The 57,213-nt window shown below is 52.6% G+C and carries 55 protein-coding genes, 1 tRNA gene and 1 other annotated feature (2 of these 57 running past the window's edge); of the genes, 30 read left to right on the forward strand and 26 right to left on the reverse strand.

What is annotated here, in order from left to right:
- A protein-coding gene (locus tag VB712_RS00900; RefSeq protein ID WP_323251171.1) for a hypothetical protein crosses the window boundary here: on the forward strand, positions 1–34 show its end. Its footprint begins 173 nt before the window's first position; only the last 34 of its 207 coding nucleotides appear in the window; the start codon falls outside the window, past its left edge; the stop codon is at positions 32–34.
- A 231-nt stretch (positions 35–265) separates the two neighbouring features.
- Here VB712_RS00900 and VB712_RS00905 read toward each other — a convergent pair whose 3' ends face one another.
- Positions 266–877 (reverse strand): CP12 domain-containing protein, encoded by a 612-nt coding sequence (locus VB712_RS00905; RefSeq protein WP_323251173.1) that lies wholly within the window; start codon positions 875–877, stop codon positions 266–268.
- Positions 878–1,080: 203 nt separating this feature from the next.
- On the opposite strand from VB712_RS00905, the gene nuoH reads away from it, so the two are divergent.
- The 5 genes from nuoH to malQ all read left to right on the forward strand — a co-directional run bounded on the left by nuoH (position 1,081) and on the right by malQ (position 5,712).
- Positions 1,081–2,199, forward strand: coding sequence for an NADH-quinone oxidoreductase subunit NuoH (gene nuoH, locus VB712_RS00910; protein ID WP_323251176.1), 1,119 nt, complete (start codon positions 1,081–1,083; stop codon positions 2,197–2,199).
- Positions 2,200–2,233: 34 nt separating this feature from the next.
- A complete protein-coding gene (gene ndhI, locus VB712_RS00915) occupies positions 2,234–2,845 on the forward strand; it encodes an NAD(P)H-quinone oxidoreductase subunit I (protein ID WP_323251177.1) in 612 nt (203 codons plus the stop codon).
- A gap of 109 nt (positions 2,846–2,954) precedes the next feature.
- Positions 2,955–3,557, forward strand: a complete 603-nt coding sequence (locus VB712_RS00920) for an NADH-quinone oxidoreductase subunit J (RefSeq protein ID WP_323251179.1) — start codon at positions 2,955–2,957, stop codon at positions 3,555–3,557.
- 146 nt (positions 3,558–3,703) lie between these two features.
- Positions 3,704–4,015 (forward strand): NADH-quinone oxidoreductase subunit NuoK, encoded by a 312-nt coding sequence (gene nuoK / locus VB712_RS00925; RefSeq protein WP_323251181.1) that lies wholly within the window; start codon positions 3,704–3,706, stop codon positions 4,013–4,015.
- Positions 4,016–4,203: 188 nt separating this feature from the next.
- The gene (gene malQ, locus VB712_RS00930; protein ID WP_323251183.1) at positions 4,204–5,712 is read left to right on the forward strand and encodes a 4-alpha-glucanotransferase; all 1,509 of its coding nucleotides are present in this window, start codon (positions 4,204–4,206) and stop codon (positions 5,710–5,712) included.
- A gap of 62 nt (positions 5,713–5,774) precedes the next feature.
- Here the strand turns inward: malQ and VB712_RS00935 are convergent, their stop codons facing one another.
- Complete coding sequence (locus tag VB712_RS00935; RefSeq protein WP_323251185.1) at positions 5,775–7,568, reverse strand: iron uptake porin; 1,794 nt, start codon at positions 7,566–7,568, stop codon at positions 5,775–5,777.
- 684 nt (positions 7,569–8,252) lie between these two features.
- Between VB712_RS00935 and VB712_RS00940 the strand changes: the two genes are divergently transcribed.
- On the forward strand, positions 8,253–8,558 hold the full coding sequence (locus VB712_RS00940) for a hypothetical protein (RefSeq protein ID WP_323251187.1): 306 nt from the start codon (positions 8,253–8,255) through the stop codon (positions 8,556–8,558).
- Positions 8,559–8,646: 88 nt separating this feature from the next.
- On the opposite strand, the gene VB712_RS00945 is transcribed toward VB712_RS00940, so the two are convergent.
- From VB712_RS00945 to hpf, 3 genes are all read right to left on the reverse strand, one after another.
- Positions 8,647–9,102 (reverse strand): HNH endonuclease signature motif containing protein, encoded by a 456-nt coding sequence (locus VB712_RS00945; protein ID WP_323251189.1) that lies wholly within the window; start codon positions 9,100–9,102, stop codon positions 8,647–8,649.
- Positions 9,099–9,332, reverse strand: coding sequence for a hypothetical protein (locus tag VB712_RS00950; RefSeq protein ID WP_416236214.1), 234 nt, complete (start codon positions 9,330–9,332; stop codon positions 9,099–9,101). The genes VB712_RS00945 and VB712_RS00950 overlap by 4 nt, the downstream gene beginning before the upstream one ends.
- A 634-nt stretch (positions 9,333–9,966) precedes the next feature.
- Positions 9,967–10,599 (reverse strand): ribosome hibernation-promoting factor, HPF/YfiA family, encoded by a 633-nt coding sequence (gene hpf, locus VB712_RS00955; RefSeq protein ID WP_323251193.1) that lies wholly within the window; start codon positions 10,597–10,599, stop codon positions 9,967–9,969.
- Positions 10,600–10,944: 345 nt separating this feature from the next.
- Between hpf and lipB the strand changes: the two genes are divergently transcribed.
- Complete coding sequence (gene lipB / locus VB712_RS00960) at positions 10,945–11,643, forward strand: lipoyl(octanoyl) transferase LipB (protein ID WP_323251195.1); 699 nt, start codon at positions 10,945–10,947, stop codon at positions 11,641–11,643.
- Here lipB and VB712_RS00965 read toward each other — a convergent pair.
- Entirely contained in the window at positions 11,640–12,815 is a 1,176-nt protein-coding gene (locus VB712_RS00965; protein ID WP_323251197.1) for a HetZ-related protein 2, read from the reverse strand. The genes lipB and VB712_RS00965 overlap by 4 nt on opposite strands.
- 520 nt (positions 12,816–13,335) lie before the next feature.
- Here VB712_RS00965 and VB712_RS00970 point away from each other — a divergent pair.
- Positions 13,336–14,952, forward strand: coding sequence for an iron uptake porin (locus tag VB712_RS00970; protein ID WP_323251199.1), 1,617 nt, complete (start codon positions 13,336–13,338; stop codon positions 14,950–14,952).
- Between the two features lie 204 nt (positions 14,953–15,156).
- On the opposite strand, the gene VB712_RS00975 is transcribed toward VB712_RS00970, so the two are convergent.
- The 3 genes from VB712_RS00975 to psbH all read right to left on the reverse strand — a co-directional run bounded on the left by VB712_RS00975 (position 15,157) and on the right by psbH (position 17,180).
- Positions 15,157–16,338, reverse strand: a complete 1,182-nt coding sequence (locus VB712_RS00975) for a peptidoglycan-binding protein (RefSeq protein ID WP_323251200.1) — start codon at positions 16,336–16,338, stop codon at positions 15,157–15,159.
- Positions 16,339–16,598: 260 nt separating this feature from the next.
- Positions 16,599–16,901, reverse strand: a complete 303-nt coding sequence (locus VB712_RS00980) for a TatA/E family twin arginine-targeting protein translocase (RefSeq protein ID WP_323251202.1) — start codon at positions 16,899–16,901, stop codon at positions 16,599–16,601.
- A 75-nt stretch (positions 16,902–16,976) separates the two neighbouring features.
- The gene (gene psbH / locus VB712_RS00985) at positions 16,977–17,180 is read right to left on the reverse strand and encodes a photosystem II reaction center phosphoprotein PsbH (RefSeq protein WP_323251204.1); all 204 of its coding nucleotides are present in this window, start codon (positions 17,178–17,180) and stop codon (positions 16,977–16,979) included.
- Positions 17,181–17,257: 77 nt separating this feature from the next.
- On the opposite strand from psbH, the gene psbN reads away from it, so the two are divergent.
- The gene (gene psbN / locus VB712_RS00990) at positions 17,258–17,389 is read left to right on the forward strand and encodes a photosystem II protein N (protein WP_323251206.1); all 132 of its coding nucleotides are present in this window, start codon (positions 17,258–17,260) and stop codon (positions 17,387–17,389) included.
- An 8-nt stretch (positions 17,390–17,397) separates the two neighbouring features.
- Positions 17,398–19,437 carry an NAD-dependent DNA ligase LigA gene (ligA, locus tag VB712_RS00995; RefSeq protein ID WP_323251208.1) on the forward strand — a complete coding sequence of 680 codons (2,040 nt, stop codon included), beginning with the start codon at positions 17,398–17,400 and terminating at the stop codon, positions 19,435–19,437.
- Positions 19,438–19,494: 57 nt separating this feature from the next.
- On the opposite strand, the gene VB712_RS01000 is transcribed toward ligA, so the two are convergent.
- The 6 genes from VB712_RS01000 to VB712_RS01025 all read right to left on the reverse strand — a co-directional run bounded on the left by VB712_RS01000 (position 19,495) and on the right by VB712_RS01025 (position 28,839).
- Positions 19,495–20,259 carry a DUF4114 domain-containing protein gene (locus VB712_RS01000; protein WP_323251210.1) on the reverse strand — a complete coding sequence of 255 codons (765 nt, stop codon included), beginning with the start codon at positions 20,257–20,259 and terminating at the stop codon, positions 19,495–19,497.
- A 114-nt stretch (positions 20,260–20,373) separates the two neighbouring features.
- Positions 20,374–21,111 carry a DUF4114 domain-containing protein gene (locus tag VB712_RS01005; protein ID WP_323251212.1) on the reverse strand — a complete coding sequence of 246 codons (738 nt, stop codon included), beginning with the start codon at positions 21,109–21,111 and terminating at the stop codon, positions 20,374–20,376.
- A gap of 397 nt (positions 21,112–21,508) precedes the next feature.
- Positions 21,509–23,377 (reverse strand): hypothetical protein, encoded by a 1,869-nt coding sequence (locus tag VB712_RS01010; RefSeq protein WP_323251214.1) that lies wholly within the window; start codon positions 23,375–23,377, stop codon positions 21,509–21,511.
- Between the two features lie 57 nt (positions 23,378–23,434).
- On the reverse strand, positions 23,435–25,345 hold the full coding sequence (locus VB712_RS01015; RefSeq protein WP_323251216.1) for an adenylate/guanylate cyclase domain-containing protein: 1,911 nt from the start codon (positions 25,343–25,345) through the stop codon (positions 23,435–23,437).
- A gap of 134 nt (positions 25,346–25,479) precedes the next feature.
- Positions 25,480–28,002, reverse strand: coding sequence for a putative bifunctional diguanylate cyclase/phosphodiesterase (locus tag VB712_RS01020; protein ID WP_323251218.1), 2,523 nt, complete (start codon positions 28,000–28,002; stop codon positions 25,480–25,482).
- Between the two features lie 6 nt (positions 28,003–28,008).
- Complete coding sequence (locus VB712_RS01025) at positions 28,009–28,839, reverse strand: DUF928 domain-containing protein (RefSeq protein WP_323251220.1); 831 nt, start codon at positions 28,837–28,839, stop codon at positions 28,009–28,011.
- Positions 28,840–29,208: 369 nt separating this feature from the next.
- Between VB712_RS01025 and VB712_RS01030 the strand changes: the two genes are divergently transcribed.
- Positions 29,209–30,375 (forward strand): RRXRR domain-containing protein, encoded by a 1,167-nt coding sequence (locus VB712_RS01030; protein WP_416236215.1) that lies wholly within the window; start codon positions 29,209–29,211, stop codon positions 30,373–30,375.
- A gap of 57 nt (positions 30,376–30,432) precedes the next feature.
- A complete protein-coding gene (locus tag VB712_RS01035) occupies positions 30,433–30,864 on the forward strand; it encodes a KGK domain-containing protein (RefSeq protein ID WP_323251223.1) in 432 nt (143 codons plus the stop codon).
- Between the two features lie 26 nt (positions 30,865–30,890).
- Here the strand turns inward: VB712_RS01035 and VB712_RS01040 are convergent, their stop codons facing one another.
- Positions 30,891–31,448, reverse strand: coding sequence for a thioredoxin family protein (locus tag VB712_RS01040; protein ID WP_323251225.1), 558 nt, complete (start codon positions 31,446–31,448; stop codon positions 30,891–30,893).
- 91 nt (positions 31,449–31,539) lie between these two features.
- On the opposite strand from VB712_RS01040, the gene VB712_RS01045 reads away from it, so the two are divergent.
- From VB712_RS01045 to VB712_RS01060, 4 genes are all read left to right on the forward strand, one after another.
- Positions 31,540–31,944, forward strand: coding sequence for an NIL domain-containing protein (locus VB712_RS01045; protein ID WP_323251227.1), 405 nt, complete (start codon positions 31,540–31,542; stop codon positions 31,942–31,944).
- 48 nt (positions 31,945–31,992) lie between these two features.
- Positions 31,993–33,354, forward strand: a complete 1,362-nt coding sequence (locus VB712_RS01050) for a sensor histidine kinase (protein WP_323251229.1) — start codon at positions 31,993–31,995, stop codon at positions 33,352–33,354.
- 75 nt (positions 33,355–33,429) lie between these two features.
- Complete coding sequence (locus VB712_RS01055) at positions 33,430–34,503, forward strand: glycosyltransferase family 1 protein (RefSeq protein WP_323251231.1); 1,074 nt, start codon at positions 33,430–33,432, stop codon at positions 34,501–34,503.
- An 80-nt stretch (positions 34,504–34,583) separates the two neighbouring features.
- Positions 34,584–34,799, forward strand: a complete 216-nt coding sequence (locus VB712_RS01060) for a hypothetical protein (RefSeq protein WP_323251233.1) — start codon at positions 34,584–34,586, stop codon at positions 34,797–34,799.
- Between the two features lie 101 nt (positions 34,800–34,900).
- Here VB712_RS01060 and topA read toward each other — a convergent pair whose 3' ends face one another.
- The gene (gene topA, locus VB712_RS01065; RefSeq protein ID WP_323251235.1) at positions 34,901–37,600 is read right to left on the reverse strand and encodes a type I DNA topoisomerase; all 2,700 of its coding nucleotides are present in this window, start codon (positions 37,598–37,600) and stop codon (positions 34,901–34,903) included.
- Between the two features lie 220 nt (positions 37,601–37,820).
- Between topA and aroC the strand changes: the two genes are divergently transcribed.
- The 10 genes from aroC to rplL all read left to right on the forward strand — a co-directional run bounded on the left by aroC (position 37,821) and on the right by rplL (position 43,819).
- Entirely contained in the window at positions 37,821–38,915 is a 1,095-nt protein-coding gene (aroC, locus tag VB712_RS01070; protein WP_323251237.1) for a chorismate synthase, read from the forward strand.
- A gap of 10 nt (positions 38,916–38,925) precedes the next feature.
- Positions 38,926–39,801, forward strand: coding sequence for an MBL fold metallo-hydrolase (locus tag VB712_RS01075; protein ID WP_323251239.1), 876 nt, complete (start codon positions 38,926–38,928; stop codon positions 39,799–39,801).
- A gap of 50 nt (positions 39,802–39,851) precedes the next feature.
- Positions 39,852–40,217 (forward strand): 50S ribosomal protein L19, encoded by a 366-nt coding sequence (rplS, locus tag VB712_RS01080; protein ID WP_416236216.1) that lies wholly within the window; start codon positions 39,852–39,854, stop codon positions 40,215–40,217.
- A gap of 98 nt (positions 40,218–40,315) precedes the next feature.
- Positions 40,316–40,388 (forward strand) — tRNA-Trp (locus VB712_RS01085).
- A gap of 103 nt (positions 40,389–40,491) precedes the next feature.
- The gene (gene secE, locus VB712_RS01090; RefSeq protein ID WP_323251243.1) at positions 40,492–40,764 is read left to right on the forward strand and encodes a preprotein translocase subunit SecE; all 273 of its coding nucleotides are present in this window, start codon (positions 40,492–40,494) and stop codon (positions 40,762–40,764) included.
- Positions 40,761–41,384 (forward strand): transcription termination/antitermination protein NusG, encoded by a 624-nt coding sequence (nusG, locus tag VB712_RS01095; protein WP_323251245.1) that lies wholly within the window; start codon positions 40,761–40,763, stop codon positions 41,382–41,384. Before secE ends, nusG begins: the two co-directional genes overlap by 4 nt.
- Before the next feature lie 2 nt (positions 41,385–41,386).
- Entirely contained in the window at positions 41,387–41,812 is a 426-nt protein-coding gene (gene rplK, locus VB712_RS01100) for a 50S ribosomal protein L11 (RefSeq protein WP_323251247.1), read from the forward strand.
- Between the two features lie 56 nt (positions 41,813–41,868).
- The gene (gene rplA / locus VB712_RS01105) at positions 41,869–42,585 is read left to right on the forward strand and encodes a 50S ribosomal protein L1 (protein WP_323251249.1); all 717 of its coding nucleotides are present in this window, start codon (positions 41,869–41,871) and stop codon (positions 42,583–42,585) included.
- Positions 42,586–42,609: 24 nt separating this feature from the next.
- Positions 42,610–42,768 (forward strand) — a sequence feature (ribosomal protein L10 leader region).
- 31 nt (positions 42,769–42,799) lie between these two features.
- A complete protein-coding gene (rplJ, locus tag VB712_RS01110; protein ID WP_323251251.1) occupies positions 42,800–43,366 on the forward strand; it encodes a 50S ribosomal protein L10 in 567 nt (188 codons plus the stop codon).
- 54 nt (positions 43,367–43,420) lie between these two features.
- Positions 43,421–43,819: a 50S ribosomal protein L7/L12 gene (rplL, locus tag VB712_RS01115; protein ID WP_323251252.1), complete on the forward strand. Its 399-nt coding sequence runs from the start codon at positions 43,421–43,423 to the stop codon at positions 43,817–43,819.
- 162 nt (positions 43,820–43,981) lie between these two features.
- Here the strand turns inward: rplL and VB712_RS01120 are convergent, their stop codons facing one another.
- Together VB712_RS01120 and VB712_RS01125 are read right to left on the reverse strand one after the other, a co-directional pair.
- Positions 43,982–44,563 (reverse strand): hypothetical protein, encoded by a 582-nt coding sequence (locus tag VB712_RS01120; RefSeq protein WP_323251254.1) that lies wholly within the window; start codon positions 44,561–44,563, stop codon positions 43,982–43,984.
- Positions 44,564–45,250, reverse strand: coding sequence for a hypothetical protein (locus tag VB712_RS01125; RefSeq protein WP_323251257.1), 687 nt, complete (start codon positions 45,248–45,250; stop codon positions 44,564–44,566).
- A gap of 437 nt (positions 45,251–45,687) precedes the next feature.
- Between VB712_RS01125 and VB712_RS01130 the strand changes: the two genes are divergently transcribed.
- Entirely contained in the window at positions 45,688–45,861 is a 174-nt protein-coding gene (locus VB712_RS01130) for a hypothetical protein (RefSeq protein ID WP_323251259.1), read from the forward strand.
- A 46-nt stretch (positions 45,862–45,907) separates the two neighbouring features.
- Here the strand turns inward: VB712_RS01130 and lepB are convergent, their stop codons facing one another.
- Positions 45,908–46,468 carry a signal peptidase I gene (gene lepB, locus VB712_RS01135; protein ID WP_323251261.1) on the reverse strand — a complete coding sequence of 187 codons (561 nt, stop codon included), beginning with the start codon at positions 46,466–46,468 and terminating at the stop codon, positions 45,908–45,910.
- Positions 46,469–46,655: 187 nt separating this feature from the next.
- On the opposite strand from lepB, the gene VB712_RS01140 reads away from it, so the two are divergent.
- Positions 46,656–48,227, forward strand: coding sequence for an FAD-dependent oxidoreductase (locus VB712_RS01140; protein ID WP_323251263.1), 1,572 nt, complete (start codon positions 46,656–46,658; stop codon positions 48,225–48,227).
- Here VB712_RS01140 and ilvB read toward each other — a convergent pair.
- The 5 genes from ilvB to VB712_RS01165 all read right to left on the reverse strand — a co-directional run bounded on the left by ilvB (position 48,224) and on the right by VB712_RS01165 (position 55,595).
- On the reverse strand, positions 48,224–50,083 hold the full coding sequence (gene ilvB, locus VB712_RS01145; protein WP_323251265.1) for a biosynthetic-type acetolactate synthase large subunit: 1,860 nt from the start codon (positions 50,081–50,083) through the stop codon (positions 48,224–48,226). The genes VB712_RS01140 and ilvB overlap by 4 nt on opposite strands.
- Positions 50,084–50,263: 180 nt before the next feature.
- Complete coding sequence (locus VB712_RS01150) at positions 50,264–51,103, reverse strand: SWIM zinc finger family protein (RefSeq protein ID WP_323251267.1); 840 nt, start codon at positions 51,101–51,103, stop codon at positions 50,264–50,266.
- A 14-nt stretch (positions 51,104–51,117) separates the two neighbouring features.
- The gene (locus VB712_RS01155) at positions 51,118–54,291 is read right to left on the reverse strand and encodes a DEAD/DEAH box helicase (protein ID WP_416236217.1); all 3,174 of its coding nucleotides are present in this window, start codon (positions 54,289–54,291) and stop codon (positions 51,118–51,120) included.
- Positions 54,292–54,469: 178 nt separating this feature from the next.
- Positions 54,470–54,928 (reverse strand): 50S ribosomal protein L9, encoded by a 459-nt coding sequence (gene rplI, locus VB712_RS01160; protein WP_323251271.1) that lies wholly within the window; start codon positions 54,926–54,928, stop codon positions 54,470–54,472.
- A gap of 37 nt (positions 54,929–54,965) precedes the next feature.
- On the reverse strand, positions 54,966–55,595 hold the full coding sequence (locus VB712_RS01165; RefSeq protein ID WP_323251273.1) for a chorismate lyase: 630 nt from the start codon (positions 55,593–55,595) through the stop codon (positions 54,966–54,968).
- Between the two features lie 142 nt (positions 55,596–55,737).
- Here VB712_RS01165 and VB712_RS01170 point away from each other — a divergent pair, with 142 nt between their 5' ends.
- Positions 55,738–56,607, forward strand: a complete 870-nt coding sequence (locus tag VB712_RS01170; protein WP_323251275.1) for an Rpn family recombination-promoting nuclease/putative transposase — start codon at positions 55,738–55,740, stop codon at positions 56,605–56,607.
- Between the two features lie 90 nt (positions 56,608–56,697).
- On the opposite strand, the gene VB712_RS01175 is transcribed toward VB712_RS01170, so the two are convergent.
- A protein-coding gene (locus tag VB712_RS01175) for a peptidoglycan-binding protein (RefSeq protein ID WP_323251277.1) crosses the window boundary here: on the reverse strand, positions 56,698–57,213 show its 3' portion. It continues 300 nt past the right edge of the window; the window shows 516 of its 816 coding nt (coding positions 301–816); the start codon falls outside the window, past its right edge — the gene reads right to left on this strand; it ends in the stop codon at positions 56,698–56,700.

The raw sequence follows: 57,213 nt of genomic DNA on the forward strand, positions 1-57,213 counted from the left end.
GGGCCGGATCCGCATCACTCAGTCTTTTGGCTGAAGGATGCCCCGCTTTCGACGGATTTATCAAAAATCGATCTCAAATCCCTTGACAAATCTCAATTAAACGTTACTCTATTACTTGAGTGTGAGGAGTAAAGTTGAATAAGCACTTGGGGTCGAAACAAGGCAAGACTCCCAAGTGCTTTATCTTTTCTAGGTTTTTTGACCACAACACCAACCCCCTTCCCATTGGAGGGGGGTTGGTTTTTGCCGCAGATCAATCGTCAAATTAATCGTCGTACATCCGGGCTTCAATGGCTTCGGGGTATTCCTCGCAGTACTCCTCAAAGTGAGTTTTCACCAGTTTTTTCGCCCGCTGGTGGGCTGACTCGGCTTGGAGTTCCTCCACAATGTCCCAAGCCGCAGCACATTCCGGGGAGGAAACGCCTTTTTCGGCACAAAGAGCACGGGCTTTATCCCGGGCCGCCACAATTTCCGCCTCTAAGGATAGGGCTTTCGGTTTTTCGACAAAATCGCCCTTTTGGAGAATATCCGTGATTGAGACAATTCCCACAAGCTTGTCTTGAATCACTGGCGCACGGCGAATCCCGGTATTGGCGAAGAGGCGAGCCACATATTCCACCGCTAGATCCGGGTTAATCACAATGCAGGGCTTGGTCATAATTTCAAACACCCGCACCTGTTTTGGGTCAGTACCATAGGCGGTTACTTTGTAAACCACATCGGTTTCCGTCACCATCCCATAGGCATCTTCCTCAGTGCGGCGATCGACAATTAAGGCCCGCAGACCCTTTTTTTTCATGAGCTTTACCGCCTCGGCAACGGTGGCAGAGCCACGGATTGTGACAACATCGGTGGTCATGATTTCAGAGGCTTTCATCAGTTTTTTCCTCGACACTTTACCTATCATTGTTTGCTGGCAACGTCAGCCAAAGCAAGCAGAATAGACAATTTGCAATATTTTTAGGGGGCGATCGCCCCTTCCACAGATCAGCCCAAGCCACAGACCGCGATATACTGGGTAGTCAGAAAATCAAACCGCAGGGCCACCCCCTGTCTAACCGCCACTCACGCCCTGAAATCATGAATTCTGGAATTGATCTGCAAGGCAGTTTTATCCAAACCCTAACCGAATTTGGACTTCCCCACGATCTCGCCCGTGCCTTTTGGATTCCCCTCCCGATGATCCTGGTGGTGATCGGTGCAGTGGTGGGAGTCCTCGTCACGGTTTGGCTTGAGCGGAAAGTTTCCGCTGCCGCCCAACAGCGCATCGGCCCGGAATTTGCCGGCCCCCTGGGCGTACTGCAACCCGTCGCTGACGGACTCAAACTCGTCTTTAAAGAGGATGTTGTCCCCAACAAAGCCGACCCCTGGCTCTTTACCCTTGGCCCGGTGTTGGTGGTGATTCCCGTCATCCTCTCCTACCTGATTGTCCCCTTCGGTCAAAATCTGCTGATCACCGACCTCAACGTGGGCATTTTCCTCTGGATTTCCCTCTCCAGCATTGCCCCCATCGGCCTGCTGATGTCCGGCTATTCCTCCAATAATAAATACTCCCTCCTGGGGGGACTCCGGGCAGCGGCGCAATCGATTAGCTATGAAATTCCCTTAGCCCTCGCCGTCCTCGCCGTCGTGATGATGTCCAACAGCCTCAGCACCATCGATATTGTCGAACAACAATCCGGCTATGGCATCCTCGGCTGGAATATTTGGCGGCAGCCGGTGGGCTTCCTGATTTTTTGGATTGCCGCCTTGGCGGAATGCGAACGGCTCCCCTTTGACCTCCCGGAAGCCGAGGAAGAAATCGTCGCCGGTTATCAAACGGAATATGCCGGGATGCGTTTCGCCCTCTTTTATGTCGGCTCCTATATCAACCTCGTGCTATCAGCGTTGATTGTCGCCATCCTTTACCTAGGCGGTTGGGAATTTCCCATTCCCCTTGACCAATTGGCGGGCTGGATCGGGGTTAGTGAAACTACCCCTTGGCTCCAGGTGATCACCGCTTCCTTGGGCATCATCATGACGATTCTCAAGGCTTACCTCCTGGTGTTTCTCGCAGTTTTACTGCGCTGGACACTGCCCCGGGTGCGCATTGACCAACTCCTTGATCTGGGTTGGAAATTTTTGCTGCCGGTGGCCTTGGTGAATTTGCTGTTAACCGCAGCCCTGAAACTCGTTTTCCCCTTTGCCTTTGGGGGCTAACTCTCATTGTTGTTGTTGATTTACCCGAAAACCCATGTTTAACTTTCTCAAACAAGTCGGGGACTATGCTAAAGATGCTGCCCAAGCAGCGAAGTATATTGGTCAAGGCCTATCCGTCACCTTTGACCATATGCAGCGGCGGCCGGTCACGGTGCAGTACCCTTACGAAAAATTAATTCCCTCCGAACGGTATCGCGGCCGGATTCACTACGAATTTGATAAGTGCATTTCCTGTGAAGTCTGTGTGCGGGTCTGCCCGATTAACCTGCCCATTGTGGATTGGGAATTTGATAAAACGACGAAAAAGAAGAAACTCAACCATTACAGTATTGATTTTGGGGTTTGTATCTTCTGTGGCAACTGTGTGGAATATTGCCCCACCAATTGCCTGTCGATGACGGAGGAGTATGAGTTAGCGGCTTACGATCGCCACGAACTCAACTACGACAGTGTGGCCCTGGGTCGTCTTCCCTACAAAGTCACCCAAGACCCGATGGTCACGCCATTGCGGGAATTTGCCTATTTGCCTAAGGGTGAAATGGATCCCCACGACCTTCCCCCCGATGCCCAACGGGCTGGCAAACGTCCGGAGGAACTGGTGGCAGAACTCAAACGCACAACAGTTCCGGCTCAACCAGAAAGCTAGGGGAGCCAAGGGGCGATCAGCCCTAGCGCAGTGATCGCCCCCTCCAGTCCAACCCTCACCCTGGCCTTCACAACCGCTTTTTAAGTCCCAAACTCGGAGAACCCTATTCGTGAATCTCGCCGCAGACCTTCAACTGATTTCCTTTGTTGTCCTTGGGGTTGCCATGATTGCCGCTGCCCTAGGGGTTGTCATTCTAGATCAGATTGTTTATTCCGCGTTCCTCCTAGGGGGCGTTTTTTTAAGTATTTCTGGCCTCTATATTTTGCTCAATGCTGATTTTGTGGCCGCTGCCCAAATTTTGATCTATGTGGGGGCGGTGAACGTCTTAATTTTGTTCGCCATTATGTTGGTGAATAAGCGGGAGGATTTTACGCCTTTGGCGAATCGTTGGCTCCGTCAAGGGGCAACAGGGGTGGTTTGTGTGGGGCTATTCATTCTCCTATCAACAATGGTGCTGGCTACGCCTTGGGCGCTGGATAGCACCATTGGGATTGAAAATACGGTGGTGCAAATTGGCCGCCATTTCTTCAGTGATTATCTCTTGCCCTTTGAGTTAGCCTCGGTGCTGCTGTTGATGGCGATGGTGGGGGCGATTATCCTGGCGCGTCGGGATTTTGTGCCTGAAGGCATAGATCCCCTCACCCGTCAAGAAGCCCTAACCTTGCCGGAACGCCCCCGCGAATTGGCGGGAACTCCGAGCGAGCCGCGATAGCGTACCTATCAACCCTAACCTTCTTATTTTTACGACTCACGATCCCCCCGGCTACGCCGACCCCCTTGATCAGGGGGTTAATCCAGAAACCCCGCTTATCAAGGGGGCAGGGGGGATCCCCCGTCAACCCTTACCCTTCCCCAATCATGGAACTTCAACTGCAATTTTTCTTGCTTTTAGCTGCTGCCCTCTTTTGCATTGGTATCTATGGTCTAATCACCAGCCGCAACGCCGTGCGCGTCTTAATGTCCGTGGAATTGCTGCTCAATGCCGTTAACCTGAATTTGATGGGGTTTTCCAACTTCCTCGACCCGGATCAGATTAAAGGCCAGGTGTTTGCGGTGTTTGTGATTACCGTGGCGGCGGCGGAAGCGGCTGTCGGGTTGGCGATTATTTTGGCCATCTATCGCAATCGCGACACTGTGGATATGGAGCAATTTAATCTCCTGAAGTGGTAGGCAAGCCTTTGGTTGCCCTGATGGGCAATCGGAGCGGGGGGATGATTGGCTCTCTCCATGGCTTGGTAGCGGAGGGGCGATCGCCCCTTGCCCCATGACAAGTCAAGAATTACCCTCATCCCCTTGCGTTCAAAGCTCACAGGCCGTACATTGCTAAGGAATTGCGGTTTTATGGGCTATCCACAACTATGGCATTTTCGCGGCGAGCAAGCGGTATCTTACTGCATCCCACTTCCCTCCCTGGTCGGTTTGGTATTGGGGATCTGGGCCAAGAGGCCTACCGCTTTGTTGATTTTTTGGTTGAAAGTGGCCAACAGGTTTGGCAGGTTTTGCCCTTGGGGCCAACCGGCTATGGCAACTCTCCCTACCTTTGCTATTCTGCCCTGGCCGGCAATCCTCTACTGATCAATTTAGAATGGCTGGTGGCCGAAAAGTTACTCGCGGCATCGGATTTTGATCACCTCCCGATGTTTAACGCGATTAAGGCGGATTATGAAGGGGCGATCGCCATTAAAATCCCCCTCCTCCACAAAGCCAGTCAAAATTTTGTCACCAAAGCCACCCCAGAGCGCAAAAAAGAATTTCTGGCCTTTTGTGAAGCTCAAGCCTATTGGCTCGATGACTATGCCCTGTTTATGGCCATCAAAGGCCAGCAAAACGGGGCCAGTTGGCATCAGTGGGATGAACCCTTAGCTCAACGGGATCCCCAAACCCTCGCCCAAGTCACCGCCCAACTCAAAAACGAAATTTTCTACCACAAATATATTCAGTCGGAATTTTTCCGCCAATGGTCAACCCTAAAACAATACGCCAATGATCATGGTGTAGAAATCTTTGGGGATATTCCTATTTATGTGGCCCATGACAGCGTGGATGTGTGGGCCAATCCGGAAATTTTCTGCCTTGACCCCGAAACAAGTGAACCGGCTCAGATGGCCGGTGTGCCGCCGGATTACTTCAGCGAAACTGGTCAACTGTGGGGCAATCCCGTCTACAACTGGGAAGCTTTACAGGAGACCCATTTTGCTTGGTGGGTACAGCGCATTGAAGGAATGCTCAACTATGTCGATTGGATGCGCATTGACCATTTCCGGGGTTTTGAATCCTTTTGGTCAGTGCCGGGGGGGGAAACTGTGGCGATTAAGGGTGAATGGGTGAATGCACCGGGAGCCGAGTTTTTTGAAATTCTCAAGGATAAGTTGGGGGACTTGCCCATTATTGCTGAGGATTTGGGGGTGATTACACCGGAGGTGGAGGCGTTGCGGGATCAGTTTGGGTTTGCGGGGATGAAGGTGTTGCATTTTGCCTTTGATTCTGGCCCGGGTAATCCTTTTTTACCCTTTAACCATTCCCTCAATTGTGTGGTTTATAGCGGCACTCATGATAATGACACGACGGTGGGTTGGTTTAATGCCAGGGATGAGGAGGCCAAACAGCGGGTCTATGACTACTTCGGGGGGGTTCCACCGGAGCCGATTGAATGGGCGATGATTCGCATGGCGATGAGTTCGGTGGGCCAACTGTCGATCTATCCTTTACAGGATGTTTTGGGGTTGGGTACGGCATCCCGGATGAATATGCCCGGTGCGGCGGAAGGCAATTGGGATTGGCGGTATCAAGAATCGATGTTGCGGCCAGAGTTGGGCGATCGCCTCCGCCGTTTAACAGAACTCTACGGCCGATTGCCTCAGGGTTAGGATCCCCCCTGCCCCCCTTGAAAAGGGGGGTTTTGATGATTTATGCCATTTTGCGTCGCTGCTTAAAACGAGAACGTGGCCCGCAACGCCCCAATCAGCACCGTATCGTTGTTGGCGTTATGCCCCGGATTAAACACCGCCACCAAACTGGGTGTAAGTGTGATGTAGTTACTCAACCGCCAGCGATAAAACGCCTCTAGGTGATATGCCCTATCATCCCGACCGCCATTAAACGCGGTGCTGCCCGTTTTAAAGAAGCTCGGAATATTCCCCAGCACTTGACCATTGGCGCTTAAATTACTTTCTGTGATGCGGGGTGGCATACCAAAGAAGATGCCGCCAAAATTCCCCTCGGCAAACAGATCCGGGAACTGCAACGATAGCATCCAATTGTTGGTCTGTACTGAACCGTCGAAATTGAGTTGATGGGAGGTCGTCCAGCCTACCCAGCCGCCAAGGGTGACAGCATCGGTAATGGCCCAGTTGGCCGTGATGCCAAAGGCATTGGTTTCGAGATCCACACCATTGAGCGACGACACTTGCTCATCACCCAAAAAGGTATTCAAGAAGCCCTGATTTGCACCGGATCGACCATTGAGGAAATAGAGGGCAATATCTGTATTGCGGGTGGGTGTGACGAGAGCTTGAAGCCCTAGGGTATAGGCTTTACCGATGAAGCCTTCGGTGGGAACATTCGCAAACGCTGCCGAATAGACCCCCTGCACACTCAGAATCGGTGTGGCTTGCCAGTCAAAACCAGCCCCGGCACTGGTTCCGCCCAGTTGAATGATCGGGTTGCGCTGGGCAAAGCGAGATATGGGGCCAAATCCGGCACTTTCGACGCGGGACGGGCCACGGAAGACGTTGACGGGGTTCACGCCTGCGGGGCCGATGATCACGGCTAGGCGATCGGTGACGCGCTGGCGATAGCTGACATCGCTGAAGATGAGGCTGTTGGCGGTGTCGGATTCGTAGCCTAAGCGGGTGAAGTTGTTGTTCACCAGGCCATAGTTGGCGGGGTTGCTCACGCTGGTGTTGATGTTGCCGGCTTGCATCCCGGTGAGCAGGTAACTACCGGGGCCAAATTGGGTGAGGAAGGTGAATTGGGCGTTGTAGCCAAAGCTGACTTCATCGTTGGGGTCGGCGGTGTCGGTTTGACCATCACTTCCTATTGCCCCGGTGGTGTTGTTGCTGAAGTCGATGGAGTTGCTGAAGCGGCTTTGCAAACCGAATACCACTTGACCATAGAGTTTGGTGGTGGTGGAGAATTGGTTATCTTCGAGGAATTGCGCCCGGCTATCGAGGTTATCGACCCGGCTGCCGAGGTTTGCAAGTTCGGTTTCAAATTCTTGGGAGAGGCGACGCAGGATCTCGAAGTCTGCTTGGGTCGCAAAGTTGGCGGTGGTTTCTGCGAGGAGACGCTCCATGGTTTGCAGGCAAGCGTTCAGCCCAGCGGCGAATTCGTAGCGGCTGAGGGCTGTGTTCCCCTGGAATGTGCCGTTGGGGTAGCCTTTGAGGCAGTCGTAGCGGCTGATCAGATCGCTGAGGGCGGCGTAGGCCCAGTCGCTGGGTTGCACGTCGGAGAGTTGGTTTACTCCGGTGATTTGGCCCATCGGTGCGGTGGAACTGAGGGAGCCAAATGTCGGTTGCGGGGTGGGGGTGATCGGTTGCGGGGTGGGGGTGAACTGGCTCAGGTCACGGTTGAGGATGGTGCTGCCGTTGCCGAGATCTGCGGCGGTGGTGCTGGCTGCGGGTAGTTCGGGCAGGGCTTGGGCGGCGGTGGTGCTGGCAATGAAGGCGGTTGAACTGAGGCTAAGAACGCTAAAGATCGGCAACAAGCGCGAGTTACGTATCAAAGTTAAGGTGGTTGAATGGGATATCATTGCGCTCGTTGGATTGGTTGTGGATGATCCAGACCACTCCAGAAGCTTCAGGACGATATCACGGTTTCATAAGTTTTGGCTATCTATTCAATGTTTCCGTATTCTGATGGTGATTGAATCCACGGCCGAAATGTTGTGTGATTTAACCCTGTGCATCGGAAAATAACACTGTATATACTGGGTAGAACATATATTTTCTGCTCAACAATGCAAACTAAATCTAAAATCGCTCTGGCTGGGGCGATCGCCCTCGGTCTAGTCTCCCTAGGTGGGGTCTCGGATGGTGCTTATGCACAACAAGTCAATGCTCTGTCCTTCAGCTCCTTCAATCCGGCCACCCGCGAGTTGGTTCTCACGAATAATCGGGGGATTATGACTCTCTCTCCTTCTACTACGATGATGTCCAGTGGTGGTGGTAGCATTGCTCTTACAGACTCTCGTACCATCCACACTGACACCGAGAATTCAAACCCCACCGGCCGACTATGCTATGACTCCTGCCTTAACAGGCGTTACTTCTTTTCGAGCCCATTCTCCATCTCCGGGTCTGATGCCTCTGGCTCGCTGGTATCCACCAGTCCATTAAACTTCGAGTTATATGTACTGACCAATGGACAGAATGGTGGGTCTCTTTCTATTTCTTCTGGCGGCGGGGTTTTGTTCGACGCTTCTAACTCTCGTCCTTTCCCCGTTGGGTTCTCCCCCTTTATCCCTCCGACTCCCACCCCGACGCTTACTCCCACCCCGACGCTTACTCCCACCCCGACGCTTACTCCCAGTTCAATCAATGTACCGGAGTTGAACGCCGCTCGCCTCACCCTGCCCGAACCCACCACCCAACCCGACCACCCCGCCGCCCAAAATAACCCCGCCGCCAATACTGCACCGGGCGGCCAGAACCTCCGTCCCAACGGCATTCACACCCGCATCATTCCGGAATGGAGTCCGGGATTGTATCAGTGATTAATTGATCATGTTTTGAGTTTGGATTAGGACATTCACATAATGTGGGGGGCAAGTCGATTGGGTGGCTTGCTCTTTTTTATGCGGCTCAGCTTTCCTGAATCGGATCACCTTGCGGCGGATGAATACCCACCTGTCGCCACAATGCTCTGGCACTTTGGATTGATTCTTCGGGCGGATAGCGAGTATCGTTCAGATCCAGCCGACTGACCGTTGCTCGTCCTGATGCGCTGGTTCCTACAATCTCAACAGCGTCGCTTGTCCAAGCAAAGTGGTCTGCCCAATGTTGCGTTCTTGGGTTAAATAACGGTTCCACTGCTTTGGTCACTGGATCAACACCACCCACAAAGTTATACCGACGCTCATTACAGCGGCGACAAGCCAGAGCTAAATTCTCCAGTTCATCTAAACCGCCTAAAGAGCGAGGCAAAACATGGTCAAATGTGAAACGATTAGCACTGATGCGTTCTGGAGAATGACAATATTCACATAGCCCTCTAGCCCGCTCACGCACCAACTGCCGGAGCACCGTATCGGTGGTCATGTCTGTGCCACCAACATAGCGTTGATGTGGGTGAAAATTCGATCCATCTCACCGATTGATTCCAACTCAAGATGCTCTTCCGGAGTCAGCACATCTGCTTTTTTTCGCTCTAATAGCTCCTCCATCCGTGTCTGTAACAGGTCATCAAACTTAAACAGCATCCACTGATCAACTGCGGTCAGCCGAATTTGGCTAATGAGTTTAGAGGGTTTAGCAAGCGTGGGCAGCATAGAACCGAAGAAAAATACGTTTTTTCTCATTGTAGAGAATGCAGCGGGATTTGCGATCGTGGTTCCTGCCAACTTTAACGATAGTTGACACCCGCATCATTCCGGAATGGAGTCCCGGTTTGTACCATTGACACTCCCCGGCCTAAAGGCACGGGGATTCTTGGCTCACCGAGTCCACTTACCTAGGATTCCTTGCGAAGTCCTACATAGAGGTGGTTCTCTCCCCAAGCGTTACTTTCGGTGTGCCCCACCGTAGTTGGATTGCTCCAAAGTTTGTTTGGATTGGCAGCAATATTTGCCAAAAACTGATTCGTCTAGTCCCTGTGAATCTTTTACCTACTTGCAGGGAGGTCTAGAACAATGAAGTAGAACCCCATAGATTCAATTGCCAAGGTTCAGTAGCTACGGGTTAGGTAGCATCGGGTTTTTAAAGCGGTTGCTTACCCTATCCGCTACGCTAATCATACACCATCAAAAGCCGTCCTGGATGGTGACTGAGCTTGTCGAAGTCAGGACGTTGCTCTAGACCCATGAATTTTGGTAAAAAAAAGGGTGAGCAATGCTCACCCTTTGTGCGTTATGGGATTGAGGAAGTCCAAACCCATTAAGATCGATAAAATTTAGCGATTAACCCTTAAACCGTGGCGGCGGCAGGCACTTCTACAGAACCACTGCTTTGGCCGTTGTTGTGACCATTTTCCGGGCGGGGACAAATCACCCCAAAACCACCATGGTTGCGACTATAAATCACGTTGATTTCCCCGGTTTGCTCATTGCAGAACACAAAGAAATCATGATCCACCAATTGCAATTGGTGCAGAGCATCTTCAATGCTCATGGCCGGCATGGCAAAGTATTTCATCCGCACCACTTCAGCGGGCAACTCCGGAGCGCGATCGCCAATTAAATCATTGGTGAGCACTTGATCATCGAGGGGAATGGGGGTCTTCGGTTGAGCTTGGGCTTTCGCGAGGTGTTTTTCTTTATACTTCCGGAGTTGGCGGGTAATTTTATCCGCCACTAAATCAATACTGGCATAGAGATCCCCACTGCTCTCTTGGGCACGGATCACCGTCCCATTAGCATGAACCGTCACCTCTGCGGCGTGACTGTTATTAATGCGGGGATTACGCGCCACGGAGAGATGAACATCAATCGTGGTGGTAATGCCTTGAAAATGTTTAACAGCTTTCTCCAGCTTTTGGTGTACATAATCACGAATCGAATCCGTAACGGTAATATTATTGCCCTGGATTAAAAGCTTCATATTGAACGACTCCATTGTGTAGGATAAAACTGCCTGAGTCTGGGGCTGGGATGGATCTGCTCCAAGCGTCGAGGCAATGCGAGTATTGGTTTTCCTTCCAAACGCAAGCGGTTTTTCTGCTCAGAACGGTGGGTTGAGGCTGGTACCTGTTGCGATCGCCGGGTCTATCGGAGCCATGAGGGAAGGGTCATGGTTGGGATTGATCAATCACCTTCAAAATTCCGGTTGATCACTGACCCGTAGAAAGAATCTCCTTGGCTGAACTGCTTTCTATATTCTCACCCTAGCACTTTGTATTCTAGAGAACGCAACCTCTTGATTTCTCTTTACCATCTGTTGCATCCTGTGATAGTTCTTGACAAGTTGCGACCATTGCCTATTCCCCGCCATTGCCTCCTCTACAATTTAGGTTGCGTTCCCTACGAGACAGCCTGGGCTTGGCAGCGATCGCTCCTTGCAGCCCGGTTAGCCCACCCTGATCTTGAAGATTTATTAATTTTATTAGAGCATCCGCCGGTTTATACCCTCGGCACAGGGAGCAGTTTAGCCCATCTTAAATTTCAGCGGGAAGAGAGCAATTACTCACTGTTTCGCACGGAACGGGGGGGAGAAGTCACCTACCATTGTCCGGGGCAATTGGTGGGGTATCCGATCCTCAACCTTCAATCTTACCGGCCCGATCTCCATTGGTATCTGCGCCAATTGGAAGCGGTGCTGATTGAGACCTTGGCCCACTATGGTTTAAGGGGAGAAAGAATTCCGGGGTTAACGGGGGTTTGGGTGGAGGGGGTGAAGGTGGCGGCCATTGGCATTAAGGTCAAACGGTGGATCACGATCCATGGGTTTGCTCTCAATGTTTGCCCCGATTTAGCTGGGTTTCGGGAAATTGTCCCCTGTGGCATTGGCGATCGCCCCGTCGGTTCCTTAGCCCAGTTCATCCCAGAAATTACCGTGGCAGCGGTGCGGGTTCAAGTGGCCCAAGCTTTTGGCCAAGTGTTTGGTTGTCAGATCCAGCCCCAAGGCGGAACAATCCCCATCCCTTAGCTAGATCGCAGCCCTTGGGCAAGCTGGTAAATTTTGCCCCACTCCGCCATGACTTGGGACTTTTTCAATTCGAGCGTCTTGGCGATCGCCTCAATCGGTTCCGCCATTTTCAACTTACCGATGATCTGCTGTTGTGTCGGTGTTAATGCCTCCCAAAAGGTTTGCCACTGGCTAGCGGTCAACCCTAAATTATGCTCATGGAGGGAGGTTTGCAGCCAATTGGCCACCAGATCCGGTCGGCCCTTGAGGGCAAAGATCTTCACCGCATGGTATGTCACCTTTTCCCGCAGACGGTAAATTTGCTTCACCGGCAGATCAAGAATTTGGGCGATCGCCTCCTGGGTATGGCCCTGGAGGTAAAGGCGCAACCAATCCACCGCGAGGGGTTCCACCTCCGTTGTTAAATAGGTCTCAAATTCCGCTAACACCGTTTCCCGGAGCGTCTGCTCCTCTGCCCCCACCTCCGCCGCCTGATGGGTACTGACGGCCTCCATATCAAACAAGCTTAAGGAAGAATCCCCATCATCAAGGGTAATTTCTTCCGAGATCATCTTAATCCGTTCCGTTTGGGGGACTTGGGTCATCCCCCCCCGCTGCGATCGCCGCAAATAATTAACAAACCGATACACCAATAAAGGTTGATTGCGAATCGGCCGCAGGCAATATTCCTCAATGCTGGCCAGCAGCAGCGCATTGCGTAATGTCTGCTCCTCCGTACATTGGGCCACCCAATCAATCACCGTTTGGATATAGCGATCGCTCTGGAGCATCTCCTGGATCACCTCTTGGAGCACATCCGCCACCGCCCGATTGCGATCGCGACTCATCGCCACCCAAGTACGAATTTTATGGCGCACCACCATCAACGACCCCAACCGCTGAATCAAATTCTGGTAAGCCCGTCCCGGACTCTGCTCCAAATAGCGTTGGCTGAGAATCCGGTAGCGATACTCCATGGACTGCTCCGTAATCCGTTGGAACTTTTCATCCAGTTGATGCAACGCCTCAACCTTCGGCCCCAACAGCCATTGGCTTAAACTCTCCCGTTGAGCCAAACGCAAATGCGGATAATCTACCGCTAGACGTTCTCCCCAAGCCTGCTGTAATTGCTTTGCCCATGGGCAGATCGAAAGATTTTGCTCACTCCCCAAATCATCCATTGTTGTACTCATCACTTGGCCACCTTAATGAAGATGTTAGAACAGCATCACAGATTCGGCCAGGCTCAAGGGGGCTGTAACGCTCATCCCCACCTTGAAACCCACCCCTCCCATGGAATCCATCATCCCATCTGGCTCATTGTTTCATGTCGCTCTGGAGATTTCAGTGATCTGAACGAAACTGTCACCCCACCACCGATCCAAGGGCGGCTAATGCTATCCCTAGGGAATCCTGATCTCTTGAGGCCAGGGGAGGAGGTCAACCCCCCAAAGCACAGCCCTAGGTGGAAATTTCAAGAAAACTCCGAAATTTAGCCGGTTAGCCTTGACAGTTTCAGTAATAATAATTAACATCTAGCGCAAGTGAGTTCTCTTCCTAACCTCGTCTTAACCCCTTCTTGATCCTCAGGAGAAATTTCGACTATGATCACGAAGGTGTTAGGCTCTAGGGCTGTGAAAGGTCAAAACCGACCCCAAACTCTCAAGCCAGTTGATTTCGTTGTGTTCCCTTGGTTAAGTGTGAGGAAAGTTAATGTCTAAGAAAGTGATTAAAGCCCTATTTATCGCTCCGGCTGCTTTGGGTGCTGCTGTGCTCGCCACTGGCGAAGCCCAAGCCCAATACTTCAGCGATTCCACCTCCGCTAGCGATCTGCTCCAGCAGATCGAGAGCTACAGCGCGGAAGGCAACACCACGATGGGCCAGTTTACCGGCGCATCCCAATTCAGCGATGTCTCCCCCAGCGACTGGGCCTTCCAAGCGTTAGATGATTTAGTGCGTCGTTACGACTGCCTCAAGGGTTATCCCAACGGCACCTATCGCGGCAACCGCTCCCTCTCCCGCTACGAATTTGCTGCTGGTTTAAATGCCTGCTTACAGCAAATCGAGCGATTGATCGCCGAAACCACCGCTGACTTCGCCACGAAGGAAGACCTGGAAACCATGAACCGCCTCATGCAGGAGTTTGAAGCGGAACTGGCCATGCTCGGAACCCGTGTGGATAACCTGGAATCCCGCGTTTCTTTCCTCGAAGACAACCAATTCTCCACCACCACCAAACTGGCCGGGGAAGCTGTTTGGACTTTGGGAACCCCTTGGGGCAAAACTGCCAATGTTCCAACCAACGAGAATCTCACCTTTGACTACCGTGCTCGTCTGCGCTTTGACACCAGCTTTACTGGTGAAGATCTCCTCGTTACTCGCCTCAATGCAGGTAACGGAACGAACTTTGGCACGGGGAACTTAGGAACCGGTGCTGGAGTGTTGAACTACTACGGCAATACCGCCAGCAGTGTCAACCTCGATAAACTCTGGTATCAATTCCCTCTCAACGACAGCGTTCGTCTCCACGTTGCTGCCCAAGGGATTGCGATTGATGACATCCTCGATGCTGCCAGCACTGCCCCCTACTCCTACGACGATGTGCCGTTAGGCAATGCCTATAACACCGCGTTTTATGATACCCAAGGTGCAGCCCGCGCTGCTGTTGGGGCGAATATTCGCTTCAACGATAACTTAGGCATCGACCTCGGTTACTTTGCTGGTCAGGCTGAAGACCCGACTCGTGGCATCTTCGGCGGCAGTTTTGCCCTCCCTGTGCAGTTAAATGCTTCCTTTGGCAAGCTGAATGCGGCGTTGGGGTACTCCCGCACTTTCTCTCCTGGTGGCTCAGGTCCTTCTTTGAATAGCGTCGGGACTAATTTAGCCCGTACTCCCTTCGGGCCTTTAGCTACCTCTGGCAACCACTACCACTTGGCGCTGTCCTACGACCTCAGCCCCAAAATCAACGTTAGTGGTTTTGCGGGTTACACCGTGGGGATTGCGGAATCCGGTGGATTGAGTGGTACAACCTTCATCTCCCGTGGTTCCAAAGCCAATATTTGGAACTGGGCGTTGAATGTCTCCTTCCCCGAAATCTTCCAAGATTCTGACGTGCTGCGTCTGGGCTTCGGTCAAGTTCCCTCCGCTGCTCGTATCCAAGGCCCCGCCGCTGAAAACCCCACAACGGCACTGTTGGGCAACATTGAATATCGCTTCAATGTGAACGACAACATCGAGTTGGCTCCGGCCTTCTTCATGTCCTGGAATCCCAACGGTACTGCGGGTAATAACCTCTATGGTGCTGCACTGCGTACCATCTTCCGGTTCTAGATTGTCTGTTTGTTGATGTGACATTAATCTGACTAAAAAAGGAGGGTCTAATCACCCTCCTTTTTTTATTTGTGGGTTATGGCAATAGCCAAGGGGATTGAGCGCTGAAATTTTTAAACCATGGGGGAGCGGACTTCAGTCCGCACGACGAACTAGGGAAGCGGACTAAGTTGCCCTCATGATTCTATCTAGTGTGATCAATGCTCAAAGCCCTAAGCTGCGGCGGGTGGCGGGGCCAACAACGCCATCGGCGGCCATGCCTTTGCTCCGTTGATATTCTTTGACTGCTTGTTCGGTATCGGAACCAAATACGCCATCGGTGCTGACACGGATGCCCTGTTCCCGGAGGGCGGCTTGGAGGGCGCGGACTTCGTTGCCCTTGAGGGGGGGGTTGGTGAGTTTGAGGGCGGTGGGATCGATGGGGGGAGTTGTGGCGGTTGTTGCATCCAGGTCTTCCCCATCTACGCCGAGGGCGGAGCGGGTGGCGGCACCGATAATGCCATCGGGGGTTAAACCCTTTTGGGTTTGCCATTGTTTGACTAATTCCGCTGTGCCGGGGCCAAAGACCCCATCGGGTTCAATGCTAAAACCGGCCCGATTGAGGGCGATTTGTACTTGGCGAATGTCTTCGCCGCGAAGGTAGGGGGTTTGCAGTTTGATCAGGCGTTCGGGGGCAATGTCAGCGGAGCCGGAGGCGCGGGGACTGAGGGCGGCTGCATCGGCCCGCAACCCCCGGACGAAAAAGGGAAGTTTGAGATCCCAATTGCCTTCGGCAATCAACTGATTAAAGGTGTCCATGCGGTAGACGGTGCGGCGCAGGAGTTCAATGCTGTGGTTGGCGAGCCAGTTGCGCCGGGTGGCGACGTACTGGGCAACCCATTTTTGTTCGCCGATCGCACTCAGTTTGCCATGGTTTTGGATGGTGCGATCGCGGATCAGATGCCAAGAGCCATGAATGCGGCCATCATAGACAACGGCCATCCCCAAGGCGGTTTTAATCCCGATATAGTTGGCACTGGTGACGGTGGGTTCCCAATAGACCCGATCAAAAAATTCGTCTTGGGTGGTTTGCATCACCGGATCACTGCCCGCATCTTGGAGGATGCGGCGCAGCGTACTGTCGCGGTTGAGACTTTGATCTTGGGCATCGAAGCGGCCCAGGTAGGGGCGTAACTCGTCGGCGTAGAGCGCTCCCGGTGCTTTGACATAGGCGGTGATTAACAGGGCAAGGTTGCCACTATTGAGGGTGGTTTGCGATCGCCCATAGGTTAGCCCCCCTGGATCCGTGGGTAAAAAGGTGACATTGCCATAGTCACCCTGAAGCGTTCCGGTTTCAAAGGCATTGACAATCGCTTTAGCTGCCTGTTTTTGGAGAGGAGTAAGCATAATATTCCCAACAGTGATGGTCAAATACTGTTGTTAGCTTAAGGGGAATTTTGCAACAGCCTTCAAACAGCAATATTTTTTAAATAAATCAATGATCCATAAAACCCCCCTTGTTAAGGGGGGCAGGGGGGATCCCCCTATGCTTTAAATCAATGACCCATAAAACCCCCCTTGTTAAGGGGGGCAGGGGGGATCCCCCTATGCTTTAAATCAATGATCCATAAAACCCCCCTTGTTAAGGGGGGCAGGGGGGATCCCCCTTAACCTTCCGGAGCCGATGCCGGTTGCTCTGGCTTGGCAATGGTATTCTCTCCCTCAGCATCGGCAGATTCTACCGCTACGGTGGTTTTTGATTCCAGTTGAGCATTCATTTTCACCGATTCTTCAATTTTCTCGGCTTCCCGCTTTAACTCATTCTGAAAATCATTGCTCGCCTCTTGAAAGCTGCGAATTGCCTTCCCAACACTGCGGCCAATTTCTGGCAATTTCTTTGGGCCAAAAATCAACAACCCGACGACTAAAATTAAAACCATTTCCGGTAAACCAACACCAAAAATATTCATAAGCTCCTGGGGAATAAAACAACAAAAAAACCCGGATAGACCGGGAATTTGAATAACTGGACAAAAGCCCTCGCCTTAGTTGGTCAAATTTCGCCAATCAACGGAGAAATCATTGAGCAACAGGTCAGCGTTGTAAATTTGCAGAATAATCAGCAAGAAGACGAGAAAAAGAGCCATGAAGACTCCCATGACTGCGGTCGTGCCCCAACCAGGGGAGACTTTACCATATTCGGAGTTCAGGGGCTTGAGTCGATCGCCCAACCAGGTGCGTTGTGACATAGAGGAATCTCAAGTGAGCGTTTATTAAGGTTCCATCATATCATAGAGGTATCGTTATCATAATTTCACGCGAGATCATGGAATCCGAAACAGTTTTTATTATTGGCATTGCTACCCTTGTGATTGCTGCCACGGCCTATTCTATCTATATCTCCTTTGGGGCCCCGTCGGCAGAACTCAGTGATCCCTTTGAAGACCACGAAGACTAATCCCTCCTATGGCTGTTCCCTCTGATGCTGCCCAACGGGCGGAGCAACTCCGTCGCCAACTCCAACAGGCGGGCTATGCCTACTATGTGTTGGATGATCCGATTTTTCCTGATGGGGTTTACGATGCCCTTTATCGGGAATTGCAGGCCCTTGAAACGGCCCATCCGGAGTTAATTCGCCCCGATAGCCCCACTCAGCGAGTAGGCGATCGCCCCGCTAACCAATTCCCCTCCCATCGCCACGCTATCCCCCTCTATAGCCTTGAAAATGCCTTTGATCAGGGGGAATTACAACAATGGCAGGAACGTTGGCAACGGCAGGGGGAAAAGCTGCTGGGGGAACTGCCAACCTTTGACTATGTGTGTGAGCTAAAAATTGACGGCTCGGCCTTGGCGTTGACCTATGAAGAGGGGGTCTTAACGCGGGGCGTGACGCGGGGGGATGGCACAACCGGCGAAGAGATTACCCAAAATATCCGCACGATCCGCACGATCCCCCTGCGGTTAGCGGTGGAAAATCCGCCGCCCCTGGTGGAGGTGCGGGGGGAAGCCTTTTTGCCCTTGGGGGAATTTGAGCGGATCAATCAAGAGCGGGCCGCAGGGGGCGAACCTTTGTTTGCCAATCCCCGCAATGCTGCCGCTGGCACGTTGCGACAATTGGATCCCCAGGTGGTGGATCGCCGTCGTTTAGAATTTTTCCCCTATACACTCCATCTGCCCAACCATCCCCCCCTCAAAACCCAATGGGAAAGCCTCGAACTGTTGCAACAGTTTGGTTTTCGGATTAATCCCCACTGCCAACGCTGCCCGGATTTAGCGGCGGTGTGGGCCTATTTTGAGGCCTGGGAACAGAAACGCCACCATCTGCCCTATATGACCGATGGTGTGGTCTTGAAACTCAATCCCATCCCGTTACAAACGGAGTTGGGGTTTACGCAGAAATTCCCCCGGTGGGCGATCGCCCTCAAATATCCCGCTGAAGAAGTGAGCACCACCGTTAAAGCGATTACCGTCAATGTGGGGCGCACTGGAGCCGTCACCCCCATGGCGATTATGGAGCCGGTGGCGGTGGCGGGGACAACGGTACAGCGGGCGACGCTCCATAATGCTGACCGGATTGTTGAATTAGATATTCGCGTTGGGGATACGGTGATTATCCGCAAGGCGGGGGAAATTATCCCGGAGGTGGTGCGGGTGTTGCCGGATCTGCGGCCAGCGGGAACGGTTCCCTTTGTGATGCCCAGCCATTGCCCCGAATGTGCCTCGCCCTTAGTGCGACCCCAAACAGAAGCGGTGACTCGCTGTGTCAATCCCCAATGCCCGGCGATTGTGCGGGGAGCCATTGAACATTGGGCCAGTCGCGATGCCCTCGATATTCAAGGGTTAGGGGAAAAATGGGTGGCGCAGTTGGTGCGCTCTGGGTTGGTGGCCTCCCTCGATCAACTTTATACCTTAACCCCTGAGCAATTACTCACTTTGGAGCGGATGGGGCAGAAGTCGGCGGCCAATTTGGTGGGGGCGATCGCCGCCTCCAAAGCCCAACCCTATGCCCGCGTCCTTTATGGTTTGGGCATTCGTCATGTGGGCAAAGTCAACGCCGAAATGCTCACCCAAGCCTTCCCCACCGTCGCGCAACTCGCCGCCGCCCGCGTTACTGATCTGGAAGCGATCCATGGCATTGGCGGGGAAATTGCCCAAGCGGTTTATGACTGGTTCCGCACCCCCCACCATCAAGCTTTAATCGAAAATTTACAAAGTCTAGGGTTGTGTTTTGCCCAACCCGAGGGGAAATCATCGGGGCAAGGGGCGATCGCCCCGTTAACAAAAATTGTCGGTCAAAGTTTCGTGATCACCGGCACACTCCCCACCCTGAGCCGCAAAGAAGCCCAAACCCTGATCGAGCAAGCCGGGGGAAAAGTTGCCAGTGCTGTTAGCTCCAAAATAAATTACCTAGTTGTTGGAGACAAGCCAGGGTCAAAACTGACCAAAGCTCAACAACTAGGTATTCCACAGTTAGAGGAGAGAGAACTCCGCCAACTGCTTGAGTGAGTCCAAAGATGTATAACGAAAAGGCGATCGCCTTGCCCCCTGGAGGGGGCAAAAGCCTTAGGCGTTTCGACGCAAACGGGTAGCACCCAGAGCAGCCACACCCAATAAACCTAAAAGCGTTGCGGGTTCAGGGACAGTTGGGCCAGGAATCGGCGTACCAATCAAGCCGCGCACCGCAAACACCGCATCGTTAAAGTCACGGTCAGAGCCTTTGCCCGTCGGATCAAATTCACCCACCAAGTCTTCAACCCCCAAGAGCAGCCAACTTTCTTGGGTCACAGCGTCAAAGTAGGATTTGGCAATGAAGTGCTGCAAACCAAAAGGGTTGGCTGCTGCCTGCGTGCCAAAGGTGTGTCCTGTCCAGGTGGAACCATCGGCCCGGCGACCGGCTTGGGTCAGGAAAAAGTCAATTTGAGTATTGCCTGCGAAAGTACCGAGCACTTGCCCATCCCCTAAACGCAAGGCCCCATCTTTTTCTGACAGTACACTTTCCGTAGAAGAAATATCCCCAAAGATGGTTTGCTGTGCTCCGCTATTCACCGAGAACGAGAGCATATTGCGGTAAGCCGCCCCTTCATTAATGAAGTAGACCTCTAAAGGAGCCACCCCAGTCATCCAACGCAGGGTTTGGGGGTCAATCTCCATCAGTTGAGCCAGGGAGTTATCAATAGCCAACCGTTCACTGTTCACCATACTGTTAAAGGTGTTGAACAAATCGGGGCGAGAATCCTGGAGATTGACGGATTGGGCTTGGGCTGTGCCGATGCCGCAGGTGAGCACGGCTAACCCAGCCGTGAGGGTTGTCAACAATACTTTTTTCATGGGGCCTCCCAGCGGAGATATCAAAAAGAATGATAAGGCGAGGGGGGAGAGTCAACCGAACTCTCCCCCATTATCTTAGGCGATATTAACCGAGAGCTTGAGGGTTATTTAAACCTAGGCTTGGCGACGGACTTTGGTAGCACCCAAAGCAGCGACCCCAATTAAACCAAGGAGAGTCATGGGTTCAGGAACTTTTTCTTGTTCAATGGGGGTTCCCACAATTCCGCGAACGGCGATGACTACATCGTTAAAGTCACGGTCAGATTTGTCGCCAGCGATATCTTCAATCCCGATCACCACCCAGTTTTCATTGGTGCCTGCGTCAAAGTAAGACTTGGCAATAAAGTGGGGCAGACCTAAGGGGTTATCAGCGGCTTTCGTCCCCAGGGTTTTACCCGTCCAACCCTTGTAGGTGGGGGTGAGGAAGAAGTCCAATTGAGTGTCACCTTCAAAGGAACCGAGGCTCACACCATCACCCAAGGCCAGAGGGCCATCTGCTTCGCGTTTGATGCTTTCGGTGGAAGAAACATCCCCGAAGACTACTTGTTTTTCGCCACCGTTGGCGGAGAAGGAGAAGACGTTGCGGTAGGCGGCAGCTTCGTTGATGAAGTAAATTTCGACGGGATCCGCACCACTCATCCAACGGAGGGTTGCGGGGTCTAATTCAATGGTGCTGACAATATTTTCGGGAATCGTCAGGCGTTCACCGTTGACCCAGCTATTGAAGGTGTCGAAGAGGGCGGGGTTATCTTGTTTGAGGTTAAGGGTTTGGGCTTGGGCGGTGCCAGCCGTTAAGAGGGCGGTGGCAACAACGAAGCTAGTGGTTAGGGTTTTGACGATGGAGGATTTCATAGGACTTTGCTTGGGACTCACTTATACATCTCTTTACTTATAGTCTAGGGAATAGAATTTTTCTTGCAAAGGAAAAATCAAAGAGTTTACACAATCTTCTTGTTAATCAGATGCAGTTTAAAGTTGCTGTAAATCCTAGACTTGGCAGGGGGCGATCGCACCATCCATACCCCCCATCTCCTTCCCATTATACCATGGCTCTAGAGCCGCCAATCAACGGCCTATCAAGCTTTTCCCCTGAAACGCACTAAGCAGGAGCCAATTCTCCCGTAAAAATACGGGATGGCAGGGGGTCTTAGTTTCTTTGGGGATATTTAGGGGAGTAAACCTACGGAGTAACCCCGATCAATTCAGCATCCTTGACAACGATTAACCCCACGTTCCGGCGCAATCAATCCTAAACCTGCTGCCAAATCCGGATCGTGTTGTCACTACTCCCACTCACTAACCAGAGGGGACTGGAGCCATTACCCTGGCGTTCCTGGCCAAAGGCCAAAGAAACCACCGCTGCGGAATGGCCTGTCAAGGTTTCGACCCTTGTGCCTGTGGCACAATCCCAAAGGTTAATGGTTTGATCCCAACTGCCACTGGCTAAAAACCGGCCATTGGGGCTAATGGCCACAGCATGGACGGCCCCATGATGGCCCGACAGGGTGGTTAACTCCCGGCCATCACTGACTTGCCACATTTTTAACGTGTTGTCATCACTGCCGCTGATCAGGGTTTGGCCATCGGGGCTAAAGGCGAGATCGTTAATCGTGCCGTGGTGGCCTAGGAGCGTGCGGAGATTTTCACCCGTGGCTAAACTCCAAAGTTTGATCGTTTTGTCATCGCTACTGCTGGCGAGGAGATCCCCCTGCGGACTGATGGCCACCGCCTTCACCCCCGTAAACCATTCTGAATGGCCGGTGAGGGTGCGGATCGGTTCCCCAGAGGGAACGTGCCAAATCCGCACGGTTTTATCATCGCTGCCGCTGATCAAGGTTTGACCATCAGGACTAAAGGCAATGGATTTCACCGTTCCCCCATGACCACTGAGGACATGGTTGGCACGACCGGGGGAAAGATGCCAAAGCTTGATTGTTTTATCATCGCCACCACTGGCAAGGATTTGGCCATCGGGGCTGAGGGCGACGGTTTTAATTTGGGCCACACCGCTGGAGCCGTTGGGGGGGTTGATGGTGCGGAGTTCTTGGCCGCTGGAGAGGTTCCACAATTTGATCGTGTGGTCGTCACTGCCGCTGGCAAAGGTTTGGCCATGGCGACTGATGGCGATCGCATTCACACCGCTGCGATGGGCATTGAGGGCATAGAGACAATGCCAATGGGACTTGCCGTTACTGGTTTGGAGCGCCACTAAGGTAGTACTTGAGGCCAGGGGATTGCTGTCGGGGATGGCTATGCCTGAGAGGGGGGAGACATCCAGGGGAATGTTGATATTGGCCTGAAGTTGGCTGATGGTGGCCCGCAGGTCTTGTAGCTCCGCTGTGACAGGATGCCGCTCTTGGACGATCGCCTTGAGATCATCAATCTCGCTGCGCAGGGGGGTCAAGAGTTCCTCAAGGTGGGTCTGGACTTGGGCCTGATAGGCGGCGGCAATTTCTTGCACTTGGGCAGAATTGATCGCCGCGCCCTCTGGTTGCTCACTGAGGCGCTCTACTTGGGCTTGGAGAGGGTTAAACCTGTTTTGGAGGTCGGCGATCGCCCCCTCCATGGTGGCTAACTGGGCCGTTGTGGCGGGGTTCACTTGGTTGGCGAGGGTTTCCAGTTGGGCCAAATGCTCACGAATGCGGCTGAAGAACTGCTCAAGCTGCTCAACCGCCGCCTCTTTGGTTTCCAGTTGATTTTCTTTAAACTCCCGCAGTTGTTGCTGAGTGCGGGTATCCAGTTGTTGGGTTTGGGTTTTGAGTTGTTCGAGGGTGTTTTTCAGCGGGTTAATGCTGCGTTGGACAGCGGCGATCGCCTCTTTCCCCTCCGCATTGTGTTCCTGTACCCAGGTTTTCACCTCTTCGGTGAGGGCTTCCATCACCCCCAACCGTTCCTCAAGGGGATCGATGATTTGATGAAGGTGGGTTAAGCCGGTGAGTTGCTGCTGCTGACCTAACTTATTGATGCGGTGGCGATTATCCATGTTCAAGCCCACCGTAATCGTTAAGGGGACGGCAGCATAGACAACCTGTTGAGTTGCAGCAGCGGCGATCGTACCAATTACGGAGCCAGCGAGAAACACATATTCGGTAATCTCAAGCCAATAGCGTCGGGTCATAACAGTGGGTTCAACGTCCGTCCTTTCAATACCCTGATTGTACCCAGTTTCGCGATCTTAATCGGGAGGAGTTTGGGGAAAATTGATTTGGAGCTTGGGGGTGGGGTTTTGGTCGGGATCGAGGATACTGGGCGGGAGATGGCCGGCAATACCGGCGCGATCGCCCACCAAAAAATAGGTCTGCATCACCCCCTTGCCTTTCACCATAATCGTCTCCCTTGCCACCAACTCAAAGCGGTCTTTGAGGAGTTCATAGGTGGTGCTGGACACCTGAATTTTTCCTGAAATTCCCTGGGATTCCATCCGCGAGGCCAAGTTAACCGTATCCCCCCAGAGATCATAGGTGAATTTTTTAATGCCAATCACCCCCGCCACCACGGAGCCGGAATGAATGCCGATGCGGAGGCTGAGGGCCTCCCCCGTGCGCTCATTGAAGGCCGCTAGGATCGTCAGCATATCCAGGGCCATGGCGGCGATCGCCTCCGCATGGCCCGTCTGGGGTTCCGGCACACCCCCCACCACCATATAGGCATCACCAATGGTTTTAATTTTTTCTAAACCATGGTGTTCACTGAGTTGATCAAATTGGGAAAAAATCTCATTGAGCATCTCCACCAATCGCTTCGGCGGCATCCGCTCCGACAGTTTGGTAAAGGCCACCAAATCCGCAAACAACACCGTCACCTGTTCATAATGTTCAGCAATAATATTTTCTCCCACCTTGAGCCGCTTGGCGATCGCCTGAGGCAAGGTATTCAACAACAACCGTTCCGACCGTTCCTGCTCAATGCGCAATTCATGCAAACTTTTGCGCACCGACATTTCCGCCAGTTCCAACTGCATCACCTTTTCCTCTAAACCGCTGTAGAGGTCTTGGAGCCGTTCCGCCATGCGGTTAAAGGCCTGGGCCAGCATCCCCACTTCATCCTGGGTCAGCACTGGAGCCGATTGGAGAAAATCCCCATCAGCCACCCGCATCGCCGCATCTTTAATCGCCAAAATCGGGCGGGTAATTTGGGAACTCACCCAGGAGACGATGGGCATCACCAGCAATACGGAAGTTACACCGACAATCACAATCCCCCAAGCCAATTGCCGGGCCGGGGCAAAGGCCTCCGTTTGGCGAATTTCCACCAACAGCGCCACATCCAACTGCTCCAACCAGCGGGAATAGCCAATCACCGGCACACCGGCATAGTCGAGATACAGGCCGCCCCCATCTTCACGGTTGATCGCCTTACGAATCCCTTCGGAATGGACACCACGGGGATATTCATCTTTGCCAAAGCGATCGCCGGAGACAAAAGAGTTATAGGCATCCACTAAATAGCTACTGCCACTTTCTCCCAACCCCACCCGATCTAGGATAATTCGATCCATCTGCTCCAAATTGAGATGAACCGCCAACACCGCCACCACATCCCCCCAATCATTGGTGAGGGGGGTGGCGATCGTAATCGTCGGGCGGTTGGTGACGGGGGAGGGATAAACACTTTGGATGTAGGTGTCCTTGAGACCTTCCCGGAAGTAACTATCCTTGAGGCGATATTCCCCCTCCCGATCAGGATTGGTGGAGAGAACCACCTTACCCCCCGTTTTATTGAGGATTAAGACTTCCGCCAATTCGGGGCGACTGGCGAGGGCAGAGTTGAGGGTTTGTTTGATCTCACTGTAGGCTTGGGCGGAGGCGAGGTTACGGCGATCATCAAGGAGCAAGGGCGGTAAAGCAGTGCGAAGATCATTGAGTTGGGCGATCGCCGTCGTTGCATCCCGTTGGTTATCAATCCAAAGATTAATTGCCTCTTCCTTGAGCAAAGCCGAAACCCGTAAGCGGTCAAAGACCAGCCTTGTAATCAGAATCCGGGCCCCCAAAAATGTCAAAAGTCCCACACTGAGCACCGTCAGGGAGGAAAGCAAGGCAAAATAACTGATTAAACGAAGCTGGAGGCTTCTTGACCAAAATGCCATCTATCCAAGGGAGTAACGGTTGATCAGACTGTTTGCCCCAATTCTAGCCTTTGTTTTGGGGGGTAATCGTGGGAAGTGGGAAGTGGGGAGTGGGGGCAAAATATTTTTGAACCTTTTGCCCTTCGGCCCTTCGCTCAACCTGGCTCGATCCGCATATCCTGCTCAAGGCGAGTCGTGGCTACGGTGGCGGGCAGGGGCTTATCCCAGAGATAGCCTTGGCCAAAATCACAATGGAGCGATCGCAACAGCGCCGCATCCGGCTCCGTTTCCACCCCTTCGGCAATCACCTCGATCCCCAGGATATGACTGAGGTTAATCACCATCTCCACAATGGCTAAATCTTCGCGACTATCCCCCAACGACCGCACAAAGGATTGATCCACCTTCAGGGTATCGAGGAGCAAGCGGCGCAGTTGACTGAGGGAAGAATACCCTGTACCAAAATCATCCAAACTAATTCTACAGCCCAGGGATTTAATCCGCAGCATCAGATCAATGGCGGCCTCCACATTGCCCATGACAATACTTTCGGTAATTTCAAACTTAATCCCCTGGGGATCAACGCCGCTGCTGGTGATGAATTGGGTTAATTTTTCCCCAAAATCTGCCTGTTCAAATTGTCGTCCCGATAGATTAATGCTGACAGTGAGGGAGCGGTGGGGAAATTGCTGTTGCCATTGGTAGACTTGGGCGATCGCCTCCTGGCAAATCCAATCCCCCAGGGGGATAATCAAGCCCGTTTCCTCCGCTAGGGGGATGAACACACCGGGGGAGATAAAGCCCTGTTGGGGATGCTGCCAGCGGATCAACGCTTCAAACCCAATAATTTCACTGGTTTCGAGATGAATAATCGGCTGGTAGTAGAGGATAAATTCTGCCGCCGCAATGGCCTGACGCATTTCCTGCTCTAGATTGAATTGCTCTAAGCTGGCGGTGAGCATCCCGGTGGCAAAAATTTCATAATGGCCTAACCCTTGGCTACGGGCGCGATACATGGCGGTTTGGGCATCCCGGAGTAAATTTTCGGGGTGGTGGATGTGGTGGGGTTCAGGGATGGCAATGCCCAGGGTGGCGGTGAGGCTGATGGGTTGGCCGGAGTTGAGGTGGAGGGGGCGACTGAGGCTGGTTTGACAATGTTCAGCGAGGGCCACGACAGATTCGTGGTCGGTTTGGGGAAGGGCGATCGCCACATTATCCCCCCCCAATCGGGCCAAAATGGCCCCCCGAGGCAGGGCCGTTTGCAACCGGGACATCACCGCTTGCAGGAGTTGATCCCCCCCCTGCTCACCAATGCTGTTGCGAATCCAACTGAAGCGATCGAGTTCGAGAAAGATCACCGTTTTGCCTCCCCCCCGGCCCCGGTGGGGGGTTAAGCGGCTGATGAAGCTGCGTTGGTTGGGTAAACCAGTGAGGCTGTCGTGATTGGTGGTGTAGAGGAGGCGATGGGCCATGGCCAAGACGACGGCGATCGCAAAGCTGAGGAGGGGCGGCACCAGGGGAATCCAGAGGTTAATCTGCCACAGCAACCCGGCGGTTGTGATCATCACCGCGCCACCACAGAGGACAACCCCCCCGAGGATCAAGGGATGCCGCACCTGCCAGGCGATCGCCCCCCCGATGATCGTCCAAACCCCCAACCAGAGCCATTCCGCCTTGCGGGGCCAGAACCGAAATAAACGCTCTTCTCCCAACGCCACCGCCACCACTTGCCGCACCCCCTGGCCATGGAGTATCACCCCCGGCAATTGCAATGTATCGGTATACCGGCTATAGGGTGTGAGAAACAGATCCTTGAGGCTGGGGGCCACACTACCGATCAGGACGATTTTATCCCTCACCTGCTCGGCGGTGAGTTCTCCAGCTAATACGGATGCCAGGCTGATCGTCGGGGCAAAATCTTGGTGACTGTGGTAGTTGAAGAAAATTTGATACCCCCGTGTATCGGCCCGTTGATATCCCCCCGCTTGGGGGGTGAGGCGTGGGAAGGGGACACTGTTGATCCAGAGGCGATCGCGATTTAAATCGGCCTCTTCCTTCAAGTAGGCGAGACTAACGCGCAGGGCAAAGGAATAATAGCTTTGTTCCTCATCCCCGACAAGGAGCAAGAGGCGACGAATCACACCATCATGATCGAGGGTGAAATCATTAAACCCCACCCGCTCCGGTGGCACATGGGGCGGGGGTGGGATATTGCTAACAATTTCTTCAATGGCAATCAAGTTGGAAGCCTGCAATTGGCGGGCGAGCGCCTCGTGATCCGCTGTGCTGGGCAGATTGCGATAGAGGTCGAGGCCGACAACACGGGGCTGATACTGTTGGATTGTTGCTAAGGCCGCCGCAAGGTCATCATTACTAATCGGCCAACCATACTGACGAATATCTGCTTCGGTAATCGTGACAATGAGGAAGCGGGGATCGGGTGGGGGATCGGGTTGACGAGTAACCCAATAATCAACGATCGCTAACTCTAAGGGTTCGGTGAGGCCTTGGTTTTCCACCCAGGGGTAGAGCATCATCAGCAACACACTGGAGCAGCCCACAGAGCGCATCGCCACCCAAAACAGATGGGGCGGGCGCAGGGGATACCGTCGCCTCAGCCGAGTGATGAGGCGCGATAGATAAGTGGGCCGCCCCTGATTGCATAGCCAACGCCCCATAACTGGTTAAGGCAGCACGCTGCGAAAAATGCCAAATTCTAAGGCGGTGATTAAGGCTTCCCATTCAGTTTGCACTGCTGGATCCTGGGGGTAAGCTTGGCGCAACTGCACCCCTAGGGCGATCGCATCCGTCCAAAGACCCTGATCCTGATAAGTCTTGAGGCGTTGTAACTCAGTGGCTAAAGTTCGGGATGTTGAAGGGAGCGGGATTTCCTGATCTACCCGTTGTAACCATCCATCCACGACTAAATCTTGGGCGGGATTCTCGCGATCGCAAATCACCGCAAAATACCATTGCCGGGGTTGATTGGGGGTTAAATGCTCACCGGGAACCTCAACCGCTAGCATCGATTGATCAGGTTCCACTCGCCCAATGTATTCATAGATCGAATTTTGTTGCTCATCAAGAAGCAAAAACTCCACTTCTTGCGATTGCCGTAAACTGGGCAGCACAAAGTAAAGGGTGGGATTTTCCGCTGCACTCACCCCTAAGTTATGGGGAGGATTTAAGGCCAGCAAGGGCCGCGGCCCCCTCCAACAGCCGCCCCGCGTCCCCCCGCCCACCCGTCGGCCAGGGAATTCGTTGGGGCTATCTTCCTGGACATGGGTTCCGCCGCCATTGAGCCGCCCGGGGAATTCGTTGGGGCTATCTTCCTGGGCATGGGTTCCGCCGCCATTGAGCCGACCGGGGAATTCGTCCCGCTGATCCTGCTGCGCCTGTACCCCTTGGGGCGATAAACTCATCCCTCCCCCGGCCAAAGTGAGGGAAATGGTGATTGCCATTATCATTCTCAATCTCGTTGCCATGGCGATCGCCTCTTGAAAAATTTGCACCATGCTTTCTATTGTGGCTGATGCCTTCAACAGAAACCACCCCTAATCTGGCGGAATTCTCCTGTGGCCTGTATCGTTAATTTTCTCTCTCAGGATAGATAATCCATCCCCGAGAAAGAAAAGAACTTGATAGGATCAGGGCATACCGAAGGAGTTTCAATGACCCCCACCGGGCATCCGCCGAGGTGGGGGAGTGACTGGAGATAACCCGGTCGTAGCTGCGAATAGGCCACCAAGGTGAGTATGGCAACACTTCCGGTTGCTTCTCTAAATCGGATTATTTGTAAGGCCCTGGAATCTCAGGGAGTGGGGTCAGCCCAGACACACCATACTCACTGGCTTAAGAGACCTGTAGTTTTGGAATTATCTTCCATGCAACGCATCCCTGTCCAAAACCCTGATGGTACTCCTGCCATGCCCACCAAGCGCAGTCGCGCTCAAAAGTGGGTAGCGCAGGGCAAGGCCCAATGGGTGAAGAACGATCTACGGATCAAGGTAGTGCGCCTGAAAGCGGAGCCATCGGGTCGTAAGACCCAGCCCATCGTAGTTGGTGTCGATCCCGGCAAACTCTATTCAGGGATTGCCGTGCAATCGGCTCAAGCGACATTATTTCAGTCCCACCTAGAACTCCCTTACCCCAAAGTGCGGGAGCGGATGGATAGTCGCAGAATGCTACGGCGTTCTCGCCGCAGTCGCCGGATTAATCGAGAGTTACCCTTCCAATTGCGGAATCATCGCCAACAGCGATTTAACAACCGTAGACAACAGAAAGTTGCTCCCAGTATCCGAGCTAATCGAGATCTGGAGTTTCGAGTTGTAAAGGAGTTGTCCCAACTGTTCCCCATTGCCAACCTTGGTTATGAGAAAGTTCGCGCCGACGTGGACTTAACCTCAGGTCGAAAGGGAGCAAAATCTGGGAAAGGTTTCTCCCCTGTGATGGTGGGGCAAGCCTACGCCATTGAGAAAATGGAGCAAATTGCCCCCGTCTACACTCGCTACGGGTGGCAGCAGGATGGCAACGGCACTGCTCAACTTCGCTCTGCTTTGGGATTGAAGAAGTCTCAGGAGAAAGCAGAACAAATCCCCCAAACCCATGGGGTAGATGGTATCGCCCTAGCTTGTGGATACTTCATCGAGTATCGTCCCTTCCAACGGCAACGGAGTCACGGTTATCTTTGGTTTGGACAGGTTAAGATTACATCTGCCCCATTTGTGGTGATTAAACGGCCACCCATTAGTCGCAGGCAACTGCACCTCATGGTTCCCCGTAAGCAGGGTCTACGCCGCAAATATGGAGGCACAGTGACCCGCCATGGATTCCGGAAGGGGGATCTGGTGCGGGCTGAGATGGCGGGTCGTGTCTCCGTGGGCTATGTGAGTGGGGATACGGCTCGGCAGGTTTCTGTTTCTGGGTTCACTTGGAAGCGTATTGGCCAGTTTAGTGCTGCCAAGGTTGAGCTACTCTATCGTGCCACGGGTATTTTAGTCAGTTGCCCGCAGAGATTGTCAGTCAGTGGGGCATTTAACTCCGCTGCCTGACGCTTGTTTCCTCCCCCACCTGCGGTGCGAGGTGGGGGTTTCCACAAGGAGTTTTTGATGGATAACCATTCCCAAGCAATTGACTGCCATGATGATGATGTGGTGGCCTTTGGTGACAGCACGTTTAAAGTCGGTCGGTTCAAGCAGGCAATCCAGGCTTGTTTCGGCTATGACTTTGGCTATGGTCTGATTCCCTTGCTGAATAACCAGGGGGTCAAGATTGACCAAGCAGCCATTAGTCCCCAGGGCAATAAGGCGGATTTTGGCCATTGGTTTAGTATCGGTGTGCCTTGTGAATTGTTACAAACCGATACCTTAGGCTGGCAAGGGGCCAAAGTCCGGATCCGGGTGGAGGTGGAGTTTATCCAGGAAAATACAGCGGTTCCGGCCCGAAAACCTCAACCCCAGAGTTTTGGCCAGTTTGAAGATCCGGAGTTTGATGCAGATGTGACGCTCCATGCGGATATTTGGTCAGATAACCTCAGTTAAATGGAGTTAACTGGAGTTAACTGGAGTTAACTGGCCTGAACTTGGGCCCCATGGCTGCGGGGATCGCTGGGGCTGGGGGTGCTGCTGGGGGTAAAGGCGGAGGTACGACCGTTGGCGTTAGCGTAGGGTAAGGGTTCGGCGGCTATGAGGGCCCCGAGGTCAGCTTCGAGAATACTCAAAGGTTGTTCACCAATGGATTGGGCGATCGCCTGCCCCTGACCATCGAGATAGACAAAATGGGGAATCCCATCGACATCGTATTGCAAAACCTCCGGCAACCATTTGGGGTTATCGACATTGAGCATCACAAAATTGAGGCGATCGCCATAGTCCGCCTTGACCTGGGCGAGATCCGCCGCCATCGCCTGACAACTTGTACACCAGTTGGCATAAAACTCCACCAAGGTCGGTTTGCCATTATTCACCGCCACATCAAGGGGCGTAGCGTTGGCTGCCTGTTGAGCGAGGCTACTACTGCCATTTTCCGTTTGCAGCGAGAAAAACAGCGTCGCGCTGAGGAGGATGGCAACGGCGGCAATTACAATATTACGGAGACGTTGGGGTGCGGTGGGGTTTTCTGTCATGGAATTTTTGATCGCAAACAGTCCGGTTTCTTCCCCACTGTACCGCGAACATTAGAGAGAATACATTGAAATCATTCAGGAGGGGATGGGGATGAAAAAACGAGTCACACTCACCTTTCCCCGGCGCACGGTGCATATTCCGATTACCTACCGCCTGGCGAAGGAATTTAATGTCGCCGCCAATATTATCCGCGCCCAGGTGGCCCCTAATCAGGTGGGCAAGCTGGTGGTAGAACTGTTGGGGGATATTGATGAACTCGAAGCCGCCATTGATTGGATGCGATCGCAGGATGTGGGCGTATCCTTTGCCAGTCGCGAAATCGTCATTGATGAAAATATTTGCGTGGACTGCGGCCTCTGTACGGGGGTCTGCCCCACCGAAGCCTTGAACCTCCATCCCCAAACCTTCCAGTTGCAATTTATGCGATCGCGCTGTGTGGTCTGTGAACAATGCATTCCCACCTGTCCGGTGCAGGCAATTTCTACCACGTTTTGACTTTTAAGTGAACGTTAAGCCCCCTTACTGCCCTGTTGCTGTTGATTCATGGTTGATTTACCCCCCCCTGACCCGTTACCCATGCTCCAGAGTGATATCCATCCGGACTCCACCCTCAGCAGCTTGATCCTCTATGACCTTCGCTTTGAAAATAGCCGCCTTGGGGTCGAGTTAGCGGATGTTTTTGACCGCGACCCCTATTTGCCAGGGGTGATCCTCACCGAGGAAGGTTCATTTATCGGCATGGTCTCCCGGCGGCAGTTTTTGGAATATCTACTCCTGCCCCAAGGTTTAGATTTATTTTTAGATAATCCCTTGCGGGTGTTTTTTCGCTACAACCCGACGAATTTACTCGTTTTATCCATCCATACCCCGATTTTAACGGCGATGCAGCGGGCATTGAAGCGATCGCCCCAGTTCGCCAGCGAGCCGATTGTCGTCAAGGGGGATGAGGAAACCTATTCTGTTTTAGATTTCAGTCAACTCAGCCTCACCGCCTGGCAAATTCGCGGCATTGAAACCCAAATCCGCTATGAGCGTAGCCAGGCCCAAATGATCCAAAGCGAGCGCATGGCCAGCTTGGGCCGCCTCGTTGATGGCATTGCCCATGAAATCCTTGATCCCGTGGGGTTTATCTGGGGCAACCTCACCCATATTTGCCGATATGAGCAGGATATTTTGCAACTGTTGCGGGCCTATGATCAACATCTTCTGGAGCCGCCCCCCTATATTGCCGATCTCAAAGCCGATTTAGAAATCGACTATCTCCAGGCGGATTTTCCTCGGGCCGTGGAAAGTGTAACGACGGGGGCAAAACGATTGCGGGACTTGGCCATGAGCCTCCAAAACTTTTGCCATGTGGATGAAATTTACCCCAAGCCCGCCGATCTCCATGGGGCCCTCGATGGCATTTTATTGTTGCTGAAAAGTCGCCTCAGGAGTGAGATTAAGATTGTCAAAAATTACTGCACGCTACCACCCATTACCTGTTATATCGGTCATCTCACCCAAGTTTTTGTCAATATTTTAATTACCGCCGTCGATTCCCTTTTAGAAGAAGCTGTCACCCATCAAGTCCGGCAGGATTTCCAAGATTTCGCCGCCAAGGGCCATCCCCATTTCCCCACCATTGAAATTACGACGGCGATTCAAAGTCAGGCCGATCGCCCGTTAATGAAGCGCAGCGGGCGATGGGTTTCCATCTGTATTGCCGATAATGGGCCAGGGCTGACGGTGGATGAGCAGGAAAAACTCCGGGAATCTTTCTCGGTGCAACGGCGCACCCATAAAGAAACGAGTTTGTCCCTCAGTTACCAAATTATTACCGCCAAACATGGGGGGGATTTTTTATTCACCTCCACACCGGGCGATCGCACTGAGTTTGAAATCATTTTGCCCTTTGAGTCCTAGGGGGTTGGGGATTTGTGCGGCGGAATTCCAATCCCCTGATATCCTTGGGTTGTTTATTGTGTGAGGCATCGCCCCTTGGTTCTGGTTAACCTGTCGTTTCTCTCCCAACAGCCGACGGGCATCTCGACCTATGCCCGGAATCTCTACCCCCATCTCAAACCCCTCGATCCGATTCTGCTCACCCCTGAGCCGGATGAAGACTATCATTGCTATCCCGTCCCGAGGGGGATGAGTCCTGACCGGGGCCTGTGGGGCCATGGGTTGCGGCTGTTGTGGACGCAGTTTCGGGTACCGAATTTATACCGCAAATTGCGAACCAGGTTGCTCTTTTCCCCCGTGCCGGAAGCGCCGATTTATAGCCATTGTCGTTATGTGGTGATGGTGCATGATCTGATTCCGTTGCGGTTTCCCAACCCGCGATCGCGCCTCAGCTATTACCATCGGTTCATTCTGCCCCAGGTGGTGCGTCAAGCCCGCCATATTCTCTGTAATTCCCAATCGACGGCGCGGGATGTGGTGGAGTTTTTTCGCGTGCCGGCCCATCGGGTGACACCGATTCCCTTAGCCTATGACCATAACCATTTCCGCCTTTTGGATTTACCCACCCGCACGGAGCGGCCCTATTTCATCTATATCGGTCGTCAAGACCCCTATAAAAATCTGCAAACGCTGATCTATGCTTTTGCGGCGTTGCCCAACCGGGATGATTATGAACTGTGGTTAGCGGGGCCGACCGATCGCCGCTATACCCCCCAATGTGAACATCTAACGCGGGAGTTAGGGATTCGCGATTCAGTGCGGTTTATGGAATATGTCCCCTATGAGAAGTTACCGGCCTTGTTGAATCAGGCCATTGCTCTGGTGTTTCCCACCCTATGGGAGGGGTTTGGCTTGCCGGTGCTGGAGGCGATGGCCTGCGGAACGCCCGTGATTACCTCCAATGTGTCGGCGTTGCCGGAGGTGGCGGGGGATGCGGCGTTATTGATTGACCCCTACAACGGGGCGGAGTTGACGGCGGCGATGAATGCGATCGCCACAGATCTCAACCTCCGGGAAAACCTGATCCAATTGGGGCTATTGCGAGCTAGTGAATTTAGTTGGGCCCTCACAGGACAGCGCACCCTTGAGGTGTTATATCCCTTTGCTTAATGGCCCCCGTAGTTCTCCGGTTGCCCATTGCGGTGGATTTCAGGGATGATCAAAACAGACACGCAAGAGGAATTTGGGTGATGATGCTACTGAAAATCAAACCGTCGATTACCTTTGGGTTGGCGATCGCCGCGATCGTCTTCTTCACCGCTGGCGATCAATTTTTGCCCGAACCGATGAAAAGTTGGAGCTACAACCTCCGCACCAGCACCACCGGATTTATCTCTGGCATCTTTGATCCCAGCGGCAAACTTGACCCCAACAAAACCCACCGAGAACAATTGGAGCAAATCTAGGGCAACCTTAGCCAAGGGGCGCAACATTTCAACCTTTCGCCCCGACATCCGTTCATGCTCCAACCGCATTTGATCAGCCTTGATCAGCGTTGGAACAACCCTCAAGCCTGTTTGCGGGTTGAGGTTTTGCGGGTGGTTTTTCGCTTGGTTGTTTTGGTCTTTTTCGCTGAAGTTTTGGGGGTATCTGTTTCAGCGGCTGTCTTTTTCGTCGTGGCTGCCTTTTTCGTCGTGGCTGCCTTTTTGCGAGTGGTTTTTTTCGTCCCGGCTTTGGCAGCCAACACAGGTAGCGCTTTATCCAAGGTCATCGTTTCCAATGTTTCCCCTTCCGGTAGGCTGGCGTTTACTTTGCCGTGCTTAATATAGTTGCCATAGGGGCCAGCATAAATATTCACCGGCTCTTGATCCTCTGGATGGGTTCCTAGCTCCTTGAGGGGGGTTTTACTTGCCCCCCGACCTCGGCCTCGCTTCGGCTCCGCTAACAGTTCCAATGCCCGCTCTAGGGTAATGGTTAAAACCTCATCGGGATCTTTAATCGAGCGATAATCTTTGCCCTCTTTCCCTTGGTCATGAACCACATAGGGGCCAAATCGGCCTAAGCTGGCTTTCACCTTTGCGCCCGTTTCGGGATGTTCCCCAAGCAAGCGTGGCAAGGCTAAAAGGCCCACCGCCATCTCCAGAGTCACCTCTTCGGGTTTTGCCCCCTTGGGGAGGGAAGCGCGTTTGGGTTTGAGGTTGGCTTCGCTTTTTTCCCCCAATTGCAGATAGGGGCCATAGTTTCCCGATAGGAGGTAGATCGGTTCGCCAAATTCGGGATGCATCCCTACTTGTTCCGGGCCTTCGAGTTTTTGACGGATCAGTTTGGCCACCTGATCAGGGGTGAGGTCGGCGGGGGTTAAATCGGGGGGAATGGAGGCGGTGACAATTTCTTCACCATTTTGTACTTCAATATAGGGGCCAAATCTGCCGATTTTGACCACGCCATTGAGGTTTTCCAGGGTGACGGTTTTAGCCAAGGCCACATCAATATCCTGCTCCCGGACTTTCACCTGTTGGGCGAGGCCGGTTTCCCCTAAATAAAAATGTTCTAGGTAGGGCAACCATTTGGCCTCGCCTGTGGCGATCTCATCAAGGGTTTGCTCCATGCGGGAGGTAAAGCCAGTGTCAACCAGATCGGGGAAATGCTCCTCTAATAGGCGGGAAACGGCAAAGGCGGTGAATGTGGGGATCAGGGTTTTATTGCGCATCTGGGCGTAGCCGCGATCAATGATCGTGCCGATGATGCTGGCGTAGGTGCTGGGGCGGCCAATGCCTTCGCTTTCTAAGACTTTGACGAGGGAGGCTTCGGTGTAGCGGGCGGGGGGCTGGGTTTCGTGGCTGAGGGCCTCGAGGCGATCGCAGCGGGGGCGATCGCCCACCTGTAAATCTGGCAAAATCACCTCTTGATCCTCCAAGGCCGCATCGGGGTCATCGGAGCCTTCCACATAGGCCCGGAAAAAGCCAGGAAAATCAATGCGTTTCCCGTTGGCCCGAAACTCGGCATCTTCGACTTGAATCGTCACACTCAATTGTGTTAATCGGGCATCGGCCATCTGAGAGGCAACGGTGCGTTTCCAAATCAGATCGTAAAGGCGAAACTCGCGATCGCCCAAACCCGTTTCCAAGGGCGTGCGAAAGCTAGAACCGGCGGGCCGGATGGCTTCGTGGGCTTCCTGCGCCCCCTTGCTTTTGGTCGTATATTGCCGGGGTTTAGCAGGGAGGTATTCCGCGCCGTATTTTTCCGTCACACAGGCACGGGCAGCGGCGATCGCCTGCTCGGAAAGATGCACCGAATCCGTCCGCATATAGGTGATGTAGCCCTCTTCATAGAGTTTCTGGGCCGTGCGCATCGTATCCCGTGCCGATAGCCCCAGCTTACGGTTGGCCTCCTGTTGCAGCGTTGAGGTGGTAAAGGGCGGGGAAGGGCGGCGGGTGGTGGGCCGTTCTTCCGTATGGCTCACCTGCCAAGGTTGGGGTTCGAGACGAGCCTTGAGGGCGATAGCAGCGGCCTCATCCAATAACACCACATCTTTGCCAGCCATCAATTGGCCCCTATGGGGATCAAAATCTGCCCCCGTGGCCAACTTTTTCCCCCCCAAGGTGACTAACTTTGCCTCAAACTGGCCCCCCGTTACACCCAGCAACGCCTTGAGATCCCAATATTGGGCCACCTGGAAAATCCGCCGCTCCCGTTCCCGCTGTACTAACAACCGCACCGCCACCGACTGCACCCGCCCCGCCGAAAGGCCAAAGGCAATTTTTTTCCACAGCAGGGGCGAAAGGGTATAACCCACGAGGCGATCAAGAATGCGCCGCGTTTCCTGGGCATGGACTAAATTTTCATCAATTTCGCGGCAATTGGCTAAAGCCGCCTGAATGGCTTCTTCGGTGATTTCATGGAACACCATCCGTTTCGGCGGCGTTTTCGGCTGGAGAATTTGCAGCAAATGCCAAGAAATACTCTCCCCTTCCCGGTCTTCATCGGTGGCCAGAATCAATTCATCCGCTGCTTTGAGGGCATCCTTGAGTTCTTTCACCACCTTCTTTTTCGTTTTGGGAATCACATAGATCGGTGCAAAATCTTCCTGAGGATTAACCCCCAACTGTGACCAATCCTGCCCCTTATAGGCCGCAGGAATTTCATCAGCAGAGGAGGGTAAATCTCGCACATGACCCATGGAGGCCTGAACATTGTAGCCGCTCGGCAGGTAGTTCCGAATCGTGCGGGCTTTTGTGGGAGATTCGACAATGACAAGGGTGGACATAGGTTCACAGCGCGAGGGATGCAGCTATCTGGGTGGGGCCGATAACCAGTGGGGGGGGCGCGATAGGTGCGCTATCGCAGATTGCCTTTAAGGCCATCTATTCTTCAGAGATACCACAGACCCGCCCGAATTGGCAGGGAAATCCTGGGAGGGGTGGAGGGGGTTGGCCCTTTCAACGTTAGGCTAAAATACAAGCGTTAGCATCCTCAGTAACAATAATATGGGCAGTACGTTTGGGCATCTGTTTCGGATCACAACCTTTGGGGAGTCCCATGGGGGCGGTGTAGGGGTTGTGGTTGATGGTTGCCCCCCCCAATTGGAAATTAGCCCTGAAGAAATTCAATTTGAACTCGATCGCCGCCGGCCGGGTCAAAGTAAAATCACCACCCCCCGCAAGGAGGCGGATCACTGTGAGATCCTCTCTGGGGTGTTTGAGGGCAGAACCTTGGGGACTCCCATTGCCATCTTGGTACGCAACCAAGATCCCCGTTCTCAGGATTATTTAGAAATGCGGGATAAATACCGCCCCTCCCATGCTGATGCCACCTATGATGCCAAGTATGGCATTCGCAATTGGCAGGGGGGCGGTCGCTCTTCAGCGCGGGAAACCATTGGTCGGGTAGCAGCGGGGGCGATCGCCAAAAAAATCCTCCACCAAGTCGCGGGGGTGGAAATCGTCGCCTACGTCAAACGGATTCAAAATTTGGAAGGCGTTATTGATCCCGCCACCGTTACCCTCGCTGATGTGGAAAGTAACATCGTCCGTTGTCCCGATTCCGACTGTGCCGACCGAATGATCGAATTAATTGACCAAGCCAGACGGGATCAAAACTCCCTTGGGGGGGTGGTGGAATGTGTGGCTCGCCAGGTTCCCCCTGGACTCGGAGAGCCGGTCTTTGACAAACTAGAAGCTGATCTCGCCAAAGCAATCATGTCCTTACCGGCCACGAAAGGCTTTGAAATTGGCTCCGGTTTTGCCGGGACGCTGCTCACCGGGAAAGATCACAATGACGAATTTTTTACGGATGACCAAGGTCGGCTCCGCACCGTGACCAACCGCTCTGGTGGTGTCCAAGGCGGCATTAGTAATGGGGAAGCGATTATTTTACGCGCTGCATTTAAACCCACTGCTACCATAGGGAAAGAGCAACAAACCGTCACGACCACAGGGGAAGCCACAGTCCTCGCCGCCAAAGGTCGGCACGACCCCTGTGTCCTCCCCCGAGCAGTCCCGATGGTTGAAGCAATGGTTGCCCTCGTCCTCTGTGATCACCTGCTGCGGAATCAGGGTCAATGTACTGTTTTAACGCCTTGAGTGCGCCATGATGGAAACTAAGCCTGCAACTGAATTTCTCGTTCAATTTTGGGGAGTCCGGGGAAGTATCCCCTCCCCTGGCCCGGAAACCGTGGGTTACGGCGGCAATACCTCCTGTGTGGATATGCGTATTGGCGGCAAGCATTTGATTTTTGATGGCGGTACTGGGTTGCGGGTTTTGGGTAAGGCCCTGATTAAGCAGTCCCCCATTGAGGCCTATGTGTTTTTTACCCACTACCATTGGGATCACATCCAAGGCATCCCATTTTTCTTTCCCACCTTTAATCCCCAAGATACGTTTCACATTCATGGTCAAGTGCCTCCCGAAGGGGAGTTGATGACGATGGAGAAGCATTTTAAAGAACGGGTGTTACATATTAACTCGCCGGTTCCCGTAGCAGAAATTGCCGCTAACCTTCAATTCCACGATATTGTCTGCGGGGAAGCCTTCCAACTCGATGACATCACCATCGAAACCGCACCCTTGAACCATCCCAACGGTGCGATGGGCTACCGGATCAGTTGGCAGGACTATACGGCGGTGTATTGTACGGATACAGAGCATTTCCCTGATCGCCTCGATGATAATGTGCTTCACCTCGCGAGGGATGCAGATATTTTTATCTATGACGCGATGTACACTGATGCCGAATATCACAACCCCAAATCGCCAAAAGTCGGTTGGGGCCATTCCACTTGGGAGGAGGGGGTGCGGGTGGCCGAAGCCGCTGGCGTGAAGCAGTTGGTGATTTTCCACCATGAACCCAACCACAGTGATGCCTTTTTAGATCAGGTGGAAAAAGAGGTGCTGGCGGTTTCTCCCACAGCAGTTATGGCCAAAGAGGGGCTGATTTTAGATGTCACCCAAGCCGGTAAGTTAGCCTAGGGGATTTTCGTGGTACTATAGAAGACTGTGAGTTTTGGGCAAAAGCAATGTTGCACGCAGCAGACATCATCCGCTCCGTTGAAGCGGAATATCTCAAGGAAAAATTGCCGACGATCCATGTTGGCGATCTGGTTCGAGTCGGGATTCGCATTCAAGAAGGGGGCAAGGAACGGATTCAGCCCTACGAAGGGACGGTCATCGCCATGCGCCATGGAGGTTTAAGCGAAACCATTACGGTGCGGAAGATTTTCCAAGGCGTGGGCGTAGAGCGGGTGTTCCTGCTTCATTCCCCCAAGGTGGCGGAGATTAAAATTGTGCGACGGGGTAAAGTGCGCCGGGCCAAACTTTATTATCTGCGCGATCGCGTCGGTAAAGCCACCCGGATCAAGCAGCGGTTTGACCGTTCCCTCGACTAAAGCAGTTTTTTTGCCTGCGTTGCTTTCCATTACCCCTGTTTTGCATTACAATATTGAATCGGTAGGAAAATCAAAAACTCCATGCCGGTTCCGATAATGCGCTCTTAGTTCAGTTGGTAGAACGCAGGTCTCCAAAACCTGATGTCGGGGGTTCAAGTCCTCCAGGGCGCGTCGTTCATTCTCCCCATCCCTCTATGCCTATGCGTGTAGGAGGATGTTTCGACTGTTGTTAAAATAAATTATCTAACCCTTTAGCGATCGCGGGAGATGAATCATGGCAAAAAAAGATGTCAAGGCCGACCAAACCCCCAAGGGGTCAACCCCTAAAACCACTGCCAAAGAAAAAAATGAGCAGACCCCCAGCAATTTTAGTTTGATGGAGTTTCTCACCGAATCCAAAAGTGAATTGGCAAAAGTGGTCTGGCCCTCACGGCAGCAATTAATTAGTGAATCAGCAGCAGTGATTTTGATGGTGACGTTGGTTGCGACAACGATTTACTTCGTTGACAACTTATTTGAGTGGATTAGTCAATCGGTGTTCTCATGAGTTTCTTATCTGAAGACGAACCCCAAAATGAACAGGAGCAGTCGTTAACGCCAGCGGCCAAGGCTCACTGGTATGCGATTCAAGTGGCATCTGGCTGCGAAAAGCGGGTGAAGGCTAACCTTGAGCAGCGGGTTCATACCTTAGATGTCGCCGATCGCATCCTCCAAGTGCAAATTCCCCAAACCCCCACGATTAAAATTCGCAAGGATGGGGGGCGTACCCATAGCGAAGAAAAGATTTTTCCCGGCTATGTGTTGGTGCAAATGCGCCTGGATGATGAAGCTTGGCAAGCGGTGAAAAACACGCCCCATGTGATTAATTTTGTCGGAGCCGAGCAAAAACGCGCCACGGGCCGGGGTCGGGGCCATGTCAAACCCTTACCGTTAAGTCCGGCGGAAGTGGAGCGAATCTTTAAGCACGCCGAAGATCAAGAGCCGGTCGTTAAAATTAACATGACGATTGGTGATAAGATCATGGTTCTGTCGGGGCCGTTTAAGGATTTTGAAGGGGAAGTGATTGAAGTCAGCCCAGAGCGGAGCAAGCTCAAGGCACTTCTCTCGATTTTCGGACGGGATACCCCCGTAGAACTGGAGTTTACACAGGTCGAAAAACAAGGCTAAACATGGCAAAAAAAGTAGTTGCGCTGGTTAAACTTGCGTTACCAGCCGGTAAAGCGGCGGCAACGCCCCCCGTTGGCCCGGCTTTGGGTCAGCATGGGGTGAATATCATGGCGTTTTGTAAGGAATACAACGCCAAAACTGCCGAGAAAGTCGGGTTAATTATTCCGGTGGAAATCTCGATCTACGAAGATCGCAGTTTCACCTTTGTGTTGAAAACCCCGCCGGCCTCGGTGTTGATTAAAAAAGAAGCGGGGATTGAGCGGGGGGCAGCCCAGCCCAATAGCCAAATCGTTGGCAGCATTACCCGTGAGCAATTGCAAAAAATTGCCGAAATCAAGCTCCCTGACCTCAATGCCAATGACGTGGAAGCGGCGATGCGGATTGTGGCGGGAACGGCGAAAAATATGGGTGTGAAAATCACCGATTAAGTAAACATTATTGTGGGGAGAAGCTGTGGCTTCGTTTGCACCCTAGGAGATCAAACATGGCAAAGAAAGTTTCTCGCCGACTGCGCGAGGCGTTGGCAAAGGTGGAAGACCGGGCCTATGAACCCTTGGAGGCGTTGAACCTCCTCAAGGAAACGGCAACGGCAAAGTTTGATGAAACCGTTGAGGTGCATATCCGTTTAGGGATTGACCCCAAATATACGGATCAACAATTGCGGACGACGGTGGCTTTGCCCAAGGGGACAGGGCAAACGGTGCGGGTGGCGGTCGTGGCTCGTGGTGAATTGGTGAAAGTCGCAGAAAATGCTGGGGCGGATGTGTTTGGGTCTGATGACTTAATCGAAGAAATCCAAAAGGGGATGCTCGATTTTGATAAGCTGATTGCGACCCCGGACATGATGCCGAAGGTGGCGAAGTTGGGGCGGATGTTGGGGCCGAAGGGCTTGATGCCCTCTCCGAAGGCGGGGACGGTGACGACGGATGTAGCGGGGGCGATCGCCGAATTTAAAGCCGGGAAATTAGAGTTTCGGGCTGATCGAACGGGGATTGTTCATGTTATGTTTGGTAAGGCTTCGTTTCCGGCCGAGGATTTACTCCAAAATCTCAAAGCACTTCAGGAAACGGTAGACCGCAATCGTCCCTCTGGGGCAAAGGGTCGTTACTGGCGCAGTATTTATGTGGCTGCATCGATGGGCCCTGCGATCCAGCTTGATATTAACGCCCTGCGGGATCTGAAGTTAACTGAAGTAGCTTAGACGAAAAAACTCCGACAGAATTAAATACGTTTCTGTAACAGGCTGAAGACAGCAGGTGCAGCAAGCTTAATGGCCTGCCGAGGAATGTTCCGGAAACGATGGGAAAGGGTGATATTTTCACGCTCCCATTGTTTCCGAGACTGTAAAACCCCGGCATTGCTGTCGGGGTTTTGATGTTGGTAACGAAGTCCATTTAAGGAGGTGAGACAAGATCATGGGGAGAACCCGCGAAAATAAAGCCGCCATTATTGCTGAACTCAAGGAACTCTTGAGTACGACGCAATTAACTGTGGTTTTTGACTATCAAGGTTTGACGGTGGCGGAGATTTCTGATCTTCGCAATCGCCTCCGTCCCCTCGGTACGGTGTGCAAGGTGACGAAAAACACCTTTATGCAACTGGCCGTGGCGGAGGACAGCGAATGGCAACCGATGAGCGAGTTTTTGTCTGGCTCTAACGGCTTTTTGCTGGTTAAAGACGATATTGGCGGCGCGATTCGTGCCTACCAAGCCTTTAAGAAGGAAACCAAGAAAACGGAATTCCGAGGCGGGGTAATGCAGGGCCGCGCCCTCAATGAGGAGCAGGTAAAGGCGATCGCCGATCTGCCTTCTAAGGAACAACTCATGGCGCAAATTGCGGGGGCGATCAATTCGATTCCCACCAGTTTGGCCGTGGGGATCAAGGAAGTGCCTTCTTCCTTGGCACGGGGCATCAACGAAGTGCCTAGTTCTTTGGGGCGGGCGATCGCGGCGATCGCTGCCAAGGATGGGGATGGGGAATAAATTTTCACCCAATCCCTTTTGTTCACAACTATCTAAACATTCAGGAGAAAATCCATGTCCGCAGCAACCGACGAAATTCTGGAAAAGTTGAAATCTCTGACCCTTTTAGAAGCCTCTGAATTGGTCACACAAATTGAAGATGCTTTTGGTGTAACTGCTGCTGCCCCTGCGGGTGGTGGGATGATGATGATGGCTCCTGGTGCTGCTGCCCCTGCGGCTGCTGAACCGGAAGAGGAAAAAACCGAGTTTGATGTCATCCTCGAAAGTTTCCCCGATGACAAGAAAATCGCGATCTTGAAAGTGGTGCGTGCCATCACCGGCCTGGGCTTGAAAGAAGCGAAAGAAGTGGTGGAATCTGCTCCCAAGGCGCTCAAAGAAGCCACCACCAAAGACGATGCCGAAAGCATCAAGAAGCAGCTTGAAGAAGCAGGCGCGAAAGCTTCCATCAAGTAACCGTGTATTTGCTGCCTAGGCAGTGTTAGCGATGCTAATCAAAAAAGGGAGAGAAACTTCATGTTTCTTTCCCTTTTTTAAGGATTGCGTGGGGGAGGGCGTAAAATTTTTGTGCCTCCGGCAGGCATACGCCAACGCCCCTACGATTTTGGGGGATTTGGTTTAGAGTCCTAGCTCACTACAGGGGGTTGTGTTGAAATTTCGGGTGTTGGGGTTGCCGTTTTCGATCCAGCCCTCGAAGGGGTGGCTAATGTTTAGCCATTCGATCCCATTTTCAATGCGGGTGTTGATAATAGTGATGCGCTCTCTGGGGAAAACGCGATCTCGTCCCTGAGAGTCAGGATTGGGAATGCTCCGAATCGGTAAACCCACTGTGGGATCTACGCGATGGTTAACACAAATATCTCCCACTGGTGTATTGAGATCAGGTAGGGTTCTGTTGCAATCAGTCAACACATTAGTGGAGATAAAACCGGCGAGAGGCAATCCGATATAAATTTGCTGGGCAAGGTCATCTGGCTCACCAATAATTACCTCTGTCCCACGCTCTAGAGTGCCAACTACCTCATCACCACCCCTCTGTGAATATACTTCGGTTCGCTGATTAACTTGACGACATTGGCCAATGAGGTTGCGCGGTTGCCGCAAGTCTATCGGGGGAGTTTGAGCAATTGCACTACTAATACTCCCAAAGCCGAGGGTAGAAGTTAGGGCGATCGTGATCGCCTGTTGCCAATAGTTCATTTAATTACACTCTCTGGTTTCAGTTAAGTTGTGAGTTCGACGGTTGTTCTCGAAATGATAGAGCTTCACCCAACCTTCAAAATCAACATCATCACGCTCAAAAAGTCTTGGAATATATCTGACTCTTAACCAAGTTTGCTCTCCATCTAAGCGGAAACTTCGATTTTCTAACGGATCAGCCGCTTCTTCAACCAGATCTCCTTGAGTTAAGACGCGGCGAGTTCGGCGGTTTTCATTGTTATAGGGCGCACTATAGACAAAAAGAGTTTGTGCCTCAACACGATGACAAGCTGATGGTTGTTGTCGAGGTAGTCCTCCGGGAGGAACAAGCCTGCTACAGTCTTCAATCTTGCCAACATTGCCCTCACGAATAAATCCACTCTTGGGAGGTCGAGAAAAGTCTTCAATGGGAATCCAGCCATCATCAGGTGTACTATCCTCTAAAATCCGCACAAGAGTTTGAGCATTGAGGGTAATGGGCTGTGGGGTAGATTGAGAAAATAGTTCAGTTGACCGCTCTAGAAATGCACAGCGAGTGAATGTTTGAGCTAAGACTGGATTTTCCTGATTTTCCAGGCGGGGAGCGGGAGAATGGGGGGATGCGGCGATCGCTGCCCCTTCAGCAAGGGTTCCCAATGACAAAGTAAAGACGGCAAGGAGGGGAGTCCAAGGGATTGTCAGTTTCATGGTCGGTTTTTGGTATCCAATATACTCAATAGGCTGGAGAAAGCCGCCGGGCTTCCTCTATCTTCTCTTAATTTGCTGGGATCAACGCTAAATTATGCAGCGATCGCAGAATTTCGTCATGTTTATTCATTGGGAATAACCTAAAAAAGTTAACGACTCCGTTCGGGGTGGACAGTTCCCCAATCGCCCCTGATGCCGCCATGGTAAATCATGGTTCTCCCTTTAGGGCTAATCTCCCCTCGATTGTTGCAAAGAAGCTTAACCCAGAAGCCAACCCTAGGGATAAAGATGAAGAAAAATGGCGAAAGTTAACATTGGATTGCGAAATTGAACCGAGGGGCGATCGCCGCAGAACCCCAATGCTACCCTCAAGAGCAATCCACCCTCACCACGGAAAAAGGGCGCAATGCCTGCGCCCAAACCGATGAAATTACCCTATGAATCAGCACGATAACAACAACACCCGCCTCGAATCTGCACTATTCGCTACGATTGGCGCAGGAATTGTCACATCTTTCGCCATTGGCCAGGGGCAGCCCCCTTTAGAAGCGTTTATGATTACAGCGATCGCTGTGGGGTTTGCCTTGGTTTGCCAGAAGTGGGCGGTTTAGGAGTAGGAAGTGGAGATTGAGGAGTGAGAATTCCCTTTTCTCTCTCCTAGAGCGTGATCCAGCCGATGCGATCGGGGGGCCAAAAGCGAAAGACGGCTCGACCGATGACGTTTTCTTCGGGTAATACGCCCCAAATGTGGGAATCATTGCTGTTGTTGCGGTTATCCCCCATCACGAAAAGGCGATGGTCGGGGATGGTGACATCGGGGAATTCATAGCGGGGCGGGGTGGCGATGTAGGGTTCTTGTAAGGGTTGTTGATCCAGATAAACCTGCTGCCGATGCACGCCTACGGCATGGCCCGGTGTCCCCATCACCCGCTTGATGAAGGCTTGGGCCGGGAGATAACCCTGGGATTGCAGTTCTTGGGGGGGGTTAAAAACGATGATGTCCCGCAATTGGGGGGGATGGAAGCGGTAGGAGACTTTTTCGACGACGACGCGATCGCCCGTTTCTAGGGTCGGTAACATTGAATCCGAGGGAATGTAGCGGGGTTCAGCCAAAAAGGTGCGAATCACCAACACCAGAAGGAGGGCGATCGCAATGGTTTTGAAGTTATCCCAGAGGACGGCTCGCCATTGAATTTTCGGGGTTTCAGGTGTGGTCATGATCAAGTTCGCTGACTCAGATGGTGCAAGACATGATGTAGGGGCGAAAAATTTTTGTGCCTCCGGCAGGCTTACGCCAACGCCCCTACGCCGATTAATTCTACAACTGGACTCCCGCTCCTCTGCCTTTCGGATCGATGGAGAATCGCTATACTGAGAATTATTCATAAAACTTTACAATAGATTCATGGCTCAAGCCCTTGTGATTGGGGCCGGTATTGCTGGCCTCACCGCCGGAGCATTATTAGCCCAAGCGGGTTATCAAACCCTCATCCTCGAACAAGCCCAAATTCCGGGGGGATGTGCCTCTACGTTTCGGCGGCGGGGTTTTACCTTTGATGTGGGAGCGACCCAAGTCGCGGGATTGGAACCGGGGGGGATTCACCACCGGATTTTTAGCCAATTGGGAATTGAATTGCCCCCTGCAACCCCCTGCGATCCTGCCTGTGCGGTGTTCCTGCCGGGAGAAACAGAACCGATCCGGGTGTGGCGCGATCCTCAACGTTGGCAAGAGGAGCGATCGCGCCAATTTCCCGGTAGTGAGCGGTTTTGGCAACTCATGGATCAACTTTTTGCCATCAGTTGGCGGTTTCAACAGCGTGATCCCGTTGTTCCCGCTCGTAATCTTTGGGATTGGGGCCAACTGATCCGAGCCATGCGCCCCGATACGTTGTTAACGCTACCCTTTGCCCTAATGACCGTGGGGGATCTGTTGAACCTGTTAGGCTTGGGGCAGGATTATCGCCTCCGCACTTTTTTAGATCTGCAACTCAAGCTCTATTCCCAAGTGGATGCCGAGGAAACTGCCCTGCTCTATGCCGCCACCGCTTTAGGCGTATCCCAAACCCCCCAAGGTTTATTCCACCTCAAGGGCAGTATGCAGGTGTTGAGCGATCGCCTCCTCACCGCCCTAAAAAACCACGGCGGCGAACTCCGCTGTCGTCAACGGGTGGAAGCGATCCACCATGAGAACGGCCAAGTGACCGGCGTAAGGATCCGTGATCTCAAAACCCAGCAAACCTATGATCACGAAGCCCAAGAAATCATCGCCAACATCACCCCCCAGAACCTACTCCCACTCCTCACAGCCCACTCCTCACTTCCCACTTCCCACTTCCCACTCTCCACTTCCCACTTCCCACTCTCCACTTCCCACTTCCCACTCTCCACTTCCCACTTCCCACGCTCCACCTGGCAACACCGCATCACCCACCTCCCCACCCCATCGGGGGCCTTCGTCGTCTATCTCGGCGTAGATCAAGCCGCTATCCCTGCCGACTGCCCCCCTCATCTACAATTCCTCTACAATCCAGCGGGGGAAATTGGCGAAAATAATTCCCTGTTTGTTTCCGTGAGTCAGCCGGGGGATGGCCGTGCGCCCGATGGTTGTGCGACGATTATCGCTTCTTCCTTTGTCAAGGTTGACCCCTGGTGGGAAGGGGATTATCCAGCACGGAAACAGGCCTGGACGGAGGAGGCGATCGCCAAATTGGGGCAGTATTTCCACCTCACCCCTGACACCATCCACCACAGCGAGGCCGCCACCCCCCGCACGTTTGAGCGATATACAGGGCGCGATCGCGGTTATGTGGGGGGATTGAGCCAACGGATCGCCACCTTTGGCCCCTTTGGTTTGGGGCCGCGCACCGCCTTTCCCCATCTTTGGCTCGTGGGGGATTCAATCCATCCCGGCGAAGGCACAGCGGGAGTCAGCTATGGAGCCTATACCGCCGTGCAACAGATCCTCGCCCAGAGCTAAAGTTGCGCCCCGCATTCAGGACAGAACTTATTGGTGCTGACATTCTTTGCACCGCAAGCACCACAATGGATAATCCCCACCGCTTGATCGATAGAATCCACCTGAGGCAGACCCAACATTTGGGAATTGGGTTGGCCGGGGGCGATCATCGGGTAGCAGTTTTCATCCTTGGTGACATGAGCATCCACCAACACCGGGCCATCCCAGGCCAGCATGGCGGCAACCACATCCTTGAGTTCACTGCGATCGCGAATCTGGAAGCCCTTCACCCCATAGGCCTCCGCCAACTTGACAAAATCCGGCATCCCCTTTTGCATATTGGAAGAGGAATAACGCTCACCGTAGAACGTCTGTTGCCATTGGCGCACCATCCCCTGCCAACCGTTGTTAATGATCACGGTTTTGGCAGCAATATCGTACTGAGCGAGGGTTCCCAATTCTTGCAAGTTCATCTGAAAACTGGCATCGCCACTAATACAGATCACCTGCTCATCGGAGAGAGCCACCTTCACCCCCATAGCCGCAGGCATCCCAAACCCCATGGTTCCTAAGCCTGCGCTGGAAATCCACCGCCGGGGGCCGTAGTTAATGAATTGAGCCGCCCACATTTGATGTTGCCCCACATCGGTGGTGAAATAGGCATAGGGGGCTTGCCGCCCCAACTCAACGATCACCTCTTGGGGAGAAAGGCTTTCGGCATAGTGGGGAACGACGAGGGGGTAATGGGTGCGCCATTCTTGGATGCGATCGCGCCAAGCCTGAGTCTGCTCCGATTGGGGGGGAATATTCAACTCCGCCACCCGTTTGAGCATCTGCTGCAACACCACCTTAACATCCCCGACAATCGGCACATGGGGGGCTTTATTTTTGCCCACCTCCGCCGGGTCAATATCAATATGAATAATCTTCGCTTCCGAGGCAAAGGCTTCTAACTTACCCGTTACCCGGTCATCAAACCGCGCCCCCACCGCAATCAGCAAATCACAGTCACTGACCGCAAAGTTAGCGTAGGCCGTGCCATGCATCCCCAACATCCCCACCGAAAGGCCATGATTTTCATCAAAAGACCCCAACCCCATCAAGGTAGTGGTGACAGGAATCTGGAAATGCTCCGCCAATTGTTGCAAATCGCCATGAGCGCCAGCGGTGACAGCCCCACCCCCCACATAAAGCAGGGGACGGCGAGCCGCTTGGATCAGTTGAATTGCCGCATTAATTTGCCGGGGATTGCCCTTCACCGTCGGGCGATAACCGGCCAGACGAATCGAACCCGGCTCCACCGGCACATAGTCAAATTCCTCTAACCCCACATCTTTAGGGATATCCACCAACACCGGCCCCGGCCGCCCAGTGCTGGCCACATGAAACGCCTCAGCAATAATCCGGGCCATATCTTCGGGGCGACGCACCACATAGGAATTTTTGACAATGGGGAGTGTGATCCCCCAAATATCAGTTTCTTGGAAGGCATCCGTCCCAATGGAGCTACGGCCCACCTGGCCCGTAATCGCCACTAAGGGAATGGAATCGAGATGAGCGGTGGCAATGCCGGTGACGAGGTTAGTTGCTCCAGGGCCAGAGGTAGCAAAGCAAACCCCCACCTGTCCCGTCGCCCGGGCATAGCCATCGGCGGCATGGGATGCGCCCTGTTCATGACGCACGAGGATATGTTGAATATCGCCTCTGGCCTCAGCACGGTAAAGTTCATCATAGATGGGCAGAATTGCCCCACCGGGATAGCCAAAAATATGTTTCACACCATGGCGTACCAAGCTATCAATCAGGGCATAGGCTCCGGTGCAGCGGCGGGGCGCGGTGGTGGAGGTCGGGGAGGTTTTAGGGAGAGAAGAAACCACAGCAGTATTGAGAAAGAACTAGGACAAAGGGGGATCAAGAAATGTGATGGCAATCACATTTTTAACTGTACTTAAAAATAATATAACCCCTAATCTTAGTATAAATTTTTGTAAATGTCTCGAAAACAATAAAAATTTGTCTCAATGGGCGATGGGTAAGCGATCGCGCACCCCTCACCCCTAGAACAAATCTTTATTTTTCGTTCGCACCCGTTCGTACAGTTCTACCATCACCTCAATAAACGAGTTATCCCGCTCCCAAAAGGCGGGATTGTTGCCCATTTTTTTGATCAAGATTGCTGAGATCGGCGGTGGGGTAGCCGGTTCAACGGTGGTGGGCAAGGGATGGGAACCCTGCCAAAAATCCCGCAAACTGCTGAGATGATCTAGGGAAACAAGCTCAGGGCGGGTATAGTAGGATGTTGCGATTTGGGGCGATCGCTCCTCCTGTTGTAATTCCGCCACCAAAGCTTGGCCCAGGGAAGATTTCGCCAATTCTGCATAGAGGGATTCACGGGGCAACCCCCGCAACTCGAACAAGAGGAAGGGGTCATGATCCAACTTCGCCGCCAAAAAGTAGCAGACCCCGGCAATATGCTTACAGGGATTGGCATAGTCCGGGCAGGAGCAGCGGGTGGCAAAATCCTGCCAGCCTGTAGGCAGGAGCTTGACCCCCACCTCGTTAAACACCGATTCAATATCATCGGGCATTTCCTTCAAGAGTAGCCGCGAAATTAAACCGGCTTTGGTGGCGATCGCCCCAATCACCGCCGCCCATTGCTGGCTATTAATTTGAGGTAGATCAATGATGACGTTATAGAGGGGTTCCTCATAAACGCCGAAATAGTGATTGATCGAGCCACGCACCTGGGCAAAAATTAAGCCACTGTCCATTTCAGTATGGATAATTTTGCCATTTTTAACATAGGCCCGCCCCCGTTGGAGCCGATTGTAATCGCAAAAAGATTCCAAGGCGGTTAAAAATCGCTGTCCCCACCAGGTTCGGCTAATGTTACTCATGGTTACTCCTGCGGTTATAAAATCGCATTTTTATTGAGGGCAATCAGTTGACGAAATGCATCATTATCCAATTCTGTTAACCAAGATTCATCGGAGCCAATAATTGACCCGGCTAACTTCTTTTTATCCTCAATCATTTGATCAATGCGCTCCTCCAATGTGCCAACAGTAACAAACTTATGGACAAAAACATTGCGTTTTTGGCCAATGCGAAAGGCGCGATCAGTGGCTTGATCTTCCACCGCTGGATTCCACCAGCGATCAAAATGAAACACATGATTTGCTTTCGTGAGCGTAATCCCCACCCCCCCGGCTTTAATGGAAAGAATAAAAATCGAAGGCTCTGTATCGGGATCTTGAAAGGCCGCAATCATCTGCTCCCGCTTCTTCACCGTTGTCCCACCATGGAGGAGATAGGTATTATAATGGCAGTAACCGCGTAGATATTGATTTAACGCTTCAGTAATTTCGCGAAATTGGCTAAAAATCAATAGACTTTCGCCTTCGGCAATAATTTCCTCGATAATTTCAGCTAACCGTTCGAGTTTGTGCGATCGCTCCGGGGTAAAGGGGCTTTCATCCTGTAAAAACTGGCGGGGATGATTGCAAATTTGCTTGAGGCGCAAAAGCGTGGATAAAATCAGCCCTTTGCGCTGAATCCCTTCTACATTTTCGAGTTGAGTTTCCACATCCTTAACTACCGCTGCATAGAGGGAAGCTTGCTCAGGGGTGAGGTTGCAAAATAATTTTTGCTCAACTTTATCCGGCAGGTCTTTAATAATATCCTGATCAGTTTTTACTCGCCGCAAAATAAACGGCTCCACTAACTTTTTGAGAATATTCGATTGGAGGGGATTGTTTTCTTTTTGGATGGGCAGTTCAAAGTTGCGGCGGAACTGGGCCTGTGTGCCGAGATAGCCCGGATTGAGAAAATTGAAAATTGACCACAAATCCATCAGCCGATTTTCAATGGGTGTGCCGGTGAGGGCTAAACGACTTTGAGCGGCTAACTTTAAAATCGCCTTGGTTTGATTGGCTTTGGGATTTTTAATATTTTGGGCTTCATCAATGACGATACGATGCCAGGATAGACTACTGAGGAGTTTGACATCTTTGCGGGCCAAACTATAGGAGGTGATCAACAGATCACAGGCGGCACAATGGGCTTGAAATTCAGCGGTAGTTTTCGGGCGATCGCTCCCATGGTGGAGAACGGTTTGCAGTTGGGGGGCAAATTTGGCAATTTCCCGCTGCCAGTTCGTGACCACAGAAGTGGGGGCAATCAACAGCGTGGGCCCGACCCGCTGATCCACCGCTGCGGCTAACTCCCGCTCCTGTACCAAACGGGCAATCACCTGAATGGTTTTTCCCAAACCCATATCATCAGCTAAACAACCGTTTAAACCCAACTGCTCCAGGTATTGCAACCATGCCACCCCCCGCTGTTGATATTCCCGCAGGGTTCCGGAAAAATTTGCCGGATCGGCGATCGCCTCAATGCGGCTCTTATCCTGCAACCGCCCCATCATCTCACCCAGGAAGCTATGGCGATCGCATTCCACCTCAATCTCTTCATCAGCATTAGCCGTCAACTGCATAAAATCCAGTAAACTCAGCTCTGGATTTTCCGCTTGATGGGTTTTCCAAAAGTTCAGCATATCCGCCATTTTCTGCGGATCTAATTCAATCCATTGGCCACGAAACTGCACTAACGGCGTTTTTAAATTCACCAGTTCCTGCCATTCGGCTTCGGAAATCGGCTGATCCCCCATCGCTAATTCATAATCATACTGCACCAAGGTTTGCATCGAAAAATAGCCCGGTTTGCCGCTCTTTTGACTAGAGCCTGATTTCCCCGATGCCCGTAGGCGCACCTTGGCCCGCTGTCGCCCTTGGGGAGTCCACCAAGCCGGTACAATCACCCGATAACCAGCACTTTCTAAAACCCAAGCCGTTTCCTTCAGGAAGTTAAAGGCTTCCTCTAAAGACAACACCATCCCGACGGGTTCACTGGTCTCTAGCCCGCTCCAAATTTTAGGATAGATGCGAGCAGCATAGCCGAGATTTAAGAGGAGATGTTTTTCAAAATCATTGCCGAATTTTTTCTGAAGTGTTTGTTGTTGGCTGGTTTTGAGTCGCCAATAGTCCAACAAACTAATCCGCAAGGAGGGATCATCTTTGGCCGCGACTTGAAATTTTAAATACCAAGGATCTTCGGGTTTCGGGGGTTCCTCCAGTTGGAAACCGAGGGTAAAGGCGGCATCTTGATAACTTTGGGTGAGACGATCGCGCCACAACTGCCATTGTTGATATTGCTCAATATTCTTGATATTACCCGGTTTATATTGGGGCGTTAAGCAGTCCGCAATCAAGGAACCATCGAGGGTTTTAGCAAAGGTTTGGGGGATGGGGGTGGTGGTGAGGATATTGTTCAGCCAAGATTCTGCAAAATGACGCAATAGAGTGGGGCGATCATGGAGTTGCATCCCGTTGGGTTTTTCAGCAAAGCCCGCTGTACAGATCAGCGGCATCATCGCGCTGAATTCTGTAATCAGGGCGGAGTAGCGATCGCCACTCCATTCCCAACCCCCATAGATTTCAATGGCTTCGCTTCGGGTTCTTTTGCCCTGGAGCGAGGCTTCCCGGTAGATCAAAGCTGGAATATATTGCTCTTGAAAAAGGGCCCGTTTGAGGGCTTGGGTGCAGTGATACCAAAACCAGAGATCAGACCCCAATTGCACATCGGCTAACCCGTAGAGGGCAATAAAATGGAGGTCATTGAGCACCCGCACTACCGGATTCCCCGCAACATTGTAATTTTTAATCAACCTGACGGGATAGGTTTCAATCTCCCAGGGGGCAAGAATAAACTGCTCCGGTTGCTCCTGCTCCAGGTAGCGGGCTAATTCCGGTGAGGGGAGGGGGCGATCGCCGCTAGCGTCCCCATCATCTGGGGTGGGGAGGAGAAAGTATTGGGTTTGAATCGCCGTCGTCGGCTTGTGAGACGGTGTTAAGGGGAATCCCAAGGTTTGACGCAAAAAGTCCGTCAATTCACTGCCTTGGAGATGATTTTTAGGCGGCGTGCGTCGCGCCGCTGGTGTCTGGGTTTCAATCCAGAGGCAAAATTCACCCTCCTGAACAAAGGATGGTTTTGCATTGGGAATCCAAGTGCCGTGCAAAATATGCATTGCCGTTAATGGGGATGGGGGTGGCTCCTGATTGCGGTTATTGTACCAACCTTGCTGCAAAAATTCCCCCTCCTGATTGTCAGAAGGGGGAAGAAAGCCGCTCACTTTTGCCCATGGCCTGAAGATAACCCAGCCTCCTGAAGGAGGGATGCCCGCAGGGTGGGGTGAAGGTCAGGAACTATTGGGGAGCGACTTCGATATCAACGAGGGCGGTTACTTCCGCATGGAGTTTGATTTCCACTTGGTAATTGCCCAGTTGGTTGATTTCCGGGAGGGTAATATGGCGTTTATCGATTTCCTGGCCCGCCTGTTGAAGAATTAAATCGGCAATATCTTGACTGGTGACAGTCCCAAAAATTGAATTGCCTTCCCCAGCTTGTTTGGTAATCCGCAGCCTGCCCACGGTGGAGAGGGCCACTTTTTGCGCTTCTGCCTGGCGTTTGATTTCCAGTAACCGCTGCCGTTCTTTTTCCCGCCGTTGCTCCACCATTTTTAACACCCCAGGGGAGGCGGGGATGGCGAAACCTTGGGGAAAGAGATAGTTGCGAGCATAACCGGGGGCCACTTCGACCACATCACCGTTTTTCCCCAGTTTGGTCACATTTTTATTTAAAACCACTTGTACGCGCTTTGCCATAGTTATGCTTATCCGTAATCAGTCACGATCTCGTATCTTATCGGTTGAGGGGGGGCGATCGCAACTCTGTGGGGTACTGCATTGGCCCTAGATACCGTTGCAAATAGGGGGAAAACACTTCATAGATCAGCGTCAAAGGCTGGCCACTGTGCCAAAATAGGTAATGTCGCCCCCAAAACGGCCCCGCTTCCCCAAAGGCCGCCGCCAAGGCCTCCGAAGGGCCATAGTAAAGCCCTTGAATATCCCGATAAAGCTCACTGTGAAGCCGAGAAAGGTTATCCCAAATGGGGAGCGATCGATTTTGTAAATATTCATCCACATGGCTGGCATCCCACCAGGAAGCGGCATAGGCTAACCGTTGCCCCGATGCGGTGCGCAGCCACACCTGACGGCGCAACCGAGGGCCAGGAACCGATTGAATATGGCGGGGGGCTTGGTCGTTATCCATGCCGATCAGGGACATATCGATGACATCGACGGCGATCGCCTCCCTGGTCAGCAATTTGAGATGGCGCGTGGGGGAACCATCCCCCAACAGTAAGATTTGCCAAGCCGGGGCCAGTTGGTCATGGGGCAGGCCCGCCTGGATCACCTCAACATCCCCCGTCCAGAGGGGATCAAGGGGATGCCACGGGTCTTGGCTCAGACGAAGGAGGGGTTTTAGCACAGCCAATCTTTACAAAACTTCAAGTTTCCTCATCATAACCCGTTCCCCCATGCTAGGGGCTGCCCATCCCTTGCTTAACCTTGATGGTCTTGGTTAGACTAGGAATAGCTTTTACCAGTTCATTTGCTCTTCTCTGCTCCCTATGGAATTCATTAACCCCAAAACCGACTACGCTTTTAAAAAGATTTTTGGCTCTGATCAAAGCAAAGATATTTTAATTAGTTTTCTCAATGCTTTGATCTATGAAGGTCGCGCCACGATTCAAGATTTAGAAATTATTAACCCCAATCTTCCCCCCAAGGTAGAGGGGTTAAAAGATAGCTCTCTCGATGTCAAAGCCCGCCTCGACAATGGCACGATTGTCATTATTGAAATGCAGGTTCTCAATGTAGAATCCTTTGGCAAACGAGTGATCTTTAACGCAGCAAAAACCTATGCCTTCCAACTCAAACGGAGAGAGGGCTACAGTATGCTCAAGCCCGTGATTGCCGTTACGGTGGCAAATTTTGAAATGTTTCCGGGTTATCACCATTATCTCTCTCGCTTCCAGTATCAAGAAGCAACGACAAACTATGTGCATCCTGATCGGACGATTGAACTGATTTTTATTGAACTCCCCAAATTCAATAAACCTTTGGCTGAACTAGAAACGCTAACGGAAAAGTGGATTGCCTTTATGAAAGAAGCGCAAGTGCTTGATGTTATTCCCACAACCATGGAGGATATTCCTGAGTTTAACCAAGCCTTTGAAATTGCCAACCGTGCTAACCTCAGCCGAGAGGAAATCGAAGCTATAGAAAGACAGGAAATGTTTATCTATGATCAACAGGGGGCGCTCAATCTGAGTCGGACTGAGGGTCGCGAGGAGGGTCGCGAGGAGGGTCGCGAGGAAGGATACAAGGAGGGTAAGCGGGAAATTGCCCGGCAACTTTTGGGGCAGATGGATCTGGAGGCGATCGCCTCCCTCACCGGCCTCACTGTGGCAGAAGTGCAAACTTTGCAAGCGGATTAACACCACAAAAACCCTGAACAGTTATCGTTCAGGGTTTTTATCAAGATTCGCCTCACCTTGGGCTGTGGGTACAATGGCGAAGACTGCCGGTTACACCCCCAACCGTTGTTTGGTAGCGGGGCCCACAATGCCATCGACTTTCAGGCCATTGGCCTTTTGAAAAGCTTCCACCGCTTGCTTTGTATTGGGGCCATAGACACCATCTAAGCCACTGGGGCCGACACCATACTTGAGTTCTACTAACTTAGCTTGCACGGCCTTAACCGCATCGCCACGGGAACCCATCAGGATGACACTGCGGCCGCCCGTGCCTTGGGTGGGGGGAGCGGCTTGGATGGGGGCGGTGTAGGGGCCATAGACCCAGCGACCGCTGGCCAGTTGGAGCCAATCTCCTTGGATTTGGGTGACGGTTTTCAGCGCTGCACCGTCGCGGACACACATCGCTGAGGCGTATTGAATGCCGGGGCCGACGCGGGCGTTGAGACAGCCATCTTTGGGAGTGTTGACTTTGCGGAGGCGGTTGCCGGTGGCAACGGGAGTGGCGCGGTTATGGGTGGTGTAGGGGCCGTAAACCCAGCGACCACTGGCGAGTTTCAGCCAGTCGCC

Origin of the sequence: Spirulina sp. CCNP1310 (assembly GCF_034932185.1) — a bacterium.
Classification (GTDB): Bacteria; Cyanobacteriota; Cyanobacteriia; order Cyanobacteriales; family Spirulinaceae; genus Spirulina.

Bases quoted from the DNA above. Each gene is read 5' to 3' on its own strand.
- VB712_RS00905 (WP_323251173.1), bottom strand. From the start codon at position 877: ATGAAAGCCTCTGAAATCATGACCACCGATGTTGTCACAATCCGTGGC.
- nuoH (WP_323251176.1), top strand. From the start codon at position 1,081: ATGAATTCTGGAATTGATCTGCAAGGCAGTTTTATCCAAACCCTAACC.
- ndhI (WP_323251177.1), top strand. From the start codon at position 2,234: ATGTTTAACTTTCTCAAACAAGTCGGGGACTATGCTAAAGATGCTGCC.
- nuoK (WP_323251181.1), top strand. From the start codon at position 3,704: ATGGAACTTCAACTGCAATTTTTCTTGCTTTTAGCTGCTGCCCTCTTT.
- malQ (WP_323251183.1), top strand. From the start codon at position 4,204: ATGGCATTTTCGCGGCGAGCAAGCGGTATCTTACTGCATCCCACTTCC.
- VB712_RS00945 (WP_323251189.1), bottom strand. From the start codon at position 9,102: ATGACCACCGATACGGTGCTCCGGCAGTTGGTGCGTGAGCGGGCTAGA.
- VB712_RS00950 (WP_416236214.1), bottom strand. From the start codon at position 9,332: ATGCTGCCCACGCTTGCTAAACCCTCTAAACTCATTAGCCAAATTCGG.
- hpf (WP_323251193.1), bottom strand. From the start codon at position 10,599: ATGAAGCTTTTAATCCAGGGCAATAATATTACCGTTACGGATTCGATT.
- VB712_RS00965 (WP_323251197.1), bottom strand. From the start codon at position 12,815: ATGAGTACAACAATGGATGATTTGGGGAGTGAGCAAAATCTTTCGATC.
- VB712_RS00970 (WP_323251199.1), top strand. From the start codon at position 13,336: ATGTCTAAGAAAGTGATTAAAGCCCTATTTATCGCTCCGGCTGCTTTG.
- VB712_RS00975 (WP_323251200.1), bottom strand. From the start codon at position 16,338: ATGCTTACTCCTCTCCAAAAACAGGCAGCTAAAGCGATTGTCAATGCC.
- VB712_RS00980 (WP_323251202.1), bottom strand. From the start codon at position 16,901: ATGAATATTTTTGGTGTTGGTTTACCGGAAATGGTTTTAATTTTAGTC.
- psbH (WP_323251204.1), bottom strand. From the start codon at position 17,180: ATGTCACAACGCACCTGGTTGGGCGATCGACTCAAGCCCCTGAACTCC.
- psbN (WP_323251206.1), top strand. From the start codon at position 17,258: ATGGAATCCGAAACAGTTTTTATTATTGGCATTGCTACCCTTGTGATT.
- ligA (WP_323251208.1), top strand. From the start codon at position 17,398: ATGGCTGTTCCCTCTGATGCTGCCCAACGGGCGGAGCAACTCCGTCGC.
- VB712_RS01000 (WP_323251210.1), bottom strand. From the start codon at position 20,259: ATGAAAAAAGTATTGTTGACAACCCTCACGGCTGGGTTAGCCGTGCTC.
- VB712_RS01005 (WP_323251212.1), bottom strand. From the start codon at position 21,111: ATGAAATCCTCCATCGTCAAAACCCTAACCACTAGCTTCGTTGTTGCC.
- VB712_RS01010 (WP_323251214.1), bottom strand. From the start codon at position 23,377: ATGACCCGACGCTATTGGCTTGAGATTACCGAATATGTGTTTCTCGCT.
- VB712_RS01015 (WP_323251216.1), bottom strand. From the start codon at position 25,345: ATGGCATTTTGGTCAAGAAGCCTCCAGCTTCGTTTAATCAGTTATTTT.
- VB712_RS01020 (WP_323251218.1), bottom strand. From the start codon at position 28,002: ATGGGGCGTTGGCTATGCAATCAGGGGCGGCCCACTTATCTATCGCGC.
- VB712_RS01025 (WP_323251220.1), bottom strand. From the start codon at position 28,839: ATGGTGCAAATTTTTCAAGAGGCGATCGCCATGGCAACGAGATTGAGA.
- VB712_RS01030 (WP_416236215.1), top strand. From the start codon at position 29,209: ATGCAACGCATCCCTGTCCAAAACCCTGATGGTACTCCTGCCATGCCC.
- VB712_RS01035 (WP_323251223.1), top strand. From the start codon at position 30,433: ATGGATAACCATTCCCAAGCAATTGACTGCCATGATGATGATGTGGTG.
- VB712_RS01040 (WP_323251225.1), bottom strand. From the start codon at position 31,448: ATGACAGAAAACCCCACCGCACCCCAACGTCTCCGTAATATTGTAATT.
- VB712_RS01045 (WP_323251227.1), top strand. From the start codon at position 31,540: ATGAAAAAACGAGTCACACTCACCTTTCCCCGGCGCACGGTGCATATT.
- VB712_RS01050 (WP_323251229.1), top strand. From the start codon at position 31,993: ATGGTTGATTTACCCCCCCCTGACCCGTTACCCATGCTCCAGAGTGAT.
- VB712_RS01060 (WP_323251233.1), top strand. From the start codon at position 34,584: ATGATGCTACTGAAAATCAAACCGTCGATTACCTTTGGGTTGGCGATC.
- topA (WP_323251235.1), bottom strand. From the start codon at position 37,600: ATGTCCACCCTTGTCATTGTCGAATCTCCCACAAAAGCCCGCACGATT.
- aroC (WP_323251237.1), top strand. From the start codon at position 37,821: ATGGGCAGTACGTTTGGGCATCTGTTTCGGATCACAACCTTTGGGGAG.
- VB712_RS01075 (WP_323251239.1), top strand. From the start codon at position 38,926: ATGGAAACTAAGCCTGCAACTGAATTTCTCGTTCAATTTTGGGGAGTC.
- secE (WP_323251243.1), top strand. From the start codon at position 40,492: ATGGCAAAAAAAGATGTCAAGGCCGACCAAACCCCCAAGGGGTCAACC.
- nusG (WP_323251245.1), top strand. From the start codon at position 40,761: ATGAGTTTCTTATCTGAAGACGAACCCCAAAATGAACAGGAGCAGTCG.
- rplK (WP_323251247.1), top strand. From the start codon at position 41,387: ATGGCAAAAAAAGTAGTTGCGCTGGTTAAACTTGCGTTACCAGCCGGT.
- rplA (WP_323251249.1), top strand. From the start codon at position 41,869: ATGGCAAAGAAAGTTTCTCGCCGACTGCGCGAGGCGTTGGCAAAGGTG.
- rplJ (WP_323251251.1), top strand. From the start codon at position 42,800: ATGGGGAGAACCCGCGAAAATAAAGCCGCCATTATTGCTGAACTCAAG.
- rplL (WP_323251252.1), top strand. From the start codon at position 43,421: ATGTCCGCAGCAACCGACGAAATTCTGGAAAAGTTGAAATCTCTGACC.
- VB712_RS01120 (WP_323251254.1), bottom strand. From the start codon at position 44,563: ATGAACTATTGGCAACAGGCGATCACGATCGCCCTAACTTCTACCCTC.
- VB712_RS01125 (WP_323251257.1), bottom strand. From the start codon at position 45,250: ATGAAACTGACAATCCCTTGGACTCCCCTCCTTGCCGTCTTTACTTTG.
- VB712_RS01130 (WP_323251259.1), top strand. From the start codon at position 45,688: ATGAATCAGCACGATAACAACAACACCCGCCTCGAATCTGCACTATTC.
- lepB (WP_323251261.1), bottom strand. From the start codon at position 46,468: ATGACCACACCTGAAACCCCGAAAATTCAATGGCGAGCCGTCCTCTGG.
- VB712_RS01140 (WP_323251263.1), top strand. From the start codon at position 46,656: ATGGCTCAAGCCCTTGTGATTGGGGCCGGTATTGCTGGCCTCACCGCC.
- VB712_RS01150 (WP_323251267.1), bottom strand. From the start codon at position 51,103: ATGAGTAACATTAGCCGAACCTGGTGGGGACAGCGATTTTTAACCGCC.
- VB712_RS01155 (WP_416236217.1), bottom strand. From the start codon at position 54,291: ATGCATATTTTGCACGGCACTTGGATTCCCAATGCAAAACCATCCTTT.
- rplI (WP_323251271.1), bottom strand. From the start codon at position 54,928: ATGGCAAAGCGCGTACAAGTGGTTTTAAATAAAAATGTGACCAAACTG.
- VB712_RS01170 (WP_323251275.1), top strand. From the start codon at position 55,738: ATGGAATTCATTAACCCCAAAACCGACTACGCTTTTAAAAAGATTTTT.